Genomic DNA, 56096 nt, shown 5'->3' with positions numbered 1-56096 from the left:
AGCCGCAGCACGTGGTCCACGCGGTGGCGCGGCTCCTCGATGTGCCCGTACAGCATCGTGCTCGGGGTCTTGAGGCCCTTCTCGTGCGCGAGCCGGTGGATGCGCGACCAGTCCTCCCAGTGGGTGCGGTGGTCGACGATGTGCTGGCGGACCTCCCAGTCGAAGATCTCCGCGCCGCCGCCGGTGAGGGACTCCAGGCCGGCCTCGATCAGCTCGTCCAGGATGTCGGAGGCCGACATCCCGGAGATCGTCTCGAAGTGGTGGATCTCGGTCGCCGTGAACGCCTTCAGCGAGACGTTCGGCAGCGCCTCCTTCAGCGCGGACAGCGAGCGCGGGTAGTAGCGCCACGGCAGGCTGGGGTGCAGGCCGTTGACGATGTGCAGCTCGGTGAGGTTGTCGTTCTCCATGGCCTTGGCCAGGCGCACGGCCTCCTCGATGCGCATCGTGTACGCGTCCTTCTCGCCCGGCTTGCGCTGGAACGAGCAGTAGGCGCACGAGGCGGTGCACACGTTCGTCATGTTGAGGTGGCGGTTGACGTTGAAGTGGACGACGTCGCCGTTCTTCCGCGTGCGCACCTCGTGGGCGAGCGCCCCGAGCCAGGCCAGGTCGTCGGACTCGTAGAGGGCGATGCCGTCCTCACGGGTCAGCCGCTCGCCGGAGCGAACCTTCTCCTCCAGCTCACGCTTGAGCCCAGCGTCCATCGGCCGGTCGCCTCCTTGTTCGTCCTGCGCCCTGTAGCGCCCCGCGCACTGCTTCGCGTACCGCTCTGCGTACTTCGTCCCGTACGGGAGCGCTCCTTGCCCAACCCCGCAACCGTACTCTTAGCGCTCTTCGGGCAGTTCCCCGACCCGGTTCTCCCACTTCGTGGAGAGCACGATCGTGGTACGGGTGCGCGAGACGCCCTTGGTGCCCGAGAGCTTCCGGATGATCCGCTCCAGGCCGTCCACGTCACTGGCGCGCACCTTGAGCATGTAGGAGTCGTCGCCGGCGATGAACCAGCAGTCCTCGATCTCCGCGAAGTCGCGCAGCCGCCGGGCCACGTCCTCGTGGTCGGCGGCGTCCGAGAGGGAGATGCCGATGAGCGCGGTGACGCCGAGGCCGAGGGAGGCCGCGTCGACGGTCGCGCGGTAGCCGGTGATGACGCCGGCCGACTCCAGCCGGTTGATCCGGTCGGTGACGCTCGGGCCGGACAGGCCGACGAGCCGGCCCAGCTCCGCGTACGAGGCGCGTCCGTTCTCCCGGAGTGCCTGGATGAGCTGCCTGTCCACCGCGTCCATGTACCTGGAGCCTTCCTTCTAATGTTCGGCGATCCTGCGATTTTACGTATAGAATCAAAGGCGCACAGGGGTCAACACCCTGTGAATCTTTCAACAGATCAAATGACGATCTTCAGGAGTGGTTCACCCGTGTACACGATCGAGATGGCCTACGCGCACATGCGACAGCTCCAGGAGCTGGCCAACCGATCCCGCACCGACCAGCCCGCCGCCGCCTACCGCGTCGACCAGACCCGCAAGCCGCACACCCGCGCCGCGAAGAAGCGCTAGTCACCGCTTGCCTCCCGGGGGCGGGAGCCTCCACCGAGCTCCCCCTCCCACCGGCGGTACAGCCGGTGCGGCACCCCTGCCGCATCCAGCACCCGCCCCGCGACGAAGTCCACCAGGTCCTGGATGTGCGTCGCACCCGCATAGAACGCCGGAGAGGCGGGCAGGACGATCGCGCCCGCCTCGTCCAGCGCCACCAGCGCCTTGAGCGTCTGCCCGTTCAGCGGGGTCTCCCGCACCGCGACCACCAGCCGCCGCCGCTCCTTGAGCATCACGCTCGCGGCCCGCTGCAGCAGGTCCTTCGACAGCCCGAGCGCCACTCCCGCCACACAGGCCGTGGACGCCGGCACGATCAGCATCCCCTTGGCGGGATACGAGCCCGAGCTCGGGCCGGCCGCCAGGTCACCGGCGGGCCAGTACCGGACGTCGCCCTCCGGCACCTCGAAGGTGCCCGGCTTCCCGTCGGCCCCGCGGGCCAGCCACTCCCGCAGGTCCTCGCGCCAGTGCGCGTCGCGGAAGGCGATCCCGGTCTCGTCCAACAGGGTGAGCCGTGAGGCCCGGCTCACCACGAGGTCCACACTCTCGCCCGCCGCCAGCAGGCCTCGGATCACCGAAGCCGCGTACGGCGTCCCGGAAGCCCCGGAAACCCCCACCACCCACGGGGTGCGCTTGCGCTCTGTCATAGCTCCGAGACTATCCGGCCACACCGGGCGGGCACTCGTTAAGGTGTGCCGGACGTTCCCCGGGGGAACGGTGCACGACACACAGGGGGCGAAGCAGATGAGCAGCAGCACGATCGAGCCGCGATGGAGCCCGGCCGACCGGGCCAGGGCCGCGGCCAAGCTGATGCTGGGGTGGGTGGCGCTGCTGTGGGCCTTGGAGGCCGTCGACTACGCCACCGGGCACGCCCTCGACCAGTACGGGGTCGTCGCCCGCGACCCGGACAGCCTGCCCGGCGTCCTCACCGGGTCCTTCCTCCACTTCGGCTTCGACCACGTCGCCTCCAACAGCGTCCCGCTGCTGGTCCTCGGCTTCATCGCGGCCCTGTCCGGGATCCGCCGCTTCCTCGCGGTGTGCGGGATCATCATCCTGGCCGAGGGCATCGGCACCTGGCTGATCTCCCCGCCGAACACCATGACCCTGGGCGCCTCCGGGGTCGTCTTCGGCCTCTTCGGCTACCTGCTGATACGCGGCTTCGTGGAGCGCCGGGTCCTCGGCATCGCCGTGTCCCTGGGCGTGGCCGCCATCTGGGGCAGCACCATGCTCACCGGCATCCTCCCGATCCACGAGGGCATCAGCTGGCAGGGCCACCTCTGCGGCCTCGCCGCCGGCATCGCCACGGCGGTCTACCACCGCCGCCCGGCCCCCGCCCGCCCGGCCCTGGCGGGCTGACGGCAGAGCGGAACCCCCGCGGTGGCGGGGAACAGTGCCTCAAGACAATGCAGAGGGGCGTGCGGCCGACATGCAGTTCGCGGTGACCCCACCCGTTCGGGCTACAACCCGAGTCCGCGTGCGATGAGGTCGGCGAGCGTCGCGACGAAGAGGCAGATACCGATCACCCCGTTGACCGTGAAGAAGGCGCGGTTCAGGCGGGAGAGGTCGTGCGGGGTGACGATGGTGTGCTCGTAGAGGAACGCGGCCACCACGACCACCAGCCCGATCCAGAACAGCACGCCCGCGCCGGTGGCCACCCCGTACCAGGCCAGCAGGGCCGTGGTGACGGCGTGGGCGCCGCGGGCGCCCCACAGCGCGGCCGGGACGCCGAAGCGGGCCGGGACGGACCTGACGCCCTCCGCCCGGTCGGCGGCCACGTCCTGGCAGGCGAAGATCAGGTCGAAGCCGCCGATCCAGATGCCCACGGCCAGGCCCAGGATCACCGCGTCCCAGGACCAGGTCCCGGTGACCGCGAGCCAGGCCCCGACCGGGCCCATCGCCTGGGCCAGGCCCAGGATGGCGTGCGGGAAGTCCGTGAACCGCTTGCCGTACGGGTAGACCACCATCGGCACCACCGCGACGGGCGCCAGCATCAGGCACAGCGGGTTCAGCAGCGCCGCCGACCCGAGGAACACCACCAGCGCGATCCCGGCCCCGGTCCACGCCGAGCGCACGGACACCGCACCGGTGACCAGCTCCCGCCCCGCGGTGCGCGGGTTCCGGGCGTCGATCTCGCGGTCGATGATCCGGTTCGCGGCCATCGCGAAGGTCCGCAGCCCCACCATGCACACGGTGACGAGCAGCAGCTCCGTCCAGTGCATGCTGCGGTCGAGCTGGAACATCGCGGTCAGCGCGGCGATGTAGGCGAAGGGCAGCGCGAACACCGAGTGCTCGATCATCACGAGCCGCAGGAACGCCTTCACCTTGCCGGGGGCCTGCGGCGCGGCGGGACCGGGACCGACGACCCCGTCGGCGGTGGTCATCATGCGAGGGTCCTCCGGAAGTTCTCGAAGTCGGCGCGCAGTTCGTCCGCGCCCAGGTTGCCGACCTCCATGTCGAGGTGGACCACCGCGTCGTCCCCGTTCGGGGTGAGCCGGGCAAGGAACGCGAACCCGTCGTCCACCGGCACGGCCTGCAGGGTCAGCGGGTTGTTCCGGCCCGGTGTCAGCCGGACCGAGAACGGCTCCGCGTCGGCCATGCCGGCGATCAGCCGGTCCGCGAAGGCGACGACGTACTCGCGCTCGACGTGCTCGACCTCGAACCGGGCGAACAGCTCCTTGTACGAATCGGCCGTCAGCAGCCAGCCGTCCTCCAGCTCGGGGCGGGCCTCGATCGTGAGCCAGGCGCGGCCGTATCCCAGGGTGAGTGCCGCGACTGCGGCACCGTGTGCGGCGGTGGTCACGCCAGGCTCCGGCGGAAGGCCGCGATCTCGGTGCGGAGCTCGGAGACCGGCAGGGTGCCGAGCTCCACCTCCAACGGCCCGGTCTCGTCCTCCGGGGACGCCTCACCGGCGTCCCCGGCCGGCGGCACGACCCGTGCCGCCAGGGCGACCCGGTCGTCGCCGGCGGTGTGTCCCGTGACGACGAGGGCGCCGTCGGCCAGCTCCGCCTCCCACTCCCGGTCTGTGGCAAGGTAGATCAGCAGCTCGTCCGCGAAGTCCGCCGCCTCCCGGTCGGTGAGCTCCGGCAGCTCGAAGGAGCGTCCCTCGCCGTCCGTGCGGTCAGCCATCACCTGCCAGACGTCGGACGTTCCGGCGAACTCCTCCGGGGTGACCCCGGCCTCCTGCGCGGCGAGCCGCACGCCGGCGTCGGCGGGGTCGAGCTCGGGGCGGACCAGCGCCACGCACGGCGTGTCGGCTCCGAGGAACAGGGCGGGCCCGCCCACGGCGTCGACGCTCACAGCCCGTACTCCTTCCAGCGGCGGTCGACGAGGGCGGCCGTGGCCGGGTCGGACTCGACCATGTCGGGCCAGCCGCCGTCGCGGGTGTAGCCCTCCTCGGGCAGCTTCTTCGTGGCGTCGATGCCGGCCTTGCCGCCCCAGAACTGCTGGTACGAGGCGTGGTCCAGGTGGTCCACCGGGCCCTCGACCACCGTCAGGTCGCGGGAGTAGTCGGTGTTGCCGAGCGCCCGCCAGGACACCTCGTGGAGGTCGTGGACGTCGCAGTCCGCGTCGACCACGATGATCAGCTTGGTCAGCGACATCATGTGGGCGCCCCAGATGGCGTGCATGACCTTCTGGGCGTGCTTCGGGTACTTCTTGTCGATCGAGACGATCGCGCAGTTGTGGAAGCCGCCCGACTCGGGCAGGTGGTAGTCCACGATGTCCGGCACGATGATCTTCAGCAGCGGCAGGAAGAACCGCTCGGTGGCCCGGCCCAGCGGCCCGTCCTCCGTCGGCGGCCGGCCGACCACGATCGACTGGAGCAGCGGCCGCTTCCGCATCGTGATGCAGTCGATCTTCAGCGCCGGGAAGGGCTCCTGCGGCGTGTAGAAGCCGGTGTGGTCGCCGAACGGGCCCTCCGGGAGCATCTCCCCCGGCTCCAGCCAGCCCTCGATCACGACCTCCGCGTTGGCCGGGACCTGGAGCGGGACCGTCTTGCAGTCGACCATCTCGATCCGCTTGCCGGCGACGAAGCCCGCGAAGAGGTATTCGTCGATGTCGCCCGGCAGCGGCGCCGTCGACGCGTACGTCACGGCCGGCGGGCAGCCGAACGCGATCGCGACCGGGAGCCGCTCGCCGCGCTTGGCGGCGACGGCGTAGTGGTTGCGGCTGTCCTTGTGGATCTGCCAGTGCATGCCGATGGTGCGCTTGTCGTGGCGCTGGAGGCGGTAGAGGCCCAGGTTGCGCACGCCCGTCTCCGGGTGCTTCGTGTGCGTCAGTCCCAGGTTGAAGAAGGAGCCGCCGTCCTTGGGCCAGGTGAAGAGGGCCGGCAGCCGGTCCAGGTCGACGTCGTCGCCGGTGACGACGACCTCCTGGACGGGCGCGGCGTCGCCCTTCACCTTCCTCGGCGGGACGTGCACCATCGAGCCGAGCTTGCCGAAGGCCTCGCGGACGCCGATGAAGCCCTGCGGCAGCTCCGGCTTCAGCAGGCCGCCGATCTTGTCGCTGATCTCGCCGTACGACTTCAGGCCGAGGGCCTTGAGCAGGCGGCGGTCGGTGCCGAAGACGTTCATCGCCAGGGGCATGTCCGAGCCCTTGACGTTCTCGAAGAGGAGGGCCGGCCCGCCGGCCTTGTTCACTCTGTCGACGATCTCCCCGACTTCCAGATACGGGTCGACTTCGGCCTTGATGCGCTTGAGGTCGCCCTCCCGCTCCAGAGCCCGGAGCAGCGAGCGGAGATCGTCGTAAGCCATAGGGGCCAGTATCCGTCACCGACTAACCTGGACCTGTCACCGGGGCCCCGCGCGGGTCCCCCCGTCAACGCCGGGGAGTCGGTCCCACACCGTGCTGCGCCTTCTGCCGTTCCTGCTGATCATCGCGCTGACCATCTACGCCTTCATCGACTGCCTGAACACCCCGGAGGAGGAGGTCAAGCACCTGCCCAAGCCGGTCTGGGTGCTCATCATCCTGCTCTTCTCGATCGTCGGCCCCGTCGTGTGGCTGGCCGCCGGCAAGCAGCGGTCGGCGGTGGGCGGCGGCCGGGCGCGCCGGACGCAGTGGGTGGCGCCCGACGACAACCCGGAGTTCCTGCGGTCGCTCGGCGAGGAGCAGCAGAAGAACAAGCACGCCGACGGGAACGCGGACGGGAACGCCGGCAAGGACCCGGAGCGGAACGACAAGGACGCGGAGAAGAACAAGGACGCCGGCAAGGACCCGGACAAGGACTGACCGCCGCCGGACCTCTGCCGGCTACGTGTGGGAGAAGGCCGCGTACGAGGCGCGGAGCTCGGCCCAGCGGGCGTCGGTCCAGTGCGACCAGTCGGCCGGGTGGCCGTGGAGTGCGGCCTCCAGCAGCTCGAAGTGGTGGTGCCAGCCGGCCAGGGCGTCGAGCCGGTCCTCCTCGGTGCCGCTGCGCTCCGCCTGGAAGCGGATCACGGTGGAGTCCGTCCCGACGGGGTCCAGGTGGAAGCGGAAGCGGCCGTGTTCGGTGACGGTGTACTCCACGACCCGTTCGACGTCCCAGGCGGTGACCCGGCCGGAGACGGTGGTGCCGGTGTTCAGCCAGCGCAGGGTGACCGCCCCGCCGAGCCGGCGTTCCAGGACGTCCGCGGCGGCCAGCCAGCCGCGCAGTCCGGCGGCCGTGCTCAGCGCGGGCCACAGGTCCTCGTACGCGCAGGGCAGGTGCACCTCGAAGCGCAGGAGCCAGTGGTTCTCGCCCCGGTTCTCGCTGGTGGCATGAGTCACAGGGGTCATGCCACCAGCGTGCCACCGTCGGGGCTCAGACGCCCGCGTACGAGTGCTTGCCGCTGAGCAGGATGTTCACGCCGTAGTAGTTCCAGATCCAGCAGGCGAAGGCGAAGAGGGCCAGGTAGGCGGCCTTGCGTCCCTTCCAGCCGGCGGTCGCGCGGGCGTGCAGGTAGCAGGCGTACGCCACCCAGGTGACGAAGGACCAGACCTCCTTGGGGTCCCAGCCCCAGTAGCGGCCCCACGCGTCGCCGGCCCAGATGGCGCCCGCGATGATCGTGAACGTCCACAGCGGGAAGACGGCCGCGTTGATGCGGTACGAGAACTTGTCCAGCGAGGCCGCCGACGGGAAGCGCTCCAGGATCGAGGTGGCGATCTTCGAGGGGGTGCCGCCGGAGGCGAGCTTGGTCTCGTAGGAGTCGCGCAGCAGGTAGAGGACCGCTCCGGCCGCGCCGAGGTAGAAGACCGCGCCGCAGAAGATCGCGGTGGAGACGTGGATCCACAGCCAGTACGAGTGCAGGGCCGGGACCAGCTGGTCGCTGTCGGTGTACAGCCAGGTGGTGGCGATGCCGAGGTCGAGCAGGACGGTCGTGACGAGGATCAGGCCCAGCCAGCGCACGTTCTTCTTCAGCGCGAGGAGCACCAGGTACGCGCCGACGGCCACCGTGGAGAAGGTGATCGAGAACTCGTACATGTTGCCCCAGGGGGCCCGCTGCACGGACAGGGCGCGGGCGACCACGCCGGCCGCCTCGATGAGGAAGCCGAGGACGGTCAGCGAGACCGCGATCCGGCCGTACAGGTCGCCCTCGGCGGTGCCGCCGGCGGCGCCGGGGCCGTCGGGGACGTCGCGGGTGCCGGGCGCGGACCGGGTGACGACCTTCGGCTTGTCGAGAACCGCGGTGCTGCCCTTGGAGCGGACCTGCACAGCGGGCGCGGGCGCCGCGGCGCTGCCCGCCCGCTCGGCGGTCAGTGCGGCGGCCGTACGGGCCACCTTGCTGCGGCTGCCGAACGTCCACTCGGCGATGTGCGCGAGGAAGGCGAGTGTGTAGACCGCCATCGACGAATAGATCAGGTAGTTGCTGATCTGCGCCAGGTTCTCGTTGACTTCGGCTGCGAGCGGCGTCATCCGCGCTCTCCTTCGACGGTTTCCTTGACAGGTCGGTCGGGCGCGGTGGGCGCCTGGTCGTGCAGGGCGGCGGCCAGCTGCCCCAGCTCCTCCGGGACCTTCGCCGACTCGCTGCGGCCGAGGCCGGCCATCTCGACGAGGGTGGTGCCGTCCTCGCCGCGCACGGCGCGGACCCAGACGCGGCGGCGCTGGATGAACAGCGACGCGGCCAGGCCGCCGATGGCGGCGACGGCGCCGGCGAGCGCGAGCCCGCTGCCGGGCTGGCGGGTGACGGAGAAGGTCGCCCAGCGCTCGATGCCCTCGAACTTCACCACGCCCGCCCCGCCGGGCAGCTCCATGGTCTCGCCCGGCAGCAGCCGCTTCTTGAACAGCTGCCCGTTCTCGTCCTTGAACTCCTGCATCTTGGAGGTGTTCAGCTGGTACACGTTCTGCGGCAGGCCCGAGTCCACGCCCAGGCTGCCGTGGTAGGCGCTCAGCGCGAGGACGGGGAAGTCCAGCTCCGGGAACTGGGAGAGCATCGTGCCCTTGCCCTCGCCGGCGAAGGTCGGCACGAACATGGCGTTGAAGCCGAGCTGCTCCTGCTTGCCGTCCTTGTCGCGGTAGCCGTCGGTGACCTTGACCGCGCCGGAGGAGCTGAGGTTGTTGTCGAACGGCAGCATCGGCACGGCGTCCCGGAAGACCACCTTCCCGGTGGGGTCGGTGATCGACACGACCGGCGCGTAGCCGTGGCCGAGGAGGTAGACCTTGGCGCCGTCGACCTCCAGCGGCTTGTTGACCTGGATCTCGCGCTTCTCCGGCGCGCCGTGGGCGCCCTTGCTGAAGGTGACGTACGCCTTGAAGTCGCGGGCCGTGCCCTTCTGCGGGCCGGACCTCTCGAACGAGGCGTCGAACCTGTCGAGGGTGAAGGAGAACGGCGGCAGGTCGTCGGGGGTGAAGAAGCTGCCCGACTTGAAGTCGTCGTACTGGGTGAGCGTGTTCGAGAAGCCCTTGCCGCGCAGCACGAGCTTGCCGCCCTCGGACTTGAACAGCTGCCCCCAGGCGAAGGCCACCAGCATCACGATCAGCGCGACGTGGAAGGCCAGGTTGCCGGCCTCCCGCAGGTAGCCCTTCTCGGCGGCGACCGACGACGGGCCGGCCTCGGTGCGGAACCGCCGCCCGCCCAGCAGCTTCCCGGCGTGCGCCAGGACCTCGTCGGGGGACGTCTCGGTCCGCCAGGTCGTGTACGCGGGCATGCGGTCGAGGCGGCGGGGCGCGCCCGGCGGGCGGCCGGTGAGCTGGCCGACGAACTGCCAGCTGCGCGGGACGATGCAGCCGATCAGCGAGATGAACAGCAGCAGGTAGATCGCGGAGAACCACACCGAGCTGTACACGTCGAACAACTGGAGCTTCTCGGCGACCGGGACCCAGAACTCGTTGTTCCGCTTCCATTCGGCCACCTTCATCGCGTCGACCTGCGTCTGCGGGATGAGGGAGCCCGGGATGGAGCCCAGGGACAGCAGGAAGAGCAGGATCAGCGCCACCCGCATCGAGGTGAGCTGCCGCCAGAACCAGCGGACCCAGCCGAGCACGCCGATGCCGACGGGGCCGCCGGACTCCTCCTCGGGCGCGGTGGACAGCTGCGCGCCGGCGGCGGCCTCGGCGGAATCCCGGGCGGAGTCCGCGGCGGCGGCCGGGTCGGCGGCGGCAGCCGGATCGCAGGCAGCGGCCGGGTCGGCGGCGCCGGAGTCCGGGGTGTCCTCGGACGGGTTCGGCGCCTCCGTGGACGCCTTGTCGGTCGTACTCATGTGCGTGTAGTCCTCAGATCCCCACCGTGAAGCCTTGGGTCCAGCTCTGCATGTCGCTGACGATGCTGCTCCACAAACCTGTGACGAGCAGCAGGCCGGTCAGGATCAGCATGCCGCCGCCGATGCGCATCACCCAGGCATAGTGCTTCTTCACCCAGCCGAACGCGCCGAGCGCTCTGCGGAACGCGACCGCGGCCAGGATGAACGGCAGGCCCAGGCCCAGGCAGTAGGCGACCGTCAGCAGCGCGCCGCGCCCGGCACTCGCCTGGTCGAGGGAGAGCGTGCTGACGGCGGCCAGCGTCGGCCCCATGCAGGGGGTCCAGCCGACGCCGAAGAGCACCCCGAGCAGGGGTGCGCCCAGCAGGCCGGCCGTCGGCTTCCGGTGGAACCGGAACTCCCGCATGGTCAGACCGGGGATGGCGCCCATGAAGAACAGGCCGAGGACGATCACCAGCCCGCCCATGACCCGGGAGATGATCTCCCTGTTGCCGAGCAGGACATTGCCGAACTGGCCGAAGAGCGCGCCCGTCGAGACGAAGACGGCGGTGAACCCGAGGATGAACAGGCTCGCCCCGGCCACCATGCGCCCGCGCCGCGCCTCCGCGAGGTCGGCGCCGCTGATCCCGGTCACGTACGACAGGTAGCCCGGCACCAGCGGCAGCACGCACGGCGAGAAGAACGAGACCAGCCCGGCCAGCACCGAGATGGGCAGGGCCAGCAGCAGGGCGCCGCTGAGGACCGTGGTGTTCACGCCGCCCTGCTCGGCTGCCAGGGTGAGAAGAGGGGGGACCACGAGGTCACTGCTCCGCGAGCAGCGGGTCGATCATCGAGCGCAGCTGCTCCTCGTTGACCGCGGCCAGCGTGCGGGCGGCGATCCGGCCCTCCTTGTCGAGGACGATCGTGGAGGGGATGGCCTGCGGGTTGAGGGTGCCCGCGGGGAAGCGGAGCATCAGCTTGCCGTCCGGGTCGTACAGGCTCGGGAAGGTGATCCCGTAGGTCTCCTCGAACGCGGCCGCGTTCTGCTTGGTGTTGTCGCGGGTGTTGATCCCGACGAAGGCGACCGGCTTGCCGGCGTCGGCGAGCTCCTTGGACACCTTCGCGAAGTGCGGGGCCTCGGCCCGGCAGGGCGGGCACCAGGAGCCCCACACGTTGAGGACGACGACCTTGCCCTTGAGGGCGGTGGTGTCGAGGCTCTCCCCGTCGACGGTCTCCCCGTCGAGCTTCGGCGCGGCCACCCGATCGGCCTGGGCGACGGTGGAGATGCCACTCGGGCCCGTCACGTAGTTGCCGCCGCCCGATCCGGACGGCTTGCCGTCGGAGTCGGTGCACGCCGTGAGGGTCAGGGCACCGACGGCGGTCACCGCGGTCAGCAGGAGGGCGCGGCCGCTGGTCGAGCGGCGGCGGGGGGCGCGGCCAATTCTCATGTGAAAAGTTTCGCATGAGCGATTTGCCGATCTTTCGCGCCCCCCGCGGGCGCTGACAAGACCCTGGTCAGGCCGGGAACGGCCGGACACCGGAGACGGACGTCAGGCGCCGAACGCCTTCGACTTGCCCTTCACCGGCTTCGCCCCGGCCAGCAGGTGCGGCGGAACCAGGTCCCGGGCCGGCTCGCTGTAGCCCACCGACACCAGCTTGTCGCCCTGGAACGTGAACGACGTCAGCGAGGCCAGCGTGCACTGCCGGCGCCGCGGGTCGTGCCACAGCCGGCGCTTCTCCGCGAAGCTGCGCACGATCCAGATCGGCAGCTGGTGGGAGACCGCGACGGCCTCGTGGCCGCGGGCCGCGTCCCGCGCCGCCTCGATCGCGCTCATCATCCGGACGACCTGCTCCACGTACGGCTCGCCCCAGGACGGCTTGAACGGGTTCGTCAGGTGCTTCCAGTTGCCCGGCTTGCGCAGTGCGCCGTCGCCGACGCCGAAGGTCTTGCCCTCGAAGACGTTCTCCGCCTCCAGCAGCCGCGCGTCGGTCGCCAGCTCCAGGCCGTGGCTCTCGGCGACCGGCATCGCCGTCTCCTGCGCCCGCTCCAGCGGGGAGGACACGACGTACGTGACGTCCCGGTCCTTCAGGTGGTCGGCGACCCGCTCCGCCATGCGGCGGCCCAGCTCGGAGAGGTGGTAGCCGGCGCGGCGGCCGTAGAGGACCCCGTCCGGGTTGTGCACCTCGCCGTGGCGCATCAGGTGGACGACGGTGATGTCGCTCATGCCCCGGCCTCCGGCTGCGCCTGCGCGGCGGCGCGGGCGGCGGCGGGCAGCGCCGCCGCGATCCGCTCGACGGCCGCCTCGTCGTGGGCGGTGGAGACGAACCACGACTCGAACGCCGACGGCGGCAGGTAGACGCCCTGCGACAGCATCGAGTGGAAGAACGCGTTGAAGCGGAAGGCCTCCTGCGTCTTCGCGTCGTCGTAGGTGCGGACCGGCTTCTCCGTGAAGAAGACGGAGAACATGTTGGACGCGGTCTGCAGCCGGTGGACGACGCCCTCCTTGGCAAGCGCGCCCGTGACCAGGCCCTGGATCTCCGCGGACACCGCGTTGACCTTGTCGTACGCGGCCTCGTCGAGCAGCCGCAGCTGCGCCAGGCCGGCGGCCGTGGCGACCGGGTTCCCGGAGAGCGTGCCCGCCTGGTAGACCGGGCCGGCCGGGGCCAGGTGGCCCATCACGTCGGCGCGGCCGCCGAACGCCGCCGCGGGGAAGCCGCCGCCCATGACCTTGCCGAACGTCATCAGGTCGGGCTTGACGCCGTCGACCCCGTACCAGCCGGCGCGCGAGGTGCGGAAGCCCGTCATGACCTCGTCGGAGATGTACAGGGCGCCGTTCTCCCGGCACACGTCGGCGAGCCCCTGGTTGAAGCCCTCGGCGGGCGTCACCACGCCCATGTTGCCGGGCGCGGCCTCGGTGATCACACAGGCGATCTCACCGGGGTGCGCGGCGAACGCCGCCCGCACCGCTTCGAGGTCGTTGTAGGGGAGCACGATCGTGTCACCGGCCTGCGCGCCGGTGACACCGGGCGTGTCCGGAAGCGCGAAAGTTGCCAAACCGGAACCGGCGGCGGCCAGCAGAGCGTCCACGTGCCCGTGGTAGCAGCCGGCGAACTTCACGACCTTCGACCTGCCCGTGAACCCGCGGGCCAGGCGGATCGCCGACATGGTCGCCTCCGTGCCGGAGGAGACCAGGCGGACCTGCTCGACGGGCTCGATACGGGCGACGATCTCCTCGGCGAGCGCGACCTCGCCCTCGCCGGGCGTACCGAACGAGGTACCGCGGGCGACGGCGGCCTGGATCGCCTCGACGACGGCCGGGTGGGCGTGGCCGAGAATCATCGGCCCCCACGAGCAGACGAGGTCGACGTACTCGCGGCCGTCGGCATCGGTCAGGTACGGACCGGTACCGGACACCATGAACCTGGGCGTTCCCCCCACGGCGCGGAAGGCACGCACCGGAGAGTTCACGCCGCCAGGCGTCACGAGGGACGCACGGTCAAAGAGAGTCTGCGAGACTTTGGCTTCATACGGGTACGGGTAGCTCACACCAGCCATGGTCTCATCAGGCCGCGACCGACTTGCGGACGGGCGTTTCACCGCGCCGCCCGGGGGGAGGTCACTGCCATGATGATCGGGCTGCGTGGCGGGGGCCGCGCGGCCGTGACAGGCAAGACCATTCGGGTGGAGATATGCAACGCGGTGGTGGACCGGGCGAGGGTACGGACGACCTCGACCCGAAGCGCGCCCGCGAAGCCCGCGAAGCCCGCCGCCGGGGCAGGCACCGCCGCCGGGCCGCGGACGCCGCCGAACCCGTGCCGGCACCGCCGGAGGACACGGACGACGACGACGCCCTGCCCAAAGGCCGCGGCATGGGCGTGACGTACAAGTACTTCGGCGCCCCCGACGGGGCGACCGCCGCCCGGGTCCCGGTCACCATGCGCCCGGAGGAGCTCGGCGGCGACGAGCTCGGCATGGGCGGCATGTTCACCAAGATCAAGCCGGAGACCATGGCCGCCATGGTCCTGACCGGCATCCAGGGGATACCCCTGCACAAGGTGCCGCCGCTGGAGCTGGTCGTCCTCCACCCCGACTACGCGGTGGTGAAGCTGCCGATGACGGTGGTCGACCCGCTGCGCGACATCGGCGAGGAATCGGTCGGCGCGGCCGCGTTCATCTGGTCGACGGTCCCCGACCGCGGCGGCCCGCGGGACGCGTTCAACGTCTACCAGTTGCTCCACGAATGGCAGGATTTCAGCCAGCGGCTCCACGAGGCGGGACACCAGCCCTACTGCCTCGTCTGGCCCTGACCCGACCCCGCCGCCCGCGGCGGGCCCCGCACGGGAGCCCGCCCCGGAGCCCACCCGGCCGCCTCCCTGCCCCTCCCTGCCCCCGCCCGGCCCTTTCCCGACCCCGTAAATCCGCCGCACGGGCCGGCCCCGCAATGGCATGCTGGCTTGCGTGAACGGACCCGGCATTCATCTCACCCTCGCGCCCGAACTGCGCCTCTTCGCCCCGCCCAGCCGACGCACCGACCGCGTGCCGACCCCCACGGACGGCGCCTCCAGTCTCGGCCACGTCGTCGAATCCGCCGGGGTCCCGCTCACCGAGGTCGGCCGGCTCCTCGTCGACGGCCGCGAGGTACCCGTCTCGTACGTGCCGAGGGCCGGGCAGTCCGTCGAGGTGTTCGGCGTGGACCGCCCCCAGCAGATCGCCGGCGCCCCCCTCCGCTTCCTCCTCGACGTACACCTCGGCACGCTCGCCCGCCGCCTGCGCCTGCTCGGCGTGGACGCCGCGTACGAGAACGAGGACATCGGCGACCCCGCCCTCGCCACCCGCTCCGCCGACGAGCAGCGCGTCCTGCTCTCCCGCGACCGCGGCCTGCTGCGGCGCCGCGAGATCTTCGCCGGGGCGTACGTCTACAGCGACAACCCCGACGAGCAGCTGCGCGACGTCCTCGGCCGCTTCGCCCCGGCCCTGGCCCCCTGGACGCGCTGCACCGCGTGCAACGGCCCCCTGCGGGAGGCCGACAAGGAAAGCGTCGGCGACCGCCTGGAACACGGCACGCACCGCTCGTACGACGTCTTCGCGCAGTGCACCGCGTGCGAGCGCGTCTACTGGCGCGGCGCCCACCACGCCCGCCTGGAACGCATCGTCACGAACGCGGTCGAGGAATTCGGCGGCGTCGCCACCCCGTAGCCCCGCCCCGGCCCGCTCCCCCCGCCCGGCAGGCCGCCGGCAGACGGCTGCATAGGGTGGGGGGATGCTCGTCGCGCGGTCCGCCGTCCTGTTCTCGCTCGCCGCCCTGCTGGAGATCGGCGGGGCCTGGCTCGTCTGGCAAGGGGTCCGCGAGCACAAGGGGTGGGCCTGGATCGGGGCCGGGGTGATCGCCCTCGGCCTGTACGGGTTCGTGGCCACGCTGCAGCCGCAGGGGGATTTCGCGCGCGTGCTCGCGGCGTACGGCGGGGTGTTCGTCGCGGGGTCGCTGGCCTGGGGCGTCGTTGCCGACGGGTACCGGCCCGACCGGTGGGACGTGGCGGGGGCGCTGGTGTGCCTGGCCGGAATGGCCGTGATCATGTACGCCCCGCGGGGGCGCTGAGCTCCTGCTTATGCTGGCCGGTATCCGCCCGTACGAACGAGGAGCCCGTACATGAGCACCCGGACCGCCGTAGTCACCGGCGCCAGCAGCGGCATCGGCGCGGCCACCGCCCGGCAGCTCGCCGAGGCCGGCTACCACGTCGTCCTCACCGCGCGCCGCAAGGACCGCATCGAAGCCCTGGCGGAAGAGATCACCGCCGGCGGCGGGTCTGCCGCGGCCCGTGCGCTGGACGTCACCGACCGGGGGGCCGTGGACGCCTTCGCGGCCTCCCTCGACCGGTGCGACGTACTGGTGAACAACGCCGGCGGGGCGCTCGGGGCCGATCCGGTCGCGACCGGTGACCCGGGTGACTGGCGCACCATGTTCGAGGTCAACGTGATCGGCACGCTCCACATGACCCAGGCGCTGCTGCCGGCGCTCGTCGCGTCCGGTGACGGAACCGTCGTCGTGCTGTCCTCCACGGCCGGGCACGGCACGTACGAGGGCGGCGCCGGGTACGTCGCCGCGAAGAACGGGGCCCGGGTCCTCGCCGAGACGCTGCGGCTGGAGATCGTCGGGCAGCCCGTGCGGGTCATCGAGATCGCGCCGGGCATGGTCAAGACCGAGGAGTTCGCCACCACGCGGTTCCGCGGCGACGCCGAGAAGGCGGCCAAGGTGTACGCGGGGGTCGCCGAGCCGCTGACCGCGGACGACGTCGCCGAGACGGTCACCTGGGCGGTGACGCGGCCCAGCCACGTCAACATCGACCTGCTGGTGGTCCGGCCCCGCGCCCAGGCGTCGAACACCAAGGTGCACCGGGAGCTCTGAGGGACGCGGAGAGGGGCCCTGGCCAACGGCATCCCGCCGGGCAGGGCCCCTCCCGGCTCAGCCCTTGACGCAGATGACCTGCTTGAGCTTGGCGACGACCGCGACCAGGTCGGTCTGCTGGTCGATGACCTGCTCGATCGACTTGTACGCGCCCGGGATCTCGTCGACCACGCCCGCGTCCTTCCGGCACTCCACGCCCCTGGTCTGCTCCGCCAGGTCCCGCGCCGAGAACCGCTTCTTCGCCGCCGTGCGGCTCATCTTCCGGCCCGCTCCGTGCGAGGCCGAGTTGAAGGACTTCTCGTTGCCGAGGCCCTTTACGATGTACGAGCCGGTGCCCATCGAGCCCGGGATGATCCCGAAGTCGCCGCTGCCGGCGCGGATCGCGCCCTTGCGGGTGACCAGCAGGTCCATGCCCTCGTACCGCTCCTCCGCCACGTAGTTGTGGTGGCAGCTGATCTCCTGGTCGAAGGAGACCTTCGCCTTGCGGAACTCCTTGCGGAAGACCTCCTTGAGGAGGCTCATCATCACGGCCCGGTTGTACTTGGCGTACTCCTGCGCCCAGAAGAGGTCGTTGCGGTACGCGTCCATCTCGGGCGTGGCCGCGAGGAAGACCGCGAGGTCGCGGTCGACCAGGTTCTGGTTGTGGTCGAGGCCGCGGGCCACGTTGATGTGGAAGTCGGCCAGCTCGTTGCCGATGTTCCGGGAGCCGGAGTGCAGCATGAGCCAGACGGAGCCGGAGGTGTCGATGCACACCTCGCAGAAGTGGTTGCCGCTGCCCAGGGTGCCCATCTGCCGCAGCGCCCGGTCCCGGCGGTACTTCACGGCGTCCGCGATGTAGTCGAAGCGCTCCCACAGGTCCCCGAAGCCCGCGTCCCGGAAGCCGTACAGGCGCGCCGGGTCCAGGGCCTCCCTGTGCATGCCCGCGCCCACCGGGATCGCCCGCTCGATCTTGGAGCGGAGCGCCGACAGGTCCCCGGGGAGGTCGTTGGCCGTGAGGGAGGTCCTGACCGCCGACATGCCGCAGCCGATGTCCACGCCGACCGCTGCCGGGCAGACCGCGTCCTTCATGGCGATCACGGAGCCGACGGTGGCGCCCTTGCCGTAGTGGACGTCCGGCATGACGGCCAGGCCCTTGATCCAGGGGAGGGTCGCGACGTTCTCCAGCTGCCGCATCGCGCTCTGCTCGACCGACGCCGGATCGGCCCACAGCCGGATCGGAACCTGCGCGCCCGGAACCTCTACGTACGACATAACGTCTTAATCCCCCGAAACCCACGGAAAAATCAGATTGGGCAAAAACCCTCGCTTCTGGCCCCACATGGGACAGGGGACCGGCGCCGGTACCGGCGTGTGCGATAGACATTGTGTCCAGCCGCGTCCAAAGCGCGGCAACGCATTTTCCTGACCGCCGGGCGGCCGGCCGGTCGAAGGGAGCCAGTGGACGTGCAGCGCAAAGCGGTACGGCGAGTCCTGCCGGGCATCGCGATGCTCACCGCACTCGTCGCCGGGGTGGCCGGCCTGACCGGGTGCACCAGCGGGAAGAGCGGCGGCGACACCGCCGACGCGAAGGCCGGCAACAACTCCCCCGCGCCCGCGCCCGCCGGCAAATACCGCAGCCTGCCCGCCCCCTGCAAGGCGGCCGACGGCAAGCGCCTGAAGGCCATGCTGCCGGCCGCGGCCACCCTCACCGAGGACCAGCGCACCCAGCTGTACGCGGGCACCGCGGACGCCTCCTACGACGCCGACCGGCACGTCGGCTGCCGGTGGACGGCGCAGACCCCGGAGGAGACCCGGCTGCTGGCGGTCCGCTTCGAGCGGGTCGTCTCGTACGACCGGGCCACGAGCAGCGACGACGACAAGGCCAAGCAGGTCTACGTCCGCCGCCTCACCGACGCGCACCTGCCCTTCCCCGGCCCCGTCACGCCCACCGGCGGCGCCGCCCCGGGCGGCCCGCCGCCCACCGGCGCCGCCCCGGGCGGCCCGCCGCCCACCGGCGCGGCCCCGAGCGGCCCGGCCCCCGCGGCGAGCCCGCCGCCGTCCGGCGCCCCGGCGGCGACGCCCCCGGCCGCGACGCCCCCGGCCCCGGCCGCCTCCGGCGCCCCTTCGCCCGGCGGCAGCACCGGCGCCACCCCCACGCCCGCGCCCGAGCTCGGCTCCCGCGTCCTCGAAGGGCTCGGCACCGAGGCCTTCATCGAGGACAAGCTGAGCCCGGCCGGTGCCAGCGCCGTCCAGGCGCGGACCGTGCGGATCGTCTTCCGCACCGCGAACGTCATCGTCACCGTCGAGTACAGCGTGCAGCCCGCGCTGCCCGGCACGATCCCCTCCAGCCCCGAAACCCAGGACAAGGCACGGCAGTTGGCCGCGGCCCTCGTCGAGCGGTTCAACGACTGAACGCGGCCGCGGCCGCCCCCGGGGTGACCGCGCGCACAGCAGGCGTCCTCCGGATCGGGCTACCGTTGCTCGGGTCCCGCGCCCGCACCGCGTTCACCACAACGCGCCCACAACGTACTGAAGGAACCATGCACCGATCAGCTTCGCGCCTCACCCGCGTGCTCGCCTGCGCAGCCGTCATACCGGTGATCCTCGCCGCCGCCGGATGCTCCTCCGACTCGGACAAGGGCAAGGGCAAGGGCTCCGACAGCAAGGACAAGTCCTCCGCCTCGGCCTCCGCCAAGCCGAGCGGCAAGCCGGCGGCGCCCCTGGAGAAGGCGGCGTTCGCGACGCTGCCCGAGCCCTGCAAGACCGTTCAGGCCAAGACCATCGACACCCTGGTCCCCGAGGCCAAGGACAAGAACGGCACGGCCACCAAGTCGAACGACCTGACCACCCGCGCCAGCTGCTCCTGGAACGGCCTCGACGAGGACGGCCTGAAGGGTTCGCAGTACCGCTGGCTGTCGGTCTCCCTCGTCCGCTACGAGTCGCACGCCTCCCTCGGCAGCGCGAACAAGCGCGCCGAGGAGCAGTACAACAAGCAGATCGAGGCCGCCAAGGCCACCGAGGGCGCGCACGACGTGAAGGCCGAGCAGGCCGGCGGCGTCGGCGACCAGGCCACCTCCGTGATCTTCGGCGTGAAGAAGGACGTGGAGTTCCTGAACACCACGATCGTCGCCCGCACCCAGAACGTGGTCATCACCCTCGACTACAACGGTGCCGCGTACGAGGGCGCCGGGGCACCGGATCACGCCAAGCTGCTCGAAAGCGCGATCGCCGCGGCCAAGGAGACCGTCGGCTCCGTCGGCTCCGCCGGCGAGCAGCCGAAGCAGCCTGACCAGCAGGCTTCCCCGTCGGCCCAGTAGGCACCGGCCCATTCGCGGGAGATCCGCAGCGGATCGGCGGGACCCAGTGGAGGCTGACATTCAGTCACCCGTACAGTCGGCCGTACGCTGTGCCTGCCGTAGCTCGACAAGGGGAGGGGATCGCGGGTGGCCGCGATGCAGCTGACTCGAACGCACCGGATACTCATCGGCGTCGTGGTCGCGGGAGCCGTCGTCATCGCAGGCATCGGCTTCGCGGGCTCGTACGCCGCGGTGCGGGAGCTCGCGCTGAAGAAGGGGTTCGGCAGCTTCTCGCTGGTGTTCCCGATCGGCATCGACATGGGCATCTGTGTGCTGCTGGCGCTGGACCTGCTGCTGACGTGGATCCGGATCCCCTTCCCGCTGCTGCGGCAGACGGCCTGGCTGCTGACCGCGGCGACGATCGCGTTCAACGGCGCGGCGGCCTGGCCGGACCCGCTGGGCGTGGGCATGCACGCGGTGATCCCGATCCTGTTCGTGGTCACCGTTGAGGCGGCGCGGCACGCCGTGGGCCGGATCGCGGACATCACCGCGGACCGGCACATGGAGGGCGTCCGCATGACCCGCTGGCTGCTCTCCCCCGTCCCCACCTTCAAGCTGTGGCGCCGGATGAAGCTGTGGGAGCTGCGCTCGTACGAGCAGGCGGTCGGCATGGAGCAGGACCGGCTGATCTACCAGGCGCGGCTCCAGGCCCGGTACGGGCGGGCCTGGCGGCGCAAGGCGCCGGTGGAGGCGATGATGCCGCTGCGGCTGGCCCGGATCGGCGTACCGCTGTCGCAGACGGCCCCGGAGGGGCTGGCGGCGGCGGGCATCGACCCGGCACTGCTGCCGCCGGTGGCCGCGGGGACGCGGGCACCGGCCCTGGCCGCGGCCGAGGCGGCCACGGCCGGGCAGGCGCAGGCGCAGGGGCAGGGGCAGGGGCCGGCTGAGTACGGCCCGGGCCAGGCGCAGGCGGCAGGCCCGGCGCAGATGATCCCGGCGCAGGTGCCGGGCCAGGTCGCGGCGCAGGTCCCGAACCAGGCGCCGGTGCAGGTCCCGGGCCAGATCCCGGTACAGGTCCCGGGCGGCCAGGTCCTGGTGGGCCAGGTCCCGGGCGGCCAGGTCCTGGTGGGCCAGGTCCCGGGCGGCCAGGTCCTGGTGGGCGACGCGGCGCAGATCCAGATGGCGAAGCTGCACGCCCACCCGGCGTTCGCGGTGGACCCGACCGCCATGCCCGCGGCCCACGACAGCGCCTGGTTCGCCGGGCCGAAGGCCCCGCAGGCGGCGTACGAGGGCGGCTACAACCCGCAGTACGTGGAGGGCCTGGAGCCCATCCCGGTGATGGCCCCGGCCGGCCCCGAGCTGCCGGAGGCCGAGCAGGCCGCGGCCGTCCAGCAGGTGCTCGCCGCCCAGCAGGCGCTGGCGGCCCAGCAGGCGCTCGACGTCCAGCGGCAGGCCCGGGCCGCCCAGCAGGCCCTGGACGCCCAGGCGCAGGCCGAGGGCCAGGAGGGCCAGGAAGCCCTGTTCCCGGCCCCCCCGGCGGACGGGGCGGAGGCCGGGGAGTCCGCGGAGGCGGAGGCCATCGACGAGGTGAAGTTCGAGGAGGCCGCGTACGAGGTCTTCCGCGCGCTCACCGAGGAGAAGAACGGGTTCCCGGAGCCGGAGCAGGTGGAAGCACACCTCGCCGACCGCCTCGGGATCGTGCACCCGCGCGGCGCGTCCATCCTCCGCCGCCTGGTGCCGGACCTGAAGCAGCGCTACCAGCGCGACCTGGAGAACGAGCACATCGCCTGAGCCGGTCCGGACCGGTCCGGCAGCCCAGGCATGCGGAAGGGCCCGCACCCCAGCTCGGGGTGCGGGCCCTTCGCGTACGCCGTGACCGCCGGGACGGACCGGCAGGTCAGGCGGCGACCAGCTTGCGCACCCGGTCCGCCCCGACCGCCAGCAGCAGCGTGGGCAGGCGCGGCCCGGTCTCCCGGGTGACCAGGAGGCGGTAGAGCAGGGCGAAGAACTGGCGCTGGGCCACCTTCAGCTCCGGCGTCGGCTTGGCCTCGGGGTCGAGACCGGCCATGACCTTCGGGACGCCGTAGACGAGCGTGGTGAGCCCGTCCAGCGACCAGTGCGAGTCCAGGCCTTCGAGCAGCAGCTCCAGCGAGCGGCGGCCCTCGTCGTCCAGGGAGGCCAGCAGCTCGGTGTCGGGCTCCTCGCGGACCAGGGTGCGCTGGTCGGCAGGGACCTGGGTGGTGATCCAGTTCTCGGCGCGGTCCAGGCGCGGGCGGACCTCGTCGAGGGAGGTCAGCGGGTTGGCCGGGTCCAGGTCGGAGAGGATCCGCAGGGTCTGCTCGTCGTGGCCGGCGGTGACGTCGACGACGGACGCCAGGGTCCGGTACGGCATCGGGCGCGGGGTGCGCGGCAGCTCGTGCGAGGCGACGCGGACGGCGCGGCCGTGCGCGGCGGCGTCGGCGGGCAGCACGGAGCCGTCGGCGACCTTGGCCTCCAGCTTGTCCCACTCGTCGTAGAGCCGCTGGATCTCCTGGTCGAAGGCGATCTTGAAGCTCTGGTTGGGCCTGCGGCGGGCGTACAGCCAGCGCAGCAGCTGCGGCTCCATGATCTGCAGCGCGTCGGCCGGCGTCGGGACGCCGCCCTTGCTGGAGGACATCTTCGCCATGCCGCTGATGCCGACGAACGCGTACATCGGGCCGATCGGCTGCTCGCCGCCGAAGATGCCCACGACCTGGCCGCCGACCTGGAAGGAGGAGCCGGGCGAGGAGTGGTCGACGCCGGACGGCTCGAAGACGACGCCCTCGAACGCCCAGCGCATCGGCCAGTCGACCTTCCAGACCAGCTTGCCGCGGTTGAACTCGCTGAGCTTGACCGTCTCCGTGAACTCGTCCTCGGTGCAGACGTAGGCCAGCTCGGTCGTCTCGTCGTCGTACGAGGTGACCTTGGTGAAGTCCTTGCCGCACTCGCCGCAGTACGGCTTGTACGGGAAGTACTCCGCGCCCTCGGCGCTGCCGTCGTCCTCGGCGGCGGCACCGGAGCCCTCGGCGGCCTCCAGCTCGGCCTCGTCGACCGGCTTCTGCGACTTCTTCCCGGCCTTGGGCTTGGTGCGGTACTGGGCGAGGATCGCGTCGATGTCGCCGCGGCGCTTCATCGCGAACAGCACCTGCTCGCGGTAGGCACCGGAGGTGTACTGCTCGGTCTGGCTGATCGGGTCGTACTCGACGCCCAGCTCGGCCAGGGCCTCGACCATCGCGGCCTTGAAGTGCTCGGCCCAGTTCGGGTACGCGGACCCGGCCGGGGCGGGCACCGAGGTCAGCGGGCGGCCGATGTGCTGCGCGTGGGATTCCTCGGTCACACCGGGGATGCCCTGGGGCACCTTGCGGTAGCGGTCGTAGTCGTCCCAGGACAGGACGTGCCGGACCTCGAAACCGCGGCGGCGGATCTCGTCGGCGACCAGGTGCGGGGTCATGACCTCGCGGAGGTTGCCGAGGTGGATCGGGCCGGAGGGGGAGAGTCCGGACGCGACGACGACAGGTTTGCCGGGTGCTCGGCGCTCCGCCTCGGCGATGACCTCGTCCGCGAAACGGGAGACCCAGTCGGTCTCGGTGCTGCTCTGAGCCACGACACGTCCTTCTATCTCGAATGCTGGCTTCAGCCATTCTCCCAGACGGAAGCGGGCGCTTCGGGGTTGCTTCGGGGTTGCTTATCCCGGGAAATGAGAGGCGGGCACGTGGGATACTCGGCACTTGTCGGAACACCCAAGTGCACGCACACCGCACACCTCACAGGAACGGCAGCTCATGGCCTCGGTCCTTTCCCTCGCTTCTTCCGTCCATCAGCGCGTCGCCGACGCCCTCGCCTCCGCCCTGCCGGAGGCCGGTGCGGCCGACCCGCTGCTGCGACGAAGCGACCGGGCGGACTTCCAGGCCAACGGCATCCTGGCGCTCGCGAAGAAGGCGAAGGCCAACCCGCGGGAGCTGGCGACCACGGTGGTCGAGGGCCTGGACAAGGGCGGGGTCATCGAGGACATCGAGGTCTCCGGCCCCGGCTTCCTCAACATCACCGTCTCCGACCGGGCGATCGTCGAGACGCTGGCGGCGCGCGCCGCGGACGCCCGGCTGGGCGTCCCGGTCAACGAGAACGCCGGCACCACGGTCGTCGACTACGCGCAGCCGAACGTGGCCAAGGAGATGCACGTCGGCCACCTGCGGTCCGCGGTGATCGGCGCGGCGATGGCCGAGATCCTGGAGTTCACGGGCGAGCAGGTGGTCCGCCGCCACCACATCGGCGACTGGGGCACCCAGTTCGGCATGCTCATCCAGTACCTGATCGAGCACCCGCACGAGCTGGACCACCAGGCCGCGGAGGCGTCTGCCGCCGAGGACACCGCGGCGTCCGGCGAGGAGGCCATGTCCAACCTCAACCGCCTGTACAAGGCCTCGCGCGCGCTGTTCGACTCCGACGAGGAGTTCAAGACCCGCGCCCGGGCCCGGGTGGTCGACCTCCAGGCCGGTGACGAGCAGACCCTCGCGCTGTGGCAGCGGTTCGTGGACGAGTCGAAGATCTACTTCTACTCGGTCTTCGACAAGCTGGACATGGACATCCAGGACGCGGACATCGTCGGCGAGTCCGGCTACAACGACATGCTGGTGGAGACCTGCCGGCTGCTGGAGGAGTCGGGCGTCGCGGTCCGCTCGGAGGGCGCGCTGTGCGTGTTCTTCGACGAGTACAAGGGCCAGGACGGCAACCCGACCCCGCTGATCGTCCAGAAGGCGGACGGCGGCTTCGGCTACGCGGCCACCGACCTCTCGGCGATCCGCGACCGCGTCGGCAACCTGAAGGCGAACAACCTGCTGTACGTCGTGGACGCCCGCCAGGCGCTGCACTTCAAGATGGTCTTCGAGACCGCGCGGCGGGCCGGCTGGCTGGGCGAGGACACGCCCGCCTACCACCTCGCCTTCGGCACCGTGCTGGGCGCCGACGGCAAGCCGTTCAAGACCCGTGAGGGCGAGACGGTGCGGCTGGTGGACCTGCTGGACGAGGCTGTCGAGCGGGCCGCAGCCGTCGTCCGGGAGAAGGCCCAGGACCTGACGGAGGACGAGATCGTCGAGCGAGGTGCCCAGGTGGGCATCGGCGCGGTGAAGTACGCCGACCTCTCGACGTCCGCGGCCCGGGACTACAAGTTCGACCTGGACCAGATGGTGTCGCTGACCGGGGACACGTCCGTGTACCTCCAGTACGCGTACGCCCGTATCCAGTCGATCCTGCGGAAGGCGGGCGACGCGAAGCCGGCTGCGCACGCCGGGCTGGCGCTGACCCCGTCCGAGCGGGCGCTCGGCCTGCACCTGGACGGCTTCGGCACGCTGATCGCCGAGGCGGCCGCCGAGTACGCCCCGCACAAGCTGGCCGCGTACCTGTACCAGCTGGCCTCGCTGTACACGACCTTCTACGCGGAGTGCCCGGTCCTGAAGGCCGACACTCCCGAGCAGGTCGAGAACCGCCTCTTCCTGTGCGACCTGACCGCCCGGACGCTGACCAAGGGCATGTCCCTGCTGGGCATCCGGACCCCTGAGCGCCTCTGACACTCCTGGCACTCCCGGTTCCATACGCCCCCGCCCCCGTCGGCACTGCTGCCGACGGGGGCGGGGGCGTTCTGCACTTCGGTCAGGCGGTCAGCCTCGCAGTCCCGTATCCGCCTCCTGGTGCATGCCCAGGCACAGCGCCCAGATGACGAGGACGTTGACGGCGATGAGGACCAGGGCCCACAAGGGGTAGTACGGCAGCCACAGGAAGTTGGCGATCGCGCCGAGGCTGGCGATGGCCACGCCGAAGTAGCGCGCCCACACGGCTCCGTTGACCACGGCGAACCCGGCGAAGACCAGGATGATGCCGAGGATCAGATGGATCCAGCCCCAGCCCGCGAGGCTGAACTCGAACACGTAGTGGCGTGTCGCGACGAACAGCGAGTCCGTGGCGATGGCCGAGATCCCTTCGAAGACCGCCATCGCCCCGCCGAAGATCATCAAGGCTGCCGCGAGGGTGGTCATGCCTGATGGCGGTGCGGGCGTGGGGTATCCGGGGTTCGCCCGGGATCCGGCGGCGTCACTGGCCATGCTTTCTCCTTCTGGCAGGCCGCCTGCCCCGCCAGGACGGCGATCCCCTGTTTCAGCGTGTCACGGGGGCCTCCCGTCGGCATTCCGGCCGGGGCTGGCCCGCGTCAGCCCGTGCCGACTTCTGGCCGGGGAGAACCCGTACTCCGTACGATCGGCTTCCCGTCCGGGAGTGAGGTCACAAGGGGGAGGCCGAACGTGAACGGTTTACGGCTGGCGCGTGCCGCGCTGCGGGTCCTGACCGGGGCCGGGGCCGGCTCCCCGGCACAGGCCACACTGCTGGCCCGCGTACGGGTCCACGTGGAGGACCGGCTGCGGGGCACCACGGCAGGCACGGAGGCCCTGCGCAGGCTCCGCGACGAGCCCGGCGCCCCCTCCACGGCCCTGGCCACCCTCACCCTGGCGGACGAGATCGACCAGGACCCGGCCTTCGAAACCACCCTCCGCGACCTGCTGGAACAACTGCTCGGCAGCCCCGGCGCCGTCCAGGCGTACGGAGCCGCCCCGACGACCGGCATCCCGACCGGGGCGGTGCAGCCCGCGGGTGCCGTGCAGCCGGTGCAGCCCGCCGGGGCGGTGCAGCCCGCGGGGCCGGTGCAACCGGTGCAGCCCGCCGGGCCGGTGCAACCGGTGCAGCCCGCCGGGCCGGTGCAACCGGTGCAGCCCGCCGGGCCGGTGCAACCGGTGCAGCCCGCCGGGGCTGTGCAGCCGCCCGGGATACCGCAGGGCGCCGCCGCGCCGCCGGGGAGCGGGGCCGGGGTCGTGGCTGCGGGGAGTGCGCTCGGGGGGATCAGCGGGCTGGGCGCCGCCACCGCGCACGCCATCCCCTTCGCCCCCGCCGACGCCGACGACCCGCCGGCGCAGCCCCCGAGCCCGCCGACTGCCGCTGTCCCGCAGATCGTGGTGATCCCGCCGCTTCCCCCGTACCCTCCCGGGTTCGGGTCCTGGCGGTCCCCGGCCCGGTGGGTGTTCCTGCTGGGGCTGCCCCCGTTCCTGCTCTACGTGCTCGGGTCCGTCGTGCTCGCCGCGCTCGGGGCCTCGCTGTTCAACAACCCGCTGAGCGGTGTGTGGTGGCTCGTCTCGGCGGTCATGGCCCTCATCGGCCTGATCCGCGGGCTCTTCCAACTCCGCGGGCCGTTCAGCGCCCTGCTGGGGACGGGCCTGGTGCTGAACCTGGTGGTGCTGGTGGCACTGTTCCTCATCGGCCCGCCGACGGCCCTCTTCCAGGTCCTCGCCGGTATCAAGATCTGACCCGTTCGCCGCCTCGGCCGACGCTTCCGGAGGCCGGACTTCACCCGTGCGGCCCGATCCTGGGCGGCGGTCCCCGGGTAAGGGAGGCTGCGTCCCCTCATCCCCATGCACCTCCCCCACCCCGGAGGCCACGTGCCCGTCATGAACGGCTCCTACAGACCCGGCACCCCGTGCTGGATCGACCTGATGGTGCCCGACCAGCAAGCCGCCCTCGACTTCTACGCCGGCCTCTTCGGCTGGTCCGGCGAGGTCGGCCCGCCCGAGACCGGCGGGTACTCCGTCTGCCTCTACAAGGAGCAGCCGGTCGCCGGGATCATGAAGGCGATGAACCCCGACGGGTCCACCCCCGACCCGATGCCCCCGGCCGTCTGGACCACGTACCTGGCCGTCCACGACGTGCACGAGGTCGTCAGGGCGGCCGCCGCCGCCGGCGGCAGCACGATCATGGACCCGACGGAGGTCATGGACCTCGGCCGGATGGCCGTCCTCGCCGACCCCACCGGCGCCGTCTACGGCATCTGGCAGGCCGGCAGCTTCCCCGGCGCCGGGATCGTCAACGAGGACAACACGCTGATCTGGAACGATCTGGCCACCTCCGACCCGCAGCAGGCCGCCAGGTACTACAGCACCATCCTCCCGATCACGCCCGCCGCCTCCGAGATCCCCGGCGCCGAGGGCTACATCGAGTTCAAGGTCAACGACCGGGCCGTGGGCGGGCTCATGTCCCTGGAGCAGCACCCGAAGGGCACCCCGCCGCACTGGATGCCCTACTTCCGCGTGGCCGACGCCGACGCGACCCAGGCCGCCTGCGAAAAGGCCGGCGGCAGCATCATGGCCCCCGCCTTCGACATGCCGGTCGGCCGGATGGCCGTCCTCGCCGACCCGCAGGGCGCGGTCTTCGCCGTGATCAAGCCCAACGACCAGCCGCATCAGCCCGACCCCATGTAACGGGGCCCGGCCGGGCGGGGGCGGGGCGCCCCCGGCCGGCCGGTCTGGCCGGCTGACTGACGTGGCTGACCTGGGTGGCTGAGCTAGCTCGGGTCGGCGTCCAGCTCCGCGATCGACTCCACGAGGATCTGCGCGTTGCGCGGCGAGCGCAGGAGGTACGCGGTCTCCTGCCGGGACGGGGAGTCCTCGGCCGCATCGGCGACCCCGGCCGGCGGCCCGCCGAACTCGCACCACACCGACTTCCCCGGCTGCCTCGGCAGCGCGCCCCACCGGTCCGAGACGGCCTCGACGATGCGCAGGCCGTACCCGTCGCCGATCCGGGTGCCGGAGAGGCCCGGGCCGCTGTCGTGGGCTTCCAGCCGCACGGTGGTCGCGGAGGCGATCAGCCGGACGCGGTAGTACCGGCCGGGCGCGACACCGTAGCGGAGGGCGTTGCTCGCCAGTTCGCTCACGCAGAGCAACAGGTCGTCGCGGTGGTGGGTGACACCCCACACGTCAAGTGTCTCAGCGGCGAACTGCCTGGCAGCGGCCACGGTTTGGCGGGAGCGCGCGAAATAGCGGTCCCTCATCAGGGCGGGTTCAATCTCCTGGATCACGGGGCGATCGTCGCGGTCCGTGACTACCGTGGACAGTACGACCACCCGTACCGATCGATTGGTACGGGTCGGTACGGATACATCACGGGCGCAGGTGGGGAGTCCGAAAAACATGCCGCCGAGGAAACGCGTACCGAAGAACGGCACCGCCCTGAAGATGGTCGGGGCGCAGGTGGCCGTACTCCGGATCCGGAAGGGCCTGACGCAACGCCAACTGGCCAAGTTGGTGCGGATGGAAGAGGAGACGATCGCATCGATCGAGCAGGGCAGACGGGCCCTGATGCCGGACGTGGCCGAGGCCATGGACCGGGTGCTGGAGTCGGGCGGGGTGCTGGCGGCGGGGGTGGAGAAGCTTCCGGCGGTGGATCAGGTGCCGGAGTGGGCCGAGGAGTACTTGGATCGCGAGCGCGATGCCCTCGCTATCTCCTCGTACGAGAACCAGGTTCTTCCGGGTCTGCTCCAGACCGACGCCTATGCGGAGGCAGTATTCCGCAGCCGCATTCCTCTCCTGTCGAGTGACGCAGTCACCGCGCAGACGGCGATCCGCACCGCACGACGGGAGATACTGCGCCGCGAGACCCCCGTCACACTGAGCTTCATCATCTGGGAGCCGGTCCTACGACTCAAGATGGGTGGCCCGGAGGTCTACCGGGAGCAGCTCGCGCATCTGCTCAGTTGCTCGGAACTGCCGGGTGTGTCCATCCAGGTCTACCCCTTAGACCGCACCAGCCACCCGGCGCTCGACGGCCCCTTCGTTCTCCTGGAGACCCCTGACTACCAGCGCCTGGCGTACGCCGAAACGCAGCGAGGGAGTCAGCTCATCTCCGACATGAACGAGGTGAGCATCTTGGAACGCAGGTATGCGATGCTGCGGACACAGGCTCTCAACCCGGAGGAGACGAGAGCGGAGTTGGACCGGCTGCTAGGAGAACAATGAGCACCGCACTGACGTGGTTCAAGTCCAGCTACAGCGGGAGTGATGGCGGCAACTGCGTCGAAGTGGCCGTCGACTGGCGGAAGTCCACCTACAGCACCGAGCAGGGCGGCGCATGCCTGGAAGTTGCCGTCGCCTGGCGGAAGTCCAGCCACAGCGGCAGTGACGGCGGCGCCTGCGTCGAGGTCGCCACCTGCCCCGGCACCGTCCACGTCCGTGACTCCAAGGTCACCGACGGCCCGGTGCTGGACCTGGCTCCCGCCGCCTGGGCGGCGCTGACTGGTTGGGTTGCCGGATAAGGCGCGCACGAAAGGCCTGCTCGCGCCCTCACCGGGCGCGAGCAGGCCACGGCGCAGCGGTAGCGATCAGCGGGTCAGCGGGTATGAGTGCCGGCCCGTCGCCTCGTCGATCTCTCCGTGGGCCTTCTGCAACATCTGGGACGCAAGATCCATCAGCGCACGTGCGCCGGCGATCTCTTCTCCGACCCGCAGCTGCTCCGGGTCGGAGGGGTGACGCAAGGCGTAGCCGCGCGCCCGCATCTCGGAGCCGTCACCGAGTCTGACCATGGCCGCCGCAGTGGTGCGGTGACCGTCCTCGGTGAATTCGAGCTCCACGTGCCACCCGACGAGTGTGGACATGGTGCATCACCTCCAGGGGCTCACCCTTGTCCCTCCAGGGTGCGCCCGGGGAGACGGGAGCGCGAGCGGGCTGGGCGGAGGCGAGCCGGAGGCGCGAAAGGTGGGCGGGAGCCGAGGGGCGGGGTAGCAGCCGACCGGCGTCGGAGGAGTGTCCGGGGGCGTCCCGGGCGCCCATTGTCCCTCCGGTGCGGGCCGCCCTGTAAAGGGCGCTCCTCCTTCGTCGTCGCGTCGCTGAAGCGATGGCCTTCGGCCACCCTTGACAGACCGACCCGCCCCGGAATGCCAACAGACAGCCGGGAAACCCCCGAAGGATGGCCAGGGGGACAGTTCGAGGGACGGCTCTCGTCAGCGATGCAGGGCCAGCGCTCCGCCTAGCAGCATTCCCATGCCCCCAGGACCGCCAGGCCCGCCCGGCGCCAGGGCGCGGGCACGAAAAACGGCCCCAAGGCAGACATCAGGGCCCGCTCGGGAGCGACGAGCCCCCAACCTGCAGGAAAGGTTGGCCAGAGCGCCATCGGGGCCGGTCAGACGCCCCAGATCGCTACGCGCTCCTCATTCTCGGCGCCTGACCCCCGTCCGGGGCCGGGAGGCGCGGCAGATCGCTACGCGCGGCTGCAAGGTCGGTGGCCGATGGGCGCGGCAGGCCCCGCACGAGATGGTCGGAGGGATGGGTCAGTGGGAGGTCTCGTAGCGGGCCACGCGGTCGGAGACGGAGTTCAGCAGGGGGGTGAGGCGCTCGACCAGGGGCTGGTAGTCGCGGGTGGCGCCGTCCGACCACTGACCCAGGCCGACCACCATGGCCCGGCCCTGGCCGGTGAACGACTGCACCATGCCGCTGTCCGGCGGGAGGGTCTTCAGACCCGATGCCGGCGGCGGGGCCTGCGCGCCCACCTGGTAGTCCATGGGCGCCGAACCGAGCCGGGTCACCAGCATCACGGTGTCCATCGGGTCCTTCATCGTGAAGACGGCCAGGTTGAACTGGTTGTCCTTGGCGTCCTTGTACAGCGCGACCTGCTCACCGACGCATCCCTTGCCCTGGGCTATGTAGTCGGCAAGAAGGGGTCCGACCGAGTCAGGTTCGGTGCACGACTTCAGTGCCACCGCACCCACCTTGGTGTACGTACCACCGGCGGGGTCGGTCACCTGGTCGGGGAAGGCGTCGGCCAGACCGATCATGGGCCGGTCCGCCACGGAGGGCGACGGGGCGGCGGCTGCCTTGGGCACATCGACGCTCTCGTCCGTCGAGGGCCGAAGGATGAAGAAGACCACCACGGCGGCCACAAGGCCCGCGGCCACGTTCAGGACCGCGTTCTTCTTCCGGAATCTTCGCTCAGGCGTCGTCTCTCTCACCCCGACACCCTAGTGATCATCCCTGACAGACTGAATATGCGCAGGTCACAGCATCATCACGAGACGTATCCAAGCATCGGGACAGTAGCCGCCACACCCCACAGACCACCCGAAACGGAACATGCACACCTGACCGCTCGCCAAGACCTCCGCCGACCACCAGCCGTCAAACCATGCTCCGCACGTGGCAATCTGACGCGTCACCAGCCCCAGACAACCGCCAGCCGCCGAGCCCACCGCGCGTACGTAGCGATCTGCCGCGCTCACCAGCCCCAGACGGGGGCCAGTCGCCGAGAAATGAGGAGCGCGTAGCGATCTGGGGCGTCTGACCGGCCTCGATGAGGCTCTGGTCAACCTTTTCCTGCAGGTTGGAGCCTTGTGGCTCCCGAGCCGGCCCTCATGGCCGCCTTGGGGGCCGTCTTTCGTGCCCGCGCCCCGGTACAGGCCGACATGAGCGGTCCTGGAGGCATGGAGACGCCGCGAGGCGGAGCGGTGGGCCTGCATCGCTGACGGGGCCGGTAGTGAATGGTTCCCCCTGGCCATCCTTCGGGGGTTTCCCGGCTGTCTGTTGGCATTCCGGGGCGGGTCGGTCTGTCAAGGGTGGCCGAAGGCCATCGCTTCAGCGACGCGACGACGAAGGAGGAGCGCCCTTTACAGGCCGGCCCGCACCGGAAGGACGATGGGCGGCCGGGACGCCCCCGGACACCCCTCCGACGCCGGGTGTGTGCATCCCACCACCGCACCCCCGCCCCGCCCCGCCCGGCAGCGCCCCCGCCCCGCCCGGCATCGCGAGATCCCGCCCCACGCCCGAGCTGACGGACTCCCCCGTCTGCCCGTGATCCTCCCGCGGTGCCCGTCCTACCGTGCACCGCATGGGCAGAGCGCGGGGAGCAGGGGAACAGCCGAGGGCCAGGCGGCCCTGGGCCCGCGCCGTGGCCTGGTTGCGGTGCTGGCGCACCGGGCCACCGCCCGACACCTCGGGCCACGTATGGCCACTCCGCTGAAGGGTGGGGTTCCCCGGGCCCAGGCCCCCGCCCCCGCCCCCGTGCCCTTCGTCGTCCTCACGCCTGGAGCTTCCGCATGTCCACACCGGCCAGCCTGATCGACGTCCACCATCACGCCGTCCCGCCCCTGTACGCCGAGGCCCTCGGTGCCCGGAAGGCCATTCCGGGGGTGGACTACCCCACGTCGTGGACCCCGGAGCGCAGCCTGGAGGTCATGGACGCGCACGGGATCGCCGCCGCCGTCCTGTCCATCACCGCCCCCGGCGTCACCTTCCTCGACGGCCCGGACGCTCCGAAGCTGGCCCGCCAGGTGAACGAGTACTTCGCGGAGCTGGTCCGCGAACACCCGACCCGGTTCGGCGCGTTCGCGATCCTGCCGCTACCCGACGTGGCCGCCGCCCGGGTGGAACTCCGGTACGCGCTGGACGAGTTGGGGCTGGACGGGGTGGGGGTGCTGACCTCGTACGGGCAGCGCTACCTCGGGGATCCGAAGTTCGAGCCGCTGTTCGCGGAGATCGCCGAGCGGGGCGCGGCGGTCCACGTCCACCCGGCGACCCCGCCGGGCCGCGACCTGGCGACCTTCGACCTGCCGGCGTCGCTCTACGAGTTCACCTTCGAGACGACCCGTACCGCGGCGAGCCTGCTCTTCAACGGCGTCCTCGACCGGCTGCCGGACCTGCGGCTGATCCTCTCGCACGCGGGCGGCACCCTGCCGTTCCTGGCCCGCCGGCTGACGTACGGCCCCACCATCGGCGCCTACCTGACGGACCGGGCCCCGGAGGACGTGATCGGCGCGCTGGGCCGGCTGCACTACGACATCGCCATGTCCGCCAACGAGTTCGCGCTGCCCGCCCTGACCCGCCTGGCGGGGACCGGCCGCATCCTCTACGGCAGCGACTACCCCTTCATGCCCGTCTCCCACACCGCCGAGAACACGGCCGGCTTCGCCGCGTACGACGGGTGGACGGAGGCCGAGCGGGCGGAGGTCGGCCGGGCCAACGCGCTCCGCCTGCTGCCGACCCTGGCGGCCCGCCTCGCCGCCTGAGGCATCGCAGGCGGATCTTCGCCGCCACGGTTGTGCCCGGGTGAATTCGGTGCATCCATTCTCGCTGCTCACAGCAGGTCTCGTCACCATTCCCAAGGGTGATCTTCCTCGCGAAATGCGCCCCTACGGTTGATCGCGTCCCGGGCATCAGCCCACCCACCCCCAGGAGTTGACGATGATTCAGGACGACGTATCCGCTCTGGCGGCGGAGCTCATCCGCATGGCCGATGCCGATCACCAGGCCGCACGGCACGCGAACAGCGAGGACCCGGCCGAGCAGCTCGCCTGGCGTCGGCTGACGGCGCGGCACGGCGACCGGCTGAACGAGATCATGGACGAGTACGGCTGGCCGACCGCCGACCGGGTCGGCGAGGAAGCCGCGCGGGCTGCGTGGCTCGTCGCGCAGCATGCCGACCGGCAGCTCGACGTGCAGCGGCGTGCGCTGCACCTGCTGGAACCGGAGGTGGCGGCGGGCCGGGCCACCGCCCGCGAGCTGGCCTTCCTGCGGGACCGCACGCTGGTGAACGAGGGCCGCGAGCAGGTCTACGGAACCCAGATCGCCGGCGTGCGGGACGGTGCGCCCGTTCCGTGGCCCTGCGAGGAGCCGGGTCGCATGGACGAGCGGCGTGCGGAGGTCGGCATCGAGCCCTTCACCGCGTACGTCGCCAGGCACACTCCCGCCTGACCCGCAGGCCGCACCGGCTCCTCGCTCCCGCTCCCCCTCTCCCTCCTCCGCCCGGGTTGATTCCGCAGGGGAACCCGGTGAATTCGCGTGACGCGGACCCGGCCGCCCCCGGGCCGCCCCGGCCCGGTGCCACATTCCTCTGGCACACAGCGCAGCCGACGCGAAGAGCGGCCGCCGGAAGGAGAGGGATGAGCAGAGCCAGAGAGCGGGGCGACACACGGTGAACCACACCCATCGCAGTCGCCCCGGAAAGCCCAGCAGGCGGTCCAGTCCCCCGGCTCACCGGCGGCCCCTGGCCACCACGGTCACCGCCGCCGTCGCCGCCCTCGCCACCGCCCTCGCCGCCGTCGCCACCCTCGCCGGCGCGCTGTTCCTCCTGCCGGCCCTCGTCGTCCTCGGCTCCGCCTCGCCCGCCCGCGCCGGCGACGACCGGGGCCTCGGCAACACCGGCAACGAGCCGCACAACGCCACCGCCAACCCCCGCCGGCCGGGCCAGGTCGCCGTGATGCAGGGGTGCACGGTCCGGATCGACAACAACTACGGCAAGGACGACTTCCCGATCAGGCGGACGTCGACGCTGCCCTGCTTCGGCGACCCGGTCCTCGCCTTCGACTCGCAGGGCCGCCTGTTCGTCACGCACCTCTCCTCCAGCTTCAACAGCACCGCCGGCCGCTTCGGCGTCGGCGCGGCGCAGATCAACGACACGACCACCGCCGGTACTCAGACGTACACGGCAGTGCAGGTCAGCGGGAACAGCCCGAGCAACCACGACAAGCCGTGGCTGGTGGCCGACGCGAACCCGGCGAGCCCGCACCGGGACAACCTCTACCTCGTCTGGACGCACCTCGGCAGCCCGTGGCAGATCCAGTTCTCCCGGCTCACGCCCGGCGCCGCCGCCTGGTCGCCGCCGAGCGTGCTGTCCGCGGCCGGCGAGGGCAACGTGTGGCCCTCCCACGCGGCGGTCGCCGCGAACGGCGACCTGTACGTCGCCTACCACGCGAACCTCTGCAACGAGGGCTTCGACGGGACGGCGGGCCAGGGCACCACCCAGCTCCTGCGGGACGGCTCCGGCGGCGCCGACTTCGCCGCGGGCACGGTGTCGCAGCGGGAGGCGGCGTTCACCGCGGGCCAGTCCACGGTCACCTGCAACGTGCAGAGCGACCCGGGCAACGACGTCCCCGGCACCGACTTCTGGCTCCAGGGCAGCATGCAGCCCTGGATCCTCCCGGACCCGGCCCGCGCCGGGAACGTCTACGTCGTCGCGAGCGACGACCCGAACGACGCCTTCGCCAACGGCGATGACGCCGACGTCGTCATCGCCCGCTCCACCGACCACGGCCGGACCTTCACCCGCGGCCGGGTCGACCACGGCCCGGGCCAGACCTTCGCCGTGATGCCCACCGCCCACATCGACCAGGACGGCAACGCGGTCGTCACCTGGTACGACAACCGCAGCGGCCGCCGCAACAACGGCACCGGCCCGAACGGCGGCAGCAACTTCCTGCTGGAGCTGTACGGCACCACCAGCCGCGACGGCGCGCAGACCTGGTCGCCGGACTTCCGCGTCGGCGACGCCCCCTTCGACCCGGACCTGAACGCGCCCTGCCGCTTCTCCTGCACGACGGGCTCGACCCAGCAGACCCTGCGCATCGGCGAGTACAACGGGCTGTGGACGACCGACGGGATCGGGTACGCGACGTGGACGGGGAACACCACCCCGCCCACGGCCACCGCGCAGGCCCAGGGCGCGCAGACGACGTACTTCGACGTGTTCTCGACGCGCGCCGCCTCCCCCGACCCCGCCGAGCCGAACGAGTCGATCGACGCGGCCGTGGCCGCCGCCCTCGGCTCGGACGACCGGTTCAACCGGGCCCGGCTCACCCTCCACACCGCCACCGACGTGGACTTCTTCCGGATCGAGCCGCGCCACACCGGCCATGTCACCGCCGAGATCACGTTCAACGAGGTGGTCTCGCCGCTCCTCGTCCGCGCGTACGACAAGTACGGCGGGCTCCTCGCCGCCGGCACCTCCGCGACCACCCGCCCCGGCACCTCGACGTCCCGGCTCTCGGTCCCCGTCGTCCAGGACGAGCCGTACTTCCTCGCGATCAGCGACAGGGACGTGGCCGACCCGTCCCGCCCCGGTGACGCCTCGCCGACCGACCCGCCGCAGGCCGTGTACGACCTGGCCGTCGCGAACCGGGCGGCGCCCGAGCCGTTCGGGCTGGACCTCAAGCGGGAGTCGGACTCGGGCCGCTTCGACAACGACGACGTCACCCGGATCGCCGGCCCGGAGCTGCTGCTCCGGGTGAACGACGCGGAGCTGCGGGCCGCCGGCATCGCCCTGTCCCCGCAGAACGCGACACCGGAGCTCGACGACGACGCCCCCGGCTTCAAGGTGGCCGTGGAGCGGGACGGGCAGCGGGTGGGCTTCGCACAGCCCGTCGACCCGGCCGCCAAGCCGGGGCTGTACCGGATCCGCCTGGACCCGGTCCTGACGGAAGGGGAGAACCTGATCACCGCCGAGGTGATCGTCGTCGACCCGTCCGACGACCCGCGCAGCCCCGGCACCGCCCATGTCACCGGATCGGGCGCGGAGAGCTCCCACCGCCTCCTCGTCACCCTCGACACGACCCCGCCGGCCACCCCGGACGCCGCGCCCGACCTGCTGTCGTCGAGCGACACCGGCGGCAACGACACCGACAACATCACCACCATCGTCAAGCCCGCCTTCCAGGGCGCGTCGGTGGAACCGAACGCCCTGGTGCGGCTGCTGGCCACGCCGGCGAAGGGCGGCTCGGGGCCGACGGTCGTCGGGAAGGACACCGTGACGTCCGGCGGCGGGTACCAGGTCGTCAGCTCCGCGCTGCGCGACGGAACGTACGGCGTCGGCGTGCAGCTGGAGGACCTGGCGGGCAACGTGAGCCAGACCTCGCCGGTGCTGGGCGTCACCATCGCCAAGTACTCGCTGCGGCTCACGGGCGCGACGTCCGACCTGGTGGTCGACATCGCGGACGGCCGGGTGACGGGCTACCCGGACATCCCGGGCGGGTTCGTCGGCATCCTCGGCATCCCCCTCGTGCACCTCGACGCGAGCGGGCACGGTGCAGCCGTCCTGGGCGGCGCCCGCGACGACCGGCTGACGTTCACGCCGACCGGCGCCGACAGCGGCCGCCTCACCCGGGCCGCGTCCGGGCAGACGCTGAACTTCCTGCACGTCACGGGTGATGTGACGGTCAGCCCGGAGGGCGGCGACGACGAGGTCACCATCGTCGGCACCACCCGGGGCGACCGCGTCCGCGGCATCGTGGACGCGTTCACGACCCTGCGGGTGGAGGCACTGCCGCTCGACCTGCGCGCCCCGCAGAAGCTGCGGGCGCTGCTCGGGCTGAGGATCACCACGGGCCAGACCGAGCGGATCGGGGTCCTGGCCCGCGACGGCCAGGACACGGTGGACATCACCGTCAACGACACGATCGGCGCCCAGCTGTCCGTCGACGGCGGGGCTCCGACCGGGGTCGATCCGCAGAAGGGCGACGAGCTGATCGTGCGTGCGGGCTCGCCCAACGCCGCGATGCACGAGGACCGTGCGAAGCAGTCGGGCACGGGCTCGGTCTTCGTCGGCTACCCGGAGACGACCCACGCCAAGACCCGCGTGGACTTCTCGGACATCGAGTCCGTCACCCCGAACAACGACCACCCCGAGGACAAGGGGGACAAGCACAACAAGGAGGGCCAGGGGGACAAGGAGGGCAAGCGCGCCGGCCGCACGCACTGACACAGCAACGGGAAGCCCCCGTCCCCTCCCCTTGCGGGAGGAGACGGGGGCTTCGTCACGAGGGCGCGGTGCGGGTGCTCCGCGGCTCAGCGTTCGTTGCGGAGCCATCCGGCGACCTCGGTGGCCCAGTACGTGAGGATCGTGTCGGCGCCGGCCCGCTTGATGCCCGTCAGGGTCTCCAGGACGGCCCGGTCGCGCTCGATCCAGCCCTTCTCGGCGGCGGCCTCGACCATCGCGTACTCGCCGCTGATCTGGTACGCGGCCACCGGCACGTCCACGGCCTGCGCGACCCGGTACAGGATGTCCAGGTAGGGGCCGGCCGGCTTGACCATGACCATGTCGGCGCCCTCCTCCAGGTCGAGCGCCAGCTCCCGCAGGGACTCGCGGGCGTTGGCCGGGTCCTGCTGGTAGGTCTTGCGGTCGCCCTGCAGGCTGGAGGCGACGGCCTCGCGGAAGGGCCCGTAGAAGGCGGAGGAGTACTTCGCCGTGTAGGCGAGGATCGACACGTCCTCGTGGCCGGTCTCGTCGAGCGCGTCGCGGATGACGCCGACCTGGCCGTCCATCATGCCGCTCGGGCCGACGACGTGGACGCCGGCGTCGGCCTGGACCTGGGCCATCTCCGCGTACCGCTCCAGCGTGGCGTCGTTGTCGACGCGGCCCTGCGCGTCGAGGACGCCGCAGTGCCCGTGGTCGGTGTACTCGTCGAGGCAGAGGTCGGACATGATGACGAGGTCGTCGCCGACCTCGGCCTTCACGTCGCGGATGGCGACCTGGAGGATCCCGTCCGGCTCGGTGCCGGCCGTGCCGAGCGCGTCCTTGTTCTCGTCCGCCGGAACGCCGAACAGCATGATCCCGGCGACGCCGGCCTCGACCGCCTCGGCGGCGGCCTTCCGCAGCGTGTCCCGGGTGTGCTGGACCACGCCCGGCATGGCCGAGATCGGCAGCGGCTCGCTGATGCCTTCCCGGACGAACGCCGGGAGGATCAGGTCCGAGGGGTGCAGCCGGGTCTCCGCGACCATCCGCCGCATCGCCGGGGTGGTGCGCAGCCGGCGGGGCCGCGAGCCGGGGAAGGATCCGTACGCGCTCATCTTCAGTCGCCTCTTCGAGCTTCGACAGCAGTCGGCACCAGCCTAGAGCCCGGCCCCGCCGGGTACGTACGTACGGCAAAGGGCCCGGGGGACGAAGCCCCCGGGCCCTCGGCCGGCCGCAGTCCGCAGCCTGCAGTCCGTCAGGTGGTGCGTCGCCTGCGGGCGCCGGGGCGGCGCTCGCTCGGCCGGGACACGGTCTCCCCGGCCGCCCGGGCCGCTTCGCGGCGGGCCGCGCCGTACTCGGCGAGGGCCTCCGCCAGCTTGCTGACGCTCGGCTCCGGCGACAGGACGTCGACGCGGAGCCCGTGCTCCTCGGCGGTCTTCGCCGTCGCCGGGCCGATGCAGGCGATCACGGTCACGTTGTGCGGCTTGCCCGCGATGCCGACCAGGTTGCGGACGGTCGAGCTGGACGTGAAGAGAACGGCGTCGAAGCCGCCGCCCTTGATCGCCTCGCGGGTGTCCGCCGGCGGCGGCGAGGCCCGTACGGTCCGGTAGGCGGTGACGTCGTCGACCTCCCACCCGAGCTCTATCAGGCCCGCGACCAGGGTCTCCGTGGCGATGTCGGCGCGCGGCAGGAAGACGCGGTCGATGGGGTCGAAGACCGGGTCGTACGGCGGCCAGTCCTCCAGCAGCCCGGCCGCGGACTGCTCCCCGCTCGGCACGAGGTCCGGCTTGACGCCGAACTCGACCAGCGCGGCGGCGGTCTGCTCGCCGACCGCGGCGACCTTGATGCCCGCGAAGGCGCGGGCGTCGAGGCCGTACTCCTCGAACTTCTCGCGTACCGCCTTGACCGCGTTGACCGAGGTGAAGGCGATCCACTCGTAGCGGCCCGTCACCAGGCCCTTGACCGCGCGCTCCATCTGCTGCGGGGTGCGCGGCGGCTCCACGGCGATGGTCGGCACCTCGTGCGGGACCGCGCCGTACGAACGCAGCTGGTCGGAGAGCGAAGCGGCCTGCTCCTTGGTGCGCGGTACGAGCACCCGCCAGCCGAACAGCGGCTTCGACTCGAACCAGGCCAGCTCCTCGCGCCGCGCGGCGGCGCCGGGCTCACCGACCACGGCTATCACGGGGCGGCCGCCCTCGGGCGAGGGAAGGATCTTGCCCTGCTTGAACACCTGGGCGATCGTGCCGAGGGTGGCGTTCCACGTCCGCTGCCGGGTCGTCGTGCCGGCGACGGTCACGGTCAGCGGGGTGTCGGCCCCGCGCCCGGCGGAGACCAGCTCGGCGCAGGCGGCGGGCACGGTCTCCAGCGTCGCGGAGACGACGACGGTGCCGGCGCTGGCGCCGACCTCGCTCCAGCAGCGCGCGGAGGCGTTGCGGGCGTCCACGAACCGCACGTCGGCGCCCTTCTCACCGCGCAGCGGCACACCCGCGTAGGCGGGCACGCCGACGGCGGTCGCGACACCGGGCACCACCTCGAAGGGGATGCCGTCGGTGGCGCAGGCGAGCATCTCGGAGGCGGCGTTGCCGTCGAGTCCGGGGTCGCCTGTGACGGCACGCACGACCCGCCTGCCGGAGCGCGCTGCCTCCATGACAAGATTGGCCGCGTCCCGGATCACCGGTACACCGGCGGCTGCTGACGCCTCGTCAGCGATCGTCAGCTGTGGCGTGTCCACTCCGGCGCGCGCGTGCGTGCGGACGACCTCGAGCACCTCGGGCTCCGCGATCAGCACGTCGGCGGAGGCGAGCGCCTCGACGGCGCGCAGCGTCAGCAGACCCGGGTCGCCGGGGCCGGCGCCGAGGAACGTGACGTGCCCGTGGTCTGCGGCGGCGACCGGAAGAGCGGAGGTGGTCGGACGTGAGGGGTTCAAAGGGATCGCTCCCCCATCAGACCGGCCGCGCCCTTCGCCAGCATCTCGTCCGCGAGTTCGCGGCCGAGCGCCATGGCTTCGTCATACGACTGGGGCACGGGACCGGTGGTGGACAGCTGCACGAGCGTTGCGCCGTCGAGGGTGCCGACGACGCCGCGCAGGCGCATTTCATTGACAATCTCCCCGTCGGCCGGAAGGTCTGCGTACGCGCCCACGGGGGCGCTGCAGCCGGCTTCGAGGGCGGCGAGCAGGGACCGCTCGGCGGTCACGGCGGCCCGGGTGTGCGGGTCGTCGAGCCGGCCGAGGGCCGCGATGAGGTCCGCGTCGGACGCGAGGCACTCCACGGCCAGGGCGCCCTGGCCGGGGGCGGGCAGCACACTGTCGACCGGCAGGTACTCGGTCACTTCGGCGCTGCGGCCGATCCGGTTGAGGCCTGCGGCGGCGAGCACGACGGCGTCGAGCTCTCCGTCGCGGACGTAGCCGATACGGGTGTCGACATTCCCCCGAATGGCGACGGTCTCGATGCGCTTGCCGAGGGCACGCGCGTGGTGGTTGAGCTGCGCGGTGCGGCGCGGCGAACCGGTGCCGATGCGGGCGCCGTCGGGCAGCTGCTCGAAGGTCAGGCCGTCGCGGGCGACGAGCGCGTCGCGCGGGTCCTCGCGCAGCGGCATGGCCGCGATGACGAGGTCTTCGGGCTGGGCGGTCGGCAGGTCCTTCAGCGAGTGGACGGCGAAGTCGACCTCGCCGCGCAGCAGGGCGTCGCGCAGGGCGGTGACGAAGACGCCGGTGCCGCCGATCTGCGCGAGGTGCTCGCGGGACACGTCGCCGTAGGTGGTGATCTCCACGAGCTCGACGGGGCGGCCGGTGATCTCCCGTACGGCGTCGGCGACGTGGCCGGACTGGGACATGGCCAGCTTGCTGCGCCGCGTGCCGAGCCGGAGGGGCTGGTCGGAACGTGAATTCATGATGCCCGTCCTGAGTCGTGGTTCTGGTCTGCCGTGCCGGCCGTGCCTGCTGCGGCGGTCGCGCCGGGAGTGCCGGCCGCGTCGGCCCGGCTGACGGAGGCCACCGTCTGCGGGTCGAGGTCGAAGAGTTCGCGCAGGGCTTCGGCGTACCCGGCGCCGCCGGGCTCGCTGGCAAGCTGTTTGACGCGCACGGTCGGCGCGTGCAGGAGCTTGTCGACGACGCGGCGGACGGTCTGGGTGACCTCGGCCCGCTGCCGTTCGTCGAGCTCGGGCAGGCGCCCGTCGAGGCGCGCGACCTCCATGGCCACGACCTCGGCGGCCATCGCGCGCAGGGCGACGACGGTCGGGGTGATGTGCGCGGCGCGCTGGGCGGCGCCGAACGCGGCGACCTCGTCGGCGACGATGCCGCGGACGGCGTCGACGTCGGCGGCCATCGGCGCGTCGGCGGCGGCCTCCGCGAGGGATTCGATGTCGACCAGGCGGACGCCGGGGATGCGGTGCACGGCGGCGTCGATGTCGCGGGGCATGGCCAGGTCGAGCAGGGCCAGCCGGACGGGGGCGCCGTCGGCGTGGCTGCGGGTGCCGCGGCGGGGCTGCCGCTGGGCGGCGGCCTCGCCCTGGTCGGCCCAGGTGCCGTGGAGCTCCAGGGCGTTGGCGTCGACTCCGGTGAGCGCGGCGCGGCCGGCGGGGGCCGGGGCGTCGACGGGGCAGCCGTCGCGGTCCGTACCGGGGCCGGTGGCGCCGGCGGCGGTGATGGTGCGGGCGCCTCCGGCGTCGGCGAGGCGGCCTCCGGCGGCGGCGACGGCGGCGAGGCGGGCGACGACCTCCGGGTCGAGCCCGGCGACGGGCGGCTCGGCGGCGGCAGCGATCTCGGCGGTGGCGGGCCGTGCCGCCGGTGCCGGGGCGGCCTGTCCGGGGAGGAGGCCGGCCGGGCCGCCGTCCGCGATGGCGGTGGCGATGTCCTCGCCGGTCAGGACGAGTCCGGTGGCGCCGGTGCAGGAGACGACGACGTCGACTCGTGTCAGTTCGGCGGTGACGCCGGCCATGGGCACGGCCCGGGCAGCCACCCCAGTGCCTGAGGCAACCAGAATCTCGGCCAAACGGTCCGCGCGCTCCGCGGTCCTGTTGGCGACGACGATCTCGGCGACGCCCACCCTGGCGAGGGTGGCGGCGGCCAGCGAGGACATCGAGCCGGCGCCGATCACGAGGGCGCGCTTGCCGGCGGCCCACGCCTCGACGGTCTCGCGTCCGGCGGTCAGCTGCTCCAGCCCGAAGGTGACGAGCGACTGCCCGGCCCGGTCGATGCCGGTCTCGGAGTGGGCCCGCTTGCCGACCCGCAGCGCCTGCTGGAAGAGGTCGTTGACGAGGCGGCCGGCCGTGTGGAGCTCCTGGCCCAGGGCCAGGGCGTCCTTGATCTGGCCGAGGATCTGACCCTCGCCGACCACCATCGAGTCCAGGCCGCAGGCCACCGAGAAGAGGTGGTGGACGGCGCGGTCCTCGTAGTGGACGTACAGGTACGGGGTGAGCTCCTCCAGGGCGACCCCGCTGTGCTGGGCCAGCAGCGTGGACAGCTCGGCGACGCCGGCGTGGAACTTGTCGACGTCCGCGTACAGCTCGATGCGGTTGCAGGTGGCGAGGACGGTCGCCTCCGCCGCGGGCTCGGCGGCGACGGTGTCGTGCAGCAGCTTCACCTTGGCGTCGGCGGACAGCGCGGCGCGCTCCAGGACGCTGACGGGCGCGCTGCGGTGGCTCAGGCCTACGACGAGCAGACTCATGCCGGCATCACCGCCGGGACGTCGCCGTCGGGGCCGCCCTTGCGGGTGCCGGAGGCGGGGGACGCGGCGGCCTGAGGCGCCTGGCCGGCGGCGGCCGTGCCGGCGGCGGCCGTGCCGGCGGCGGCCGTGCCGGCGGCGGCCGTGCCGGCGGCGGGGCCGGCCGGGACGGTGCCCGGGCCGGCGGCCGCGCCGGTGCCGGGCTCCTCGCCGGCCTTGCGCTGCTCGTGGAAGGCCAGGATCTGCAGCTCGATCGACAGGTCGACCTTGCGCACGTCGACGCCGTCCGGCACGGAGAGCACGGTCGGCGCGAAGTTCAGGATGGAGGTGACGCCGGCGGCGATCAGGCGCTCGCTGACCTGCTGGGCGGCTCCGGCCGGGGTCGCGATGACGCCGATGGAGACGCCGTTCTCCCGGATGATCTTCTCCAGGTCGTCCGTGTGCTGGACGGGCATGCCGGCGACCGGCTTGCCGGCCATGGCCGGGTCCGCGTCGATGAGGGCGGCGACCCGGAAGCCTCGGGAGGCGAAGCCGCCGTAGTTGGCGAGGGCCGCGCCGAGGTTGCCGATGCCGACGATGACGACGGGCCAGTCCTGGGTCAGGCCGAGCTCGCGGGAGATCTGGTAGACGAGGTACTCGACGTCGTAGCCGACGCCGCGGGTGCCGTAGGAGCCCAGGTAGGAGAAGTCCTTGCGGAGCTTGGCGGAGTTGACTCCGGCGGCTGCCGCCAGCTCTTCGGAGGACACGGTGGGCACCGAGCGCTCGGAGAGCGCGGTGAGGGCGCGCAGGTACAGCGGAAGCCGGGCGACGGTGGCCTCGGGGATACCTCGGCTGCGGGTCGCCGGTCGGTGAGTTCGGCCAGTTGCCACGATGCTCCTGCGGGATGAGCGGGGCTGAAGGCGGTCACTCGTCCCTGGACCGCCCCGTCGACAGCAGGCTATGTCTTTGTGAACGCGTGCACAAAGATTGTGTCCGCTTTGTCCGTCCAAAGTGACCGGGGTCACGCGACCTGGACACAGGGGATGAGGGTCCACAACGTACCGAACCCGTTCACATCCCGTCGGGGGCAAAACGGTACACACTCCTCATGAATACGCCCCCGAGACCCCACAAATCGCCCATGATGGTAACCGGCCGAGCGGTCAGCCCTGCAACGCCCGGCGCAGCCGGTCCGGGTTCACCCTCCAGAAGGTGTGCTGTTCGCCGTCGATGAGCACCACCGGGATCTGCTCCCAGTGCCGCCGGTAGAGCTCCTCGTCCTGCGTGATGTCCTTCTTCTCCCACGGCGCCCCGACCTCGGCGCACACCTGCCCGACGACCGCCTCGGCGTCGTCGCAGAGGTGGCACCCGGGCTTCCCGACGAGGGTGACCATCCGCTCGGCGGGACTCTTCTTTTCCTTACGGCGCAGCAAAGGGCTCATGCGCCCCATTCTCGCGCGCCCGTCCGTCACACCCCGGCACCGAAGAGTTCACGCGCCCGGCACCGCCGCGGTTCGGGAACTCCCGAACACAATGGCTATGCTCGCGTCATGGCCGCTCCTGGATGGCTCACCCCCCGTAGGCGCTCCGCCACCGCGCGGAGCGTGCTGGCAGGCGAGGCCTCGGCCGAGGCCGCCCGCAAGACCGCACAGGTCCTCGAAGCGGAGGCCGCACCCGGCCCCGTCGCCGCGGAGGAAGAGGCGCCACAGGCCCCCGAGCCCGCGTTCCCGGTCGCGGGCGACGCCCTCGCCGCGGCCTTCTTCGACCTCGACAACACCGTCATGCAGGGCGCCGCGATCTTCCACTTCGGCCGCGGCCTGTACAAGCGGGAGTTCTTCCGCCGCCGCGAGCTGGCCCGCTTCGCCTGGCAGCAGGCCTGGTTCCGGCTCGCCGGGGTCGAGGACCCCGACCACATGCAGGACGCCCGCGACAGCGCCCTGTCCATCGTCAAGGGCCACCGGGTCAGCGAGCTCATGGCGATCGGCGAGGAGATCTACGACGAGTACATGGCCGAGCGGATCTGGCCGGGCACCCGTGCCCTCGCCCAGGCCCACCTCGACGCCGGCCAGAAGGTCTGGCTCGTCACGGCCGCCCCGGTGGAGACGGCCACGATCATCGCCCGCCGGCTCGGCCTGACGGGCGCACTGGGCACGGTCGCCGAGTCCGTCGACGGCGTGTACACCGGCCGCCTCGTCGGCGAGCCCCTGCACGGCCCGGCGAAGGCGGAGGCGGTCCGCGCGCTGGCCACGGCCGAAGAACTCGACCTCGAACGCTGCGCGGCGTACTCCGATTCGCACAACGACATCCCCATGCTGTCACTGGTCGGACATCCGTACGCGATCAATCCGGACACAAAACTGCGCAAGCATGCCCAGGAGCACGACTGGCGGCTGCGCGACTATCGGACCGGCCGCAAGGCCGTGAAGGTCGGCGTCCCGGCGGCCGCCGGGGTCGGCGCGATCGCGGGCGGCGCGGCCGCCGCCATCGCCCTGCACCGCCGCCGCAAGTAGCCCGGAACGGCCCCGCGTTCGGGCCGCCGCCTGCACCGGAGCAGGCCGGGGCCGCCCGGCCGCGCGCCGGGCGGTTCCCCGTCCGCCGCCCGGCGGACATTCCCTCACCCTTACCCGCGCCCGCGGGAGGGCACGCACGCATGCGCGACTCGGTCGCGAGCCAACGCGGAACCGCCCATTCCGAGTCGCGAAGTGATCGGCAACCGATCACGAATTGCGACCGAAAACGCCTTCGACATGCAACAGAAGTGTCGGAATCGATGATTTGAGCAACTGGGTGTAGCGCCGCCTGTACGAAGCGTTATTCTCCTCAGACGCATGCCGCCGCCCATCTGTCGCCACGACGGGTGAACGGCCTCGCACTGCACGTGATGGAAGCTCTGCCTCTGGGAGTCCCGTGTACCCACCTGTCGGGGTTGACGCCTCGGGCCTGGCTACGCTGCGCGCAACGGTCCTCGGCCACCTGCGCGGCTTCGTCCCCACCGCGTACGCCGTCCCCTCCTTCGCCGCCGGCCTCGGCCCGGCCGGTCCTTGCTATGCCCTGGCCGACGGCGGAGCGACGGTGGGCAGACGCGGTCGCACGGGCGGCGCCACCGCGACCGGCACGGGCGCACCGGCCGCGCGCCGCCCCACCGCGGACAGCGACCAGGCCCGCATGATGGACCTGGTCGAGCGCGCCCAGGCCGGCGAGGCCGAGGCGTTCGGGCGGCTCTACGACCAGTACAGCGACACGGTCTACCGCTACATCTACTACCGCGTCGGCGGCAAGGCGACCGCGGAGGACCTCACCAGCGAGACCTTCCTGCGCGCGCTGCGCCGCATCTCCACCTTCACCTGGCAGGGCCGCGACTTCGGCGCCTGGCTCGTGACCATCGCCCGCAACCTGGTCGCCGACCACTTCAAGTCCAGCCGCTTCCGCCTCGAAGTGACCACGGGCGAGATGCTGGACGCCAACGAGGTGGAGCGGTCCCCCGAGGATTCGGTCCTGGAGTCCCTCTCCAACGCGGCCCTGCTGGAAGCCGTCCGCAAACTCAACCCCCAGCAGCAGGAATGCGTGACCCTCCGCTTCCTCCAGGGCCTGTCGGTCGCCGAGACCGCCCGGGTGATGGGGAAGAACGAAGGCGCCATCAAGACCCTCCAGTACCGGGCGGTGCGCACGCTGGCCCGCCTGCTCCCCGACGACGCCCGCTGACACACAACCGGTGACCCCTCGATGACGCTGTGGTCCGATCATCCTTCGTCCGTAACCCAACTGCCGCGCCGCTCGTTGTGCGGAATGCAGGCTCCCTTTGGACACGCCCTGCCGAAAGCCGCTCACTCGAAAGTGTGGACGTGCTCAAGGCAGGCAACCTTCCGGACACCTTGGGGAGTCGATCGTCATGACGAGAGGAGGTGCCGCCAGTGATCGCGAACGTGACTCCGCACCGGCGGGCGAACGCCTTCGCCCAGGCCCTGGAGGATCGGACCCCAGCGTTCGACCTTTCCGAACGGGACCCGGCGGCCGAGCAGTCCGAGGCACCTGCCGAATCCGCCGACCACGAACGTTTGTTGGACCTGGCGAGCGTGCTCGGCGACCTGCCGCGCCCGGTGCTGGACCCCGAGGTCAAAGTGGTGCAGCGAGCACAGCTCGTCGCCGCCATGGAGGCCATGGTGATGGAGGAGAGGGCCGGAGGCGGTGCCGCCTCGGACCCTCAGCTGCCCGAACAGCGGGCCGGCCGCGGCGCCCACCGGGCGACACCGCTCCGGAAACTGCGGCCCCGCTCCCGCTGGTCCAAGGGCATCGCAGCAGGCGGCCTCACCGTGGGTGTGGCCGCGGGGGCCTTCAGCGGCGTGGCCGCTGCCAGCACGGACGCCCTGCCCGGTGATGCCCTCTACCCCGTCAAACGGGGCATGGAGGACCTGAAGCTCGGCATGGCCGACGAGGACGCCGACCGGGGCGAGCTCTACCTGGACCAGGCGTCCAACCGGCTGTCGGAGGCCCGCAGACTCATGGAGCGCGGCCGCTCGGGCGCGCTCGACCACGAGTCCCTGGGAGCCATCAGACGCGCCCTCGCCGGTATGAAGCACGACGCGTCGGAGGGCCACCGGCTGCTCCAGGCGGCCTACGAGAGGGACGGCTCGCTCGGCCCGATCCAGGCGCTGTCTACGTTCTCGCGCTCGCACCGCGACGCGTGGGGCAAGCTGCGCAATCAGCTCCCCGCCCAGCTCACCGACGTGGGCGGCGAGGTCGAGTCGGTGTTCCAGGCCATAGACGATGACGTGGCGCCGCTGCAGAGCCTGCTCCCCAAGCCCCCGGAGCCGAGCCGGGGCACGGGCGGCACGCCCCCGCAGCCGAGCGCCCCGGCCGGAGCCGGACAGCAGCACTCCGCGCCCGGGGCCGGGGCCAGCGCGCCCGCGGCCACCCCGGCCCCGGCCGCACCGCCCACCTCCGGAAAGCCGTCCCCGGCCCCGGGCGGCGGCCTCCTCGGCGGTGCGGGCGACCTGCTCAAGCCGCCGACCGGCCAGACTCCCGCCGCGCCGTCGTCCTCTCCGGAGGCGGCGCCCCCGGAGATCACCCTGCCGCCCCTGCTCCCGGGCCTCCTCCCGGGCCTGGGCCTGACGGCGGAGGACGCCGGCTAGGGCACGCCCGGCGCCACATGGCGAGGTGCCCGGCCCCCGCGGGGGCCGGGCACCTCGCCATGCCGGACGACCTCACCTCTCGGATGGCCTCAGAAGAAGACGGATCTGCGCTGCACCAGCAGCTTGTAGAGGGTGTGCTGGATCTGCTCGCGCACCTCGTCCGTGAGGTTGAACATCAGCATCGGGTCCTCCGCCGCCTCCGGCGGATAGCCGTCCGTCGCGATCGGCTCCCCGAACTGGATCGTCCACTTCGTCGGCAGCGGCACGGCCCCCAGCGGCCCGAGCCACGGGAACGTCGGCGTGATCGGGAAGTACGGAATCCCCAGCAGCCGCGCGACGGTCTTCGCGTTGCCGACCATCGGGTAGATCTCCTCCGCCCCGACGATCGAGCACGGCACGATCGGCGTGCCGGCCCGCAGCGCCGTCGACACGAACCCGCCCCGCCCGAACCGCTGGAGCCGGTACCGGTCCCCGAACGGCTTCCCTATCCCCTTGAAGCCCTCGGGCATGACCCCGACCAGTTCCCCGGCCTCCAGCAGCCGCTGGGCGTCCTCGGAGCACGCCAGGGTGTGCCCGGCCTTGCGGGCCAGCTCGTTGACGACGGGCAGCATGAACACCAGGTCCGCCGCCAGCAGCCGCAGGTGCCGCTGCGCCGGGTGGTGGTCGTGCACCGCCACCTGCATCATCAGCCCGTCCAGCGGCAGCGTCCCGGAATGGTTCGCCACGATCAGCGCGCCGCCCTCGGCCGGGATGTTCTCGACGCCCCGGACCTCGACGCGGAAGTACGTGTCGAACAGGGGCCGCATCAGGGACATCAGGACCTGGTCCGTCAGCTCCCGGTCGTAGCCGAACTCGTCGACCTCGTACTCCCCCGTGATGCGCCGCCGCAGGAACGCCAGCCCGCCCGCCAGACGCCGGTCCCAGGCCGGCCGCCCGCCGTCCCGTCCCGGCCCGGCCGGGCCGACGCCCGCGCCGCCCGCCCCGTGCGCGCCCCCGGTGGGCTCCCCGGCCGGCGCGACCGCCACGGCCGCCTCCGGCGCGGGCGCCGGAGCGGGCACCGCCCGGACCCGCCGGGTCCCGGGGATCCGCCGGCGCGGCCGGTCCTCGTCGAACGGAATGACCTTGGCGTCCGCCACTATCGCTGCGCTCCCTCTTCGGCGCCGGCAACCCCGACGTTCAGCATCTCCGCGACCCGGTCGACGGCCCGCCCCACCCGCTCCGGCGGCAGCAGCCCGTTCCCCCGGCTGCGCGCGAAGTCGGCGAAGGTCTCGGCGGTCGTGTACATGGGCTTGAATCCCAGCACCTCCCGCATCTGCGTGGTCTCCACGACCCGCCCGTACGTGAGAAGTCTGATCTGCTCGGCCGAGAACTCGGTCACGCCGACCGCCCGCAGGGCCGCCCCCACCCACGTCACCGCGGGCAGCGCCAGCGGCACCGTCGGCCGGCCCAGCCGCCGCGCGCACTGCGACAGCAGCAGGACACCGTCCCCGGCGATGTTGAACGTGCCGCTGTTGAGGGTGCCGCGCCGGGACTCCTGCGCCGCCATCCGCAGCACCTCCAGCACGTCCTCCTCGTGGACGAACTGCAGCCGCGGGTCATAGCCGAACACGGTCGGCAGGACGGACATGGAGAAGTACTCGGCGAGCGCGGAGTCCGCGTACGGGCCCAGGATGTTCGCGAACCGCAGCACGCACACCGCGACGTCGGGCCGGCGGCGCGCGAAGCCCCGTACGTACGACTCGACCTCCGCGGCGTCCTTCGGGAAGCCGCCCGGCGGATGCGTCTTGGGCTGCGTGGCCTCCGAGAAAACGGCCGGATCCCGCGGGGCGCCCCCGTACACGCTGGTGCTGGACTTCACCACCAGACGGCGTACCGTCGGCGACTTCTGACAGGCGCCCAGCAGCTGCAGCGTCCCGATGACATTGGTCTCCTTGACGGCGCTGCCCATGCCGCCGGTGCCGGCACTGCCCCCGGTGACCGCGAGGTGGACCACCGTGTCCACGGCGTGCTCGGCGAGGACCCGGGCGATCGAGCCCTGCCTGATGTCCATCCGGACGAACTCGGCCGACCCCAGGCTGCGCGGCGGCGGGGCCGCATCGACCGCAATCACCCGTTCGACCTCGGGGTCCCGCTGGATCCGCCGCACGAAGCGGCCCCCCAACTGCCGGGCAGCCCCCGTCACGAGCACGACCTTACCCACGAGCCCCGCGCCTCCCTCGTCGTCCCCGACCGTTCCCGGCTACACCACAGCCCCTCCACCCAAGAATGGTGGAGGGGCTGCGGAGAACACGTACAGCTGCCGCTTACTTCTTGTTGCGACGCTGAACGCGGGTGCGCTTGAGCAGCTTGCGGTGCTTCTTCTTGGCCATCCGCTTACGCCGCTTCTTGATAACAGAGCCCACGACTACCCTCGCTCACTTCTCGGAACATCCCCGCGCCCGCGGGGATCGGTGCGGGGCGTCTGGGCCCACACGACCTACGTCGGCCTAGCCTACCCGCCCAAGCTCGGAGCTTGTAATCCGAGCCGTCCACAAAGTGACCCGAAGGTGTCGCGGGCCCCACTCTCAGGCCGACTCCACCCCCACATAGGACTCTCGGAGGTACTCGTGGACCGCGTTCTCGGGGACCCGGAAGGACCGGCCCACCCGGATTGCGGGCAGATGACCGTTGTGCACCAGCCGGTACACGGTCATCTTCGACACTCGCATCACCGAGGCGACCTCCGCCACGGTCAGGAACTGAACCTCACTGAGAGGCCTCTCGCCAGCAGCCATGACACACCTTGACCTTCCGCGCATGACGGGCACCGGCTTCCCCTCCGGTTACTCCTCGTCGTCGCACGCTCACTCCCCAGAGTAGGGGCGTGTGATACGAGTGGGGAAGAGGAGCTACGGCCACTCCTGCGCGCCCGGCAGGCGCGCCCGGTCCAGTAGATACCGTGTGAGCGGCCGGTAGTAGTCCGCGCGCACCGCATCATCAAGCGGAACCGCGACCGATACGCGCCCCTCGGCCTCGCCGACGAACAGCGCCGGATCGTCCGTATCGGCCAGCCCGATCGCCTCCACACCCAGCTGACCTGCACCGCAGACCCACCCGTGGTCCCCGACCACCAATTCCGGCAGCGGCCCGCCGTCCTCCGCGAGCGCGCCCAGCGCGATCCGAACCGGCAGTGGTGAATGGGTGTGCGCGCCGGTGGCACTGGCAGGGGGTCGCGCGCCGGGCTCTCGCACCAGCGCGACCCCCCGTACGTAATCGAGGCGGTGCGTGCGTACGCCGAACCGGGTCGCCATGTCGACACTCACCCCCTGCGCCGGGGTGAGGACATCACAGCCGGCCGCCGACATGGCCCGCGCCAAACTGGCGTAGAACCCCAGGAGACGGTGGGGGTGACCGGTGCCGAACAGCACGGGTGCCCGCGCCGCGGCCGCCGCCCGCAGCCGCTCCGCGAAGGCCTGTAACGCGGCGAGCGTCCGCTCCGGATCGATCACATCCGGCCCGCTGACGTGCGCGGGATCCGCCGAGACCCCGCACTTCTCCGCCATCAGCCTCAGCAGGTCACCCTCACCCCAGCAGAGTTCCGGGTCCAGCCCCAGCAGCACCCGCGGATCCCGGGCCGCGAACAGCCGGTAGCTGCGCAGGCTCTCCTCCCGGGAGGTGGCGACGGGCCCGGCCAGGCGGGCGGCCAGCAGATGCGCTCGCAGCGCGCCGGTGCTCAACACGCTCCGATGCTGCCGCAACACCTCTGCCGGATCCTCGATTCCGGCCGAGGGCCCCACCGTTGGCGTAACGATGCGGCAGCATACGCCGGCCCGCCCGGAGCGGGGTCCGCTACGTGAGCATGCCGCGCAGGGGGAACACCGCCCGCCGGGTGGCCAGGACGGCCTGGTCGACCCGGTCGGCCGGGTCGTAGCCCGCCGTCCAGTCCCGCCAGGCGACCGTCCGCCCGTCGGTCATCCGGCCCGGCGCCAGCTGCCGGGTCCGCGCGTACACCTCGTCCCGCCAGGACGCGGGCACGGCCGACTCCGGGTCCACGGGGTGGTGCGCCGCGATGCCCACCAGGTGGGTCCACGACCGCGGGACGACGTCGACGACCGCGTACCCGCCGCCGCCCAGCGCCAGCCACTTCCCGTCGGCGTGCTCGTGCGCGAGCCGGTGGCAGGACTCCTGTACGGCCCGCTGCGCGTCCAGCGACACCGCGAGGTGTGCGAGCGGGTCCTCGAAGTGCGTGTCGGCGCCGTGCTGGGTCACCAGGACCTGCGGCCGGAAGTCGGCCAGCAGCTCGGGCACGGTCGCGTGGAAGGCGCGCAGCCAGCCCTCGTCGCCGGTCCCGGCGGGCAGGGCCACGTTCGCCGCGGTGCCCTCGGCGGCCGGCCCGCCGGTCTCCTGCGGCCAGCCGGTCTGCGGGAACAGGGTGGCGGGGTGCTCGTGCAGGGAGACGGTCAGGACGCGCGGGTCGTTCCAGAACACCTCCTGCACCCCGTCCCCGTGGTGCACGTCGACGTCCACGTACGCGACCCGCTCCGCGCCGAGCTCCAGCAGCCGCGCGATCGCGAGGGCCGGGTCGTTGTACACGCAGAACCCGGAGGCACCGCCCGGCATCGCGTGGTGCAGCCCGCCCGCGAAGTTCACGGCGTGCTCGGCCTCGCCGCGCCAGATCGCTTCCGCGGCCGCGACCGACTGGCCGGCGATCAGCGCGGACGCCTCGTGGATCCCGGGGAAGGCCGGATCGTCGACCGTGCCGAGCCCGTACGAGCCGTCGGCGCTGCCCGGGTCGGCGGACACCGCGCGGACGGCGGCGACGTAGTCCTCCCGGTGGACGAGCCGCAGCGTGGAGTCGCCGGCCGCCGGCGCCGACCGCACCTCCGCCTCCCGGTCCAGCCCGAAGGCCCGTACCAGGCCCATGGTCAGTGCCAGGCGCACCGGATCCATCGGATGGCTCGGCCCGAAGTCATACCCCGTGACCGCCTCGTCCCACATCAACAACCCGCGGCTGCTCATGCGGGACACCGTATCGGGCGCCTTCCGCGCCGAACGAACGGGCGTGCAGAAGCGTCACCAGCACCAACGCCGCCGGCACGAGCATCGCCCCCCGGTGGCTCCACGCATCGCCCAGCGCGCCGACGAGCGGCGAACCGATCAGGAAGCCCACGTAGTTGAAGATGTTCAGCCGGGCGACGGCCGCGTCGGAGGATCCTGGGAACAACCGGCCCGCGGCCGCGAAGGTCTGCGGCACGATCACGCACAGCCCGAGCCCGAGCAGCGTGAACCCGGCCATCCCCACCCACGGGCCGGGCGCGGAGGCGACGACGGCGAACCCGCCCGCGGCGAGCAGCGTCCCGGCCCGTACGACGGCCGCCGCGCCGAAGCGGCGCACACCCGCGTCACCGACGGCCCGGCCGAGCAGGGCGGTGACCATGTAGACGTTGTAGGGGACGGTGGCCAGCTGCTCGGAGCTGCCGAGGACGTCCTGGAGGTACTTGGCGCTCCAGTTGGAGACGGTCGAGTCCCCTATGTACGCGCACGCCATCACCAGGCAGAGCGGCAGCAGCGGCCGAAACCCGCGGGCCTTCTGCTGCGGCACGTCGTGCGGCTCCCCGGCGGGCGGGGCTCCGCCCTGCCCGGTGAAGTGGAAACGGCTGCCGGCGAGGGCGAGCGGCAGCAGTACGGCCACGGCGGGCAGGTAGGAGGCGAACAGCCCCAGGTGCCAGTGCGCCCCGGCCCAGGCGGCGGACGCCCCGAGGATCCCGCCGAGGCTGTAGGCCGCGTGGAAGCCGAGCATGATGCTGCGGCCGTACGCCTGCTGGAGGCTGACGCCGAGCATGTTCATGGACGCGTCGAGCGCGCCCACGGCCAGCCCGAACGCCCCGAGGGCGGCGGTGACCTGCCACAGGGAGTTCCCCGCGCCGACGCCGAGGAGGGCCAGCAGGACCAGCGGCTGCGACCACCGCAGGACGGCTGCGGCCCCGACCCGCCGGACGAGGTGCTCGGTGGCGACGCTGGCGGCCCCGGCCAGGACGGGCACGGCGGCCAGGAACACGGGCAGCAGCCCGTCGGATATCCCGTACCGGTCCTGGATCGCGGGGATCCGCGTCACGAGGAGGGCGAAGGTGACGCCCTGTGCGAAGAAGCTGAACCCCAGCGCGCGGCGCCCGCGCCGCAACCGCAGATCGTCCGTCATGGCGGCACAGCGTAGGCGCGGGCCCTACCGGTGGGTAGAGATCTCACAGGGCCGGTTGGACCACCCCGGGCAGCTCTTCCGCGCCGGCGAAGCGGCCGGTGGCCCGTGCGCCCGAGCGCCCGTGCGCCCGTGCGCCCGTGCGACAACGTTGAGCACATGCCGCTGTCCGGCTGGCTACGCTGGTCGGGCAGCAACCAGGAGGAGAACATGGGCGACCTCACCCCCGAGCAGATGCGCCGACTGCACGACTTCGCGGAGCAGCTCGCGGAACTGGCCGAGCACCAGGAAGACCAGTGGAAGGTGCAGACCACCGAGGGGCAGATCTTCCTGACGATGATGAGCCCCACGGCTCCCCACGGCCTCAACGTCGTACGGCTGCGCCGGCAGATCGAAGCGCAGACTCCTGAGGCCATCGCCCTCAACGACACGACCATGGGCGACCCCGAGACCGGCCTCACCAAGGTCCCCGACCTCATGGTCATCGCGGAGGAGGACGCGGACGACACCGCGAAGGTCATCAACTCCCGCGATGTGCTGATGGTCGTGGAAGTCGTCTCCCGTACGAACTCCCTCACCGACATCCGCGACAAGCTGCACGACTACCCGAGGATGGGGGTACCGCTGTACGTCGTCGTGGACCCCCGCAAGGACAAGAAGACGGTCACCGTGCACAGCGACCCCTCCCTGGGGCCCGACGGAATCCGCTACCGCAAGCAGGTCCCCTACGCGTTCGGAGACACCGTCACCGTCGGCCGCTGGACTCTCGACACGGGCAGCCTGAAAAGCTACCCCGCCGAGTGGTGAGGTCGGCGGCCGGCTTCTGTCCCGAAACGCAGAAAAGCCCCGCACCGAACCCCCGAGAGGGGTTTGGTGCGGGGCTTCCCGCAATGATTGTTCGGCGGCGTCCTACTCTCCCACAGGGTCCCCCCTGCAGTACCATCGGCGCTG

At 71.9% G+C, this 56096-nt stretch carries 55 protein-coding genes (1 of these 55 running past the window's edge); 22 read left to right on the top strand and 33 right to left on the bottom strand.

Annotated elements, in window-relative coordinates; genetic code table 11:
* Together mqnE and ACIQUT_RS31425 are read right to left on the bottom strand one after the other, a co-directional pair.
* On the bottom strand, positions 1-701 hold the 5' portion of the coding sequence (gene mqnE, locus ACIQUT_RS31430) for an aminofutalosine synthase MqnE (RefSeq protein WP_403567874.1). Its footprint begins 463 nt before the window's first position; the window shows 701 of its 1164 coding nt (coding positions 1-701); the start codon lies at positions 699-701; its stop codon lies off the left edge, out of view.
* A 120-nt stretch (positions 702-821) separates the two neighbouring features.
* Positions 822-1277: an Lrp/AsnC family transcriptional regulator gene (locus ACIQUT_RS31425; protein WP_179174857.1), complete on the bottom strand. Its 456-nt coding sequence runs from the start codon at positions 1275-1277 to the stop codon at positions 822-824.
* A 129-nt stretch (positions 1278-1406) separates the two neighbouring features.
* Here ACIQUT_RS31425 and ACIQUT_RS31420 point away from each other — a divergent pair, with 129 nt between their 5' ends.
* Positions 1407-1547, top strand: a complete 141-nt coding sequence (locus ACIQUT_RS31420; protein ID WP_361090989.1) for a hypothetical protein — start codon at positions 1407-1409, stop codon at positions 1545-1547.
* On the opposite strand, the gene ACIQUT_RS31415 is transcribed toward ACIQUT_RS31420, so the two are convergent.
* A complete protein-coding gene (locus ACIQUT_RS31415) occupies positions 1544-2227 on the bottom strand; it encodes a UbiX family flavin prenyltransferase (RefSeq protein WP_403567871.1) in 684 nt (227 codons plus the stop codon). The two genes, ACIQUT_RS31420 and ACIQUT_RS31415, sit on opposite strands and share 4 nt — an antisense overlap.
* Positions 2228-2324: 97 nt before the next feature.
* On the opposite strand from ACIQUT_RS31415, the gene ACIQUT_RS31410 reads away from it, so the two are divergent.
* Entirely contained in the window at positions 2325-2936 is a 612-nt protein-coding gene (locus tag ACIQUT_RS31410) for a rhomboid family intramembrane serine protease (protein ID WP_403567869.1), read from the top strand.
* Positions 2937-3037: 101 nt separating this feature from the next.
* Here ACIQUT_RS31410 and mqnP read toward each other — a convergent pair whose 3' ends face one another.
* The 4 genes from mqnP to ACIQUT_RS31390 are packed head-to-tail and all read right to left on the bottom strand — an operon-like array spanning position 3038 to position 6331.
* Positions 3038-3961 carry a menaquinone biosynthesis prenyltransferase MqnP gene (gene mqnP, locus ACIQUT_RS31405; RefSeq protein WP_403567964.1) on the bottom strand — a complete coding sequence of 308 codons (924 nt, stop codon included), beginning with the start codon at positions 3959-3961 and terminating at the stop codon, positions 3038-3040.
* Positions 3961-4380, bottom strand: coding sequence for a hypothetical protein (locus ACIQUT_RS31400; RefSeq protein WP_403567868.1), 420 nt, complete (start codon positions 4378-4380; stop codon positions 3961-3963). The genes mqnP and ACIQUT_RS31400 overlap by 1 nt, the downstream gene beginning before the upstream one ends.
* The gene (locus tag ACIQUT_RS31395) at positions 4377-4877 is read right to left on the bottom strand and encodes a hypothetical protein (RefSeq protein WP_403567866.1); all 501 of its coding nucleotides are present in this window, start codon (positions 4875-4877) and stop codon (positions 4377-4379) included. Before ACIQUT_RS31395 ends, ACIQUT_RS31400 begins: the two co-directional genes overlap by 4 nt.
* Entirely contained in the window at positions 4874-6331 is a 1458-nt protein-coding gene (locus tag ACIQUT_RS31390) for a menaquinone biosynthesis decarboxylase (RefSeq protein ID WP_403567864.1), read from the bottom strand. Before ACIQUT_RS31390 ends, ACIQUT_RS31395 begins: the two co-directional genes overlap by 4 nt.
* 91 nt (positions 6332-6422) lie before the next feature.
* Between ACIQUT_RS31390 and ACIQUT_RS31385 the strand changes: the two genes are divergently transcribed.
* Positions 6423-6806: a PLD nuclease N-terminal domain-containing protein gene (locus tag ACIQUT_RS31385; protein ID WP_403567862.1), complete on the top strand. Its 384-nt coding sequence runs from the start codon at positions 6423-6425 to the stop codon at positions 6804-6806.
* A gap of 21 nt (positions 6807-6827) precedes the next feature.
* Here the strand turns inward: ACIQUT_RS31385 and ACIQUT_RS31380 are convergent, their stop codons facing one another.
* The 7 genes from ACIQUT_RS31380 to hemL all read right to left on the bottom strand — a co-directional run bounded on the left by ACIQUT_RS31380 (position 6828) and on the right by hemL (position 13764).
* On the bottom strand, positions 6828-7331 hold the full coding sequence (locus ACIQUT_RS31380) for an SRPBCC domain-containing protein (protein ID WP_403567860.1): 504 nt from the start codon (positions 7329-7331) through the stop codon (positions 6828-6830).
* Between the two features lie 25 nt (positions 7332-7356).
* Entirely contained in the window at positions 7357-8448 is a 1092-nt protein-coding gene (ccsB, locus tag ACIQUT_RS31375) for a c-type cytochrome biogenesis protein CcsB (protein ID WP_403567858.1), read from the bottom strand.
* A complete protein-coding gene (locus tag ACIQUT_RS31370) occupies positions 8445-10232 on the bottom strand; it encodes a cytochrome c biogenesis protein ResB (RefSeq protein WP_403567856.1) in 1788 nt (595 codons plus the stop codon). The genes ccsB and ACIQUT_RS31370 overlap by 4 nt, the downstream gene beginning before the upstream one ends.
* A gap of 13 nt (positions 10233-10245) precedes the next feature.
* Positions 10246-11025 carry a cytochrome c biogenesis CcdA family protein gene (locus ACIQUT_RS31365; RefSeq protein WP_403567854.1) on the bottom strand — a complete coding sequence of 260 codons (780 nt, stop codon included), beginning with the start codon at positions 11023-11025 and terminating at the stop codon, positions 10246-10248.
* A gap of 4 nt (positions 11026-11029) precedes the next feature.
* Positions 11030-11656 (bottom strand): TlpA family protein disulfide reductase, encoded by a 627-nt coding sequence (locus ACIQUT_RS31360; RefSeq protein WP_403567852.1) that lies wholly within the window; start codon positions 11654-11656, stop codon positions 11030-11032.
* A 102-nt stretch (positions 11657-11758) separates the two neighbouring features.
* On the bottom strand, positions 11759-12433 hold the full coding sequence (locus ACIQUT_RS31355; RefSeq protein ID WP_403567850.1) for a histidine phosphatase family protein: 675 nt from the start codon (positions 12431-12433) through the stop codon (positions 11759-11761).
* A complete protein-coding gene (hemL, locus tag ACIQUT_RS31350; protein WP_403567848.1) occupies positions 12430-13764 on the bottom strand; it encodes a glutamate-1-semialdehyde 2,1-aminomutase in 1335 nt (444 codons plus the stop codon). Before hemL ends, ACIQUT_RS31355 begins: the two co-directional genes overlap by 4 nt.
* 134 nt (positions 13765-13898) lie before the next feature.
* Between hemL and ACIQUT_RS31345 the strand changes: the two genes are divergently transcribed.
* From ACIQUT_RS31345 to ACIQUT_RS31330, 4 genes are all read left to right on the top strand, one after another.
* Positions 13899-14516, top strand: coding sequence for a hypothetical protein (locus ACIQUT_RS31345; protein ID WP_403567846.1), 618 nt, complete (start codon positions 13899-13901; stop codon positions 14514-14516).
* A 151-nt stretch (positions 14517-14667) separates the two neighbouring features.
* Positions 14668-15405, top strand: a complete 738-nt coding sequence (locus ACIQUT_RS31340; RefSeq protein WP_403567844.1) for a Mut7-C RNAse domain-containing protein — start codon at positions 14668-14670, stop codon at positions 15403-15405.
* Positions 15406-15469: 64 nt separating this feature from the next.
* Positions 15470-15805, top strand: a complete 336-nt coding sequence (locus ACIQUT_RS31335; RefSeq protein ID WP_360623957.1) for a YnfA family protein — start codon at positions 15470-15472, stop codon at positions 15803-15805.
* A 51-nt stretch (positions 15806-15856) separates the two neighbouring features.
* The gene (locus ACIQUT_RS31330; protein ID WP_403567842.1) at positions 15857-16612 is read left to right on the top strand and encodes an SDR family NAD(P)-dependent oxidoreductase; all 756 of its coding nucleotides are present in this window, start codon (positions 15857-15859) and stop codon (positions 16610-16612) included.
* A gap of 57 nt (positions 16613-16669) precedes the next feature.
* Here ACIQUT_RS31330 and ACIQUT_RS31325 read toward each other — a convergent pair whose 3' ends face one another.
* Positions 16670-17863: an RtcB family protein gene (locus ACIQUT_RS31325; protein ID WP_403567840.1), complete on the bottom strand. Its 1194-nt coding sequence runs from the start codon at positions 17861-17863 to the stop codon at positions 16670-16672.
* Between the two features lie 192 nt (positions 17864-18055).
* Here ACIQUT_RS31325 and ACIQUT_RS31320 point away from each other — a divergent pair, with 192 nt between their 5' ends.
* From ACIQUT_RS31320 to ACIQUT_RS31310, 3 genes are all read left to right on the top strand, one after another.
* Positions 18056-19003 (top strand): DUF3558 domain-containing protein, encoded by a 948-nt coding sequence (locus ACIQUT_RS31320; RefSeq protein WP_403567838.1) that lies wholly within the window; start codon positions 18056-18058, stop codon positions 19001-19003.
* Positions 19004-19131: 128 nt separating this feature from the next.
* A complete protein-coding gene (locus ACIQUT_RS31315; RefSeq protein WP_403567836.1) occupies positions 19132-19908 on the top strand; it encodes a DUF3558 family protein in 777 nt (258 codons plus the stop codon).
* 126 nt (positions 19909-20034) lie between these two features.
* Positions 20035-21678, top strand: a complete 1644-nt coding sequence (locus tag ACIQUT_RS31310; RefSeq protein ID WP_403567834.1) for a DUF2637 domain-containing protein — start codon at positions 20035-20037, stop codon at positions 21676-21678.
* A gap of 106 nt (positions 21679-21784) precedes the next feature.
* Here the strand turns inward: ACIQUT_RS31310 and lysS are convergent, their stop codons facing one another.
* Positions 21785-23509, bottom strand: coding sequence for a lysine--tRNA ligase (gene lysS / locus ACIQUT_RS31305; protein WP_403567832.1), 1725 nt, complete (start codon positions 23507-23509; stop codon positions 21785-21787).
* A gap of 178 nt (positions 23510-23687) precedes the next feature.
* Here lysS and argS point away from each other — a divergent pair, with 178 nt between their 5' ends.
* Positions 23688-25469: an arginine--tRNA ligase gene (argS, locus tag ACIQUT_RS31300; RefSeq protein WP_403567830.1), complete on the top strand. Its 1782-nt coding sequence runs from the start codon at positions 23688-23690 to the stop codon at positions 25467-25469.
* A gap of 90 nt (positions 25470-25559) precedes the next feature.
* Here the strand turns inward: argS and ACIQUT_RS31295 are convergent, their stop codons facing one another.
* Positions 25560-26000 carry a hypothetical protein gene (locus ACIQUT_RS31295; RefSeq protein WP_403567828.1) on the bottom strand — a complete coding sequence of 147 codons (441 nt, stop codon included), beginning with the start codon at positions 25998-26000 and terminating at the stop codon, positions 25560-25562.
* A 195-nt stretch (positions 26001-26195) separates the two neighbouring features.
* Between ACIQUT_RS31295 and ACIQUT_RS31290 the strand changes: the two genes are divergently transcribed.
* A complete protein-coding gene (locus tag ACIQUT_RS31290; RefSeq protein ID WP_403567826.1) occupies positions 26196-27248 on the top strand; it encodes a hypothetical protein in 1053 nt (350 codons plus the stop codon).
* Positions 27249-27389: 141 nt separating this feature from the next.
* Positions 27390-28196 (top strand): VOC family protein, encoded by an 807-nt coding sequence (locus ACIQUT_RS31285; RefSeq protein WP_403567963.1) that lies wholly within the window; start codon positions 27390-27392, stop codon positions 28194-28196.
* Between the two features lie 83 nt (positions 28197-28279).
* Here the strand turns inward: ACIQUT_RS31285 and ACIQUT_RS31280 are convergent, their stop codons facing one another.
* Positions 28280-28792 carry an ATP-binding protein gene (locus ACIQUT_RS31280; RefSeq protein ID WP_403567824.1) on the bottom strand — a complete coding sequence of 171 codons (513 nt, stop codon included), beginning with the start codon at positions 28790-28792 and terminating at the stop codon, positions 28280-28282.
* Between the two features lie 19 nt (positions 28793-28811).
* Between ACIQUT_RS31280 and ACIQUT_RS31275 the strand changes: the two genes are divergently transcribed.
* Positions 28812-29729, top strand: coding sequence for a Scr1 family TA system antitoxin-like transcriptional regulator (locus ACIQUT_RS31275; RefSeq protein ID WP_403567822.1), 918 nt, complete (start codon positions 28812-28814; stop codon positions 29727-29729).
* The gene (locus tag ACIQUT_RS31270; protein WP_403567821.1) at positions 29726-30025 is read left to right on the top strand and encodes a DUF397 domain-containing protein; all 300 of its coding nucleotides are present in this window, start codon (positions 29726-29728) and stop codon (positions 30023-30025) included. The genes ACIQUT_RS31275 and ACIQUT_RS31270 overlap by 4 nt, the downstream gene beginning before the upstream one ends.
* Positions 30026-30091: 66 nt before the next feature.
* On the opposite strand, the gene ACIQUT_RS31265 is transcribed toward ACIQUT_RS31270, so the two are convergent.
* On the bottom strand, positions 30092-30364 hold the full coding sequence (locus ACIQUT_RS31265) for a DUF1876 domain-containing protein (protein WP_403567819.1): 273 nt from the start codon (positions 30362-30364) through the stop codon (positions 30092-30094).
* 672 nt (positions 30365-31036) lie between these two features.
* Positions 31037-31714 carry a hypothetical protein gene (locus tag ACIQUT_RS31260; protein ID WP_403567817.1) on the bottom strand — a complete coding sequence of 226 codons (678 nt, stop codon included), beginning with the start codon at positions 31712-31714 and terminating at the stop codon, positions 31037-31039.
* A gap of 1080 nt (positions 31715-32794) precedes the next feature.
* Between ACIQUT_RS31260 and ACIQUT_RS31255 the strand changes: the two genes are divergently transcribed.
* The 3 genes from ACIQUT_RS31255 to ACIQUT_RS31245 all read left to right on the top strand — a co-directional run bounded on the left by ACIQUT_RS31255 (position 32795) and on the right by ACIQUT_RS31245 (position 38226).
* On the top strand, positions 32795-33763 hold the full coding sequence (locus ACIQUT_RS31255; RefSeq protein ID WP_403567815.1) for an amidohydrolase family protein: 969 nt from the start codon (positions 32795-32797) through the stop codon (positions 33761-33763).
* A 175-nt stretch (positions 33764-33938) separates the two neighbouring features.
* Positions 33939-34448 (top strand): DUF6624 domain-containing protein, encoded by a 510-nt coding sequence (locus ACIQUT_RS31250; protein ID WP_403567813.1) that lies wholly within the window; start codon positions 33939-33941, stop codon positions 34446-34448.
* Positions 34449-34668: 220 nt separating this feature from the next.
* Positions 34669-38226, top strand: coding sequence for an Ig-like domain-containing protein (locus tag ACIQUT_RS31245; protein WP_403567811.1), 3558 nt, complete (start codon positions 34669-34671; stop codon positions 38224-38226).
* An 86-nt stretch (positions 38227-38312) separates the two neighbouring features.
* On the opposite strand, the gene hemB is transcribed toward ACIQUT_RS31245, so the two are convergent.
* The 6 genes from hemB to ACIQUT_RS31215 all read right to left on the bottom strand — a co-directional run bounded on the left by hemB (position 38313) and on the right by ACIQUT_RS31215 (position 45292).
* On the bottom strand, positions 38313-39314 hold the full coding sequence (gene hemB, locus ACIQUT_RS31240) for a porphobilinogen synthase (RefSeq protein ID WP_403567809.1): 1002 nt from the start codon (positions 39312-39314) through the stop codon (positions 38313-38315).
* 140 nt (positions 39315-39454) lie between these two features.
* The gene (locus ACIQUT_RS31235) at positions 39455-41125 is read right to left on the bottom strand and encodes a uroporphyrinogen-III synthase (protein ID WP_403567807.1); all 1671 of its coding nucleotides are present in this window, start codon (positions 41123-41125) and stop codon (positions 39455-39457) included.
* Complete coding sequence (gene hemC, locus ACIQUT_RS31230; protein WP_403567805.1) at positions 41122-42090, bottom strand: hydroxymethylbilane synthase; 969 nt, start codon at positions 42088-42090, stop codon at positions 41122-41124. The genes ACIQUT_RS31235 and hemC overlap by 4 nt, the downstream gene beginning before the upstream one ends.
* Positions 42087-43865 (bottom strand): glutamyl-tRNA reductase, encoded by a 1779-nt coding sequence (locus ACIQUT_RS31225; RefSeq protein ID WP_403567803.1) that lies wholly within the window; start codon positions 43863-43865, stop codon positions 42087-42089. The genes hemC and ACIQUT_RS31225 overlap by 4 nt, the downstream gene beginning before the upstream one ends.
* Positions 43862-44731 (bottom strand): redox-sensing transcriptional repressor Rex, encoded by an 870-nt coding sequence (locus ACIQUT_RS31220; RefSeq protein WP_403567801.1) that lies wholly within the window; start codon positions 44729-44731, stop codon positions 43862-43864. Before ACIQUT_RS31220 ends, ACIQUT_RS31225 begins: the two co-directional genes overlap by 4 nt.
* A gap of 273 nt (positions 44732-45004) precedes the next feature.
* Positions 45005-45292 carry a glutaredoxin family protein gene (locus ACIQUT_RS31215; protein WP_403567799.1) on the bottom strand — a complete coding sequence of 96 codons (288 nt, stop codon included), beginning with the start codon at positions 45290-45292 and terminating at the stop codon, positions 45005-45007.
* Positions 45293-45391: 99 nt separating this feature from the next.
* Between ACIQUT_RS31215 and ACIQUT_RS31210 the strand changes: the two genes are divergently transcribed.
* From ACIQUT_RS31210 to ACIQUT_RS31200, 3 genes are all read left to right on the top strand, one after another.
* On the top strand, positions 45392-46351 hold the full coding sequence (locus ACIQUT_RS31210; RefSeq protein WP_403567797.1) for an HAD family hydrolase: 960 nt from the start codon (positions 45392-45394) through the stop codon (positions 46349-46351).
* 397 nt (positions 46352-46748) lie between these two features.
* Entirely contained in the window at positions 46749-47543 is a 795-nt protein-coding gene (locus ACIQUT_RS31205; protein ID WP_403567795.1) for an ECF subfamily RNA polymerase sigma factor, BldN family, read from the top strand.
* Between the two features lie 209 nt (positions 47544-47752).
* Positions 47753-48970: a DUF5667 domain-containing protein gene (locus ACIQUT_RS31200; RefSeq protein ID WP_403567794.1), complete on the top strand. Its 1218-nt coding sequence runs from the start codon at positions 47753-47755 to the stop codon at positions 48968-48970.
* Positions 48971-49059: 89 nt separating this feature from the next.
* Here ACIQUT_RS31200 and ACIQUT_RS31195 read toward each other — a convergent pair whose 3' ends face one another.
* The 7 genes from ACIQUT_RS31195 to ACIQUT_RS31165 all read right to left on the bottom strand — a co-directional run bounded on the left by ACIQUT_RS31195 (position 49060) and on the right by ACIQUT_RS31165 (position 55148).
* Entirely contained in the window at positions 49060-50106 is a 1047-nt protein-coding gene (locus ACIQUT_RS31195) for a lysophospholipid acyltransferase family protein (RefSeq protein WP_403567792.1), read from the bottom strand.
* Positions 50106-51170 carry an NAD-dependent epimerase/dehydratase family protein gene (locus ACIQUT_RS31190; RefSeq protein WP_403567790.1) on the bottom strand — a complete coding sequence of 355 codons (1065 nt, stop codon included), beginning with the start codon at positions 51168-51170 and terminating at the stop codon, positions 50106-50108. The genes ACIQUT_RS31195 and ACIQUT_RS31190 overlap by 1 nt, the downstream gene beginning before the upstream one ends.
* 103 nt (positions 51171-51273) lie before the next feature.
* Entirely contained in the window at positions 51274-51372 is a 99-nt protein-coding gene (locus ACIQUT_RS31185; RefSeq protein WP_003948845.1) for a 30S ribosomal protein bS22, read from the bottom strand.
* A 162-nt stretch (positions 51373-51534) separates the two neighbouring features.
* Positions 51535-51744, bottom strand: coding sequence for a helix-turn-helix domain-containing protein (locus ACIQUT_RS31180; protein ID WP_008738568.1), 210 nt, complete (start codon positions 51742-51744; stop codon positions 51535-51537).
* Between the two features lie 114 nt (positions 51745-51858).
* Positions 51859-52689: a phosphatase gene (locus ACIQUT_RS31175; RefSeq protein WP_403567788.1), complete on the bottom strand. Its 831-nt coding sequence runs from the start codon at positions 52687-52689 to the stop codon at positions 51859-51861.
* A gap of 109 nt (positions 52690-52798) precedes the next feature.
* Complete coding sequence (locus ACIQUT_RS31170) at positions 52799-53968, bottom strand: acetoin utilization protein AcuC (protein ID WP_403567786.1); 1170 nt, start codon at positions 53966-53968, stop codon at positions 52799-52801.
* Positions 53919-55148, bottom strand: a complete 1230-nt coding sequence (locus ACIQUT_RS31165) for an MFS transporter (protein ID WP_403567785.1) — start codon at positions 55146-55148, stop codon at positions 53919-53921. Before ACIQUT_RS31165 ends, ACIQUT_RS31170 begins: the two co-directional genes overlap by 50 nt.
* 156 nt (positions 55149-55304) lie before the next feature.
* Between ACIQUT_RS31165 and ACIQUT_RS31160 the strand changes: the two genes are divergently transcribed.
* Positions 55305-55952, top strand: coding sequence for a Uma2 family endonuclease (locus ACIQUT_RS31160; RefSeq protein WP_403567783.1), 648 nt, complete (start codon positions 55305-55307; stop codon positions 55950-55952).
* Positions 55953-56096: the final 144 nt, after the last annotated feature.

Source organism: Streptomyces sp. NPDC090445, from assembly GCF_044769385.1.
In the GTDB taxonomy this organism is placed as follows: domain Bacteria; phylum Actinomycetota; class Actinomycetes; order Streptomycetales; family Streptomycetaceae; genus Streptomyces.
Note: the sequence above shows the minus strand (reverse complement) of the source record. Positions and strands in the feature narration are given on the sequence as shown.

Bases quoted from the DNA above. Each gene is read 5' to 3' on its own strand.
- ACIQUT_RS31335 (WP_360623957.1), top strand. From the start codon at position 15,470: ATGCTCGTCGCGCGGTCCGCCGTCCTGTTCTCGCTCGCCGCCCTGCTG.
- hemB (WP_403567809.1), bottom strand. From the start codon at position 39,314: ATGAGCGCGTACGGATCCTTCCCCGGCTCGCGGCCCCGCCGGCTGCGC.
- mqnP (WP_403567964.1), bottom strand. From the start codon at position 3,961: ATGACCACCGCCGACGGGGTCGTCGGTCCCGGTCCCGCCGCGCCGCAG.
- ACIQUT_RS31210 (WP_403567797.1), top strand. From the start codon at position 45,392: ATGGCCGCTCCTGGATGGCTCACCCCCCGTAGGCGCTCCGCCACCGCG.
- ACIQUT_RS31160 (WP_403567783.1), top strand. From the start codon at position 55,305: ATGCCGCTGTCCGGCTGGCTACGCTGGTCGGGCAGCAACCAGGAGGAG.
- ACIQUT_RS31180 (WP_008738568.1), bottom strand. From the start codon at position 51,744: ATGGCTGCTGGCGAGAGGCCTCTCAGTGAGGTTCAGTTCCTGACCGTG.
- hemC (WP_403567805.1), bottom strand. From the start codon at position 42,090: ATGAATTCACGTTCCGACCAGCCCCTCCGGCTCGGCACGCGGCGCAGC.
- ACIQUT_RS31325 (WP_403567840.1), bottom strand. From the start codon at position 17,863: ATGTCGTACGTAGAGGTTCCGGGCGCGCAGGTTCCGATCCGGCTGTGG.
- ACIQUT_RS31270 (WP_403567821.1), top strand. From the start codon at position 29,726: ATGAGCACCGCACTGACGTGGTTCAAGTCCAGCTACAGCGGGAGTGAT.
- ACIQUT_RS31360 (WP_403567852.1), bottom strand. From the start codon at position 11,656: ATGAGAATTGGCCGCGCCCCCCGCCGCCGCTCGACCAGCGGCCGCGCC.
- ACIQUT_RS31285 (WP_403567963.1), top strand. From the start codon at position 27,390: ATGAACGGCTCCTACAGACCCGGCACCCCGTGCTGGATCGACCTGATG.
- ACIQUT_RS31345 (WP_403567846.1), top strand. From the start codon at position 13,899: ATGCAACGCGGTGGTGGACCGGGCGAGGGTACGGACGACCTCGACCCG.
- argS (WP_403567830.1), top strand. From the start codon at position 23,688: ATGGCCTCGGTCCTTTCCCTCGCTTCTTCCGTCCATCAGCGCGTCGCC.
- ACIQUT_RS31170 (WP_403567786.1), bottom strand. From the start codon at position 53,968: ATGAGCAGCCGCGGGTTGTTGATGTGGGACGAGGCGGTCACGGGGTAT.
- ACIQUT_RS31425 (WP_179174857.1), bottom strand. From the start codon at position 1,277: ATGGACGCGGTGGACAGGCAGCTCATCCAGGCACTCCGGGAGAACGGA.
- ACIQUT_RS31380 (WP_403567860.1), bottom strand. From the start codon at position 7,331: ATGACCCCTGTGACTCATGCCACCAGCGAGAACCGGGGCGAGAACCAC.
- ACIQUT_RS31390 (WP_403567864.1), bottom strand. From the start codon at position 6,331: ATGGCTTACGACGATCTCCGCTCGCTGCTCCGGGCTCTGGAGCGGGAG.
- ACIQUT_RS31295 (WP_403567828.1), bottom strand. From the start codon at position 26,000: ATGGCCAGTGACGCCGCCGGATCCCGGGCGAACCCCGGATACCCCACG.
- ACIQUT_RS31355 (WP_403567850.1), bottom strand. From the start codon at position 12,433: ATGAGCGACATCACCGTCGTCCACCTGATGCGCCACGGCGAGGTGCAC.
- ACIQUT_RS31370 (WP_403567856.1), bottom strand. From the start codon at position 10,232: ATGAGTACGACCGACAAGGCGTCCACGGAGGCGCCGAACCCGTCCGAG.
- ACIQUT_RS31250 (WP_403567813.1), top strand. From the start codon at position 33,939: ATGATTCAGGACGACGTATCCGCTCTGGCGGCGGAGCTCATCCGCATG.
- ACIQUT_RS31315 (WP_403567836.1), top strand. From the start codon at position 19,132: ATGCACCGATCAGCTTCGCGCCTCACCCGCGTGCTCGCCTGCGCAGCC.
- ACIQUT_RS31165 (WP_403567785.1), bottom strand. From the start codon at position 55,148: ATGACGGACGATCTGCGGTTGCGGCGCGGGCGCCGCGCGCTGGGGTTC.
- ACIQUT_RS31415 (WP_403567871.1), bottom strand. From the start codon at position 2,227: ATGACAGAGCGCAAGCGCACCCCGTGGGTGGTGGGGGTTTCCGGGGCT.
- hemL (WP_403567848.1), bottom strand. From the start codon at position 13,764: ATGGCTGGTGTGAGCTACCCGTACCCGTATGAAGCCAAAGTCTCGCAG.
- ccsB (WP_403567858.1), bottom strand. From the start codon at position 8,448: ATGACGCCGCTCGCAGCCGAAGTCAACGAGAACCTGGCGCAGATCAGC.
- ACIQUT_RS31330 (WP_403567842.1), top strand. From the start codon at position 15,857: ATGAGCACCCGGACCGCCGTAGTCACCGGCGCCAGCAGCGGCATCGGC.
- ACIQUT_RS31410 (WP_403567869.1), top strand. From the start codon at position 2,325: ATGAGCAGCAGCACGATCGAGCCGCGATGGAGCCCGGCCGACCGGGCC.
- ACIQUT_RS31255 (WP_403567815.1), top strand. From the start codon at position 32,795: ATGTCCACACCGGCCAGCCTGATCGACGTCCACCATCACGCCGTCCCG.
- ACIQUT_RS31265 (WP_403567819.1), bottom strand. From the start codon at position 30,364: ATGTCCACACTCGTCGGGTGGCACGTGGAGCTCGAATTCACCGAGGAC.
- ACIQUT_RS31215 (WP_403567799.1), bottom strand. From the start codon at position 45,292: ATGGGGCGCATGAGCCCTTTGCTGCGCCGTAAGGAAAAGAAGAGTCCC.
- ACIQUT_RS31225 (WP_403567803.1), bottom strand. From the start codon at position 43,865: ATGAGTCTGCTCGTCGTAGGCCTGAGCCACCGCAGCGCGCCCGTCAGC.